This is a genomic window from Azospirillum sp. TSO5, assembly GCF_003116065.1.
GTDB lineage: Bacteria > Pseudomonadota > Alphaproteobacteria > Azospirillales > Azospirillaceae > Azospirillum.
The window spans coordinates 1-42,310 of record NZ_LGQY01000025.1; the positions used below are offsets into that span (position 1 = coordinate 1).

At 67.8% G+C, this 42,310-nt stretch carries 34 protein-coding genes and 1 pseudogene; 20 read left to right on the forward strand and 15 right to left on the reverse strand.

Annotated features, from left to right (window positions below; translation table 11 throughout):
• Together TSO5_RS07060 and TSO5_RS07065 are read left to right on the forward strand one after the other, a co-directional pair.
• Nucleotides 1-120 (forward strand): annotated as a pseudogene (locus TSO5_RS07060) (electron transfer flavoprotein subunit alpha/FixB family protein); the annotation flags it as partial.
• Between the two features lie 37 nt (nt 121-157).
• Complete coding sequence (locus tag TSO5_RS07065; RefSeq protein WP_109150937.1) at nt 158-1,978, forward strand: acyl-CoA dehydrogenase C-terminal domain-containing protein; 1,821 nt, start codon at nt 158-160, stop codon at nt 1,976-1,978.
• Here the strand turns inward: TSO5_RS07065 and TSO5_RS07070 are convergent.
• Complete coding sequence (locus TSO5_RS07070) at nt 1,920-2,579, reverse strand: pseudouridine synthase (RefSeq protein ID WP_146203705.1); 660 nt, start codon at nt 2,577-2,579, stop codon at nt 1,920-1,922. The genes TSO5_RS07065 and TSO5_RS07070 overlap by 59 nt on opposite strands.
• Before the next feature lie 80 nt (nt 2,580-2,659).
• Here TSO5_RS07070 and TSO5_RS07075 point away from each other — a divergent pair, with 80 nt between their 5' ends.
• Complete coding sequence (locus TSO5_RS07075; protein WP_109150938.1) at nt 2,660-3,586, forward strand: glyoxylate/hydroxypyruvate reductase A; 927 nt, start codon at nt 2,660-2,662, stop codon at nt 3,584-3,586.
• Between the two features lie 138 nt (nt 3,587-3,724).
• On the opposite strand, the gene ubiB is transcribed toward TSO5_RS07075, so the two are convergent.
• Nucleotides 3,725-5,263 (reverse strand): 2-polyprenylphenol 6-hydroxylase, encoded by a 1,539-nt coding sequence (gene ubiB, locus TSO5_RS07080; RefSeq protein WP_109150939.1) that lies wholly within the window; start codon nt 5,261-5,263, stop codon nt 3,725-3,727.
• 6 nt (nt 5,264-5,269) lie between these two features.
• Nucleotides 5,270-6,088, reverse strand: coding sequence for a class I SAM-dependent methyltransferase (locus tag TSO5_RS07085; protein ID WP_247870627.1), 819 nt, complete (start codon nt 6,086-6,088; stop codon nt 5,270-5,272).
• A 327-nt stretch (nt 6,089-6,415) separates the two neighbouring features.
• Between TSO5_RS07085 and rpmI the strand changes: the two genes are divergently transcribed.
• From rpmI to TSO5_RS07110, 5 genes are all read left to right on the forward strand, one after another.
• Complete coding sequence (gene rpmI, locus TSO5_RS07090; RefSeq protein ID WP_012975158.1) at nt 6,416-6,616, forward strand: 50S ribosomal protein L35; 201 nt, start codon at nt 6,416-6,418, stop codon at nt 6,614-6,616.
• A 36-nt stretch (nt 6,617-6,652) separates the two neighbouring features.
• Nucleotides 6,653-7,024: a 50S ribosomal protein L20 gene (rplT, locus tag TSO5_RS07095; RefSeq protein ID WP_012975157.1), complete on the forward strand. Its 372-nt coding sequence runs from the start codon at nt 6,653-6,655 to the stop codon at nt 7,022-7,024.
• Between the two features lie 131 nt (nt 7,025-7,155).
• Nucleotides 7,156-8,223 (forward strand): phenylalanine--tRNA ligase subunit alpha, encoded by a 1,068-nt coding sequence (gene pheS, locus TSO5_RS07100; RefSeq protein ID WP_109150941.1) that lies wholly within the window; start codon nt 7,156-7,158, stop codon nt 8,221-8,223.
• Between the two features lie 12 nt (nt 8,224-8,235).
• Nucleotides 8,236-10,647: a phenylalanine--tRNA ligase subunit beta gene (gene pheT, locus TSO5_RS07105; RefSeq protein ID WP_109150942.1), complete on the forward strand. Its 2,412-nt coding sequence runs from the start codon at nt 8,236-8,238 to the stop codon at nt 10,645-10,647.
• A 370-nt stretch (nt 10,648-11,017) separates the two neighbouring features.
• A complete protein-coding gene (locus tag TSO5_RS07110; RefSeq protein ID WP_109150943.1) occupies nt 11,018-11,431 on the forward strand; it encodes a response regulator in 414 nt (137 codons plus the stop codon).
• 60 nt (nt 11,432-11,491) lie between these two features.
• Here TSO5_RS07110 and TSO5_RS07115 read toward each other — a convergent pair whose 3' ends face one another.
• Genes TSO5_RS07115 through TSO5_RS07125 form a run of 3 tightly spaced genes read right to left on the reverse strand, consistent with a single transcriptional unit; the run spans nt 11,492 to nt 15,228 of the window.
• On the reverse strand, nt 11,492-13,261 hold the full coding sequence (locus TSO5_RS07115) for a DUF3369 domain-containing protein (RefSeq protein WP_109150944.1): 1,770 nt from the start codon (nt 13,259-13,261) through the stop codon (nt 11,492-11,494).
• A gap of 60 nt (nt 13,262-13,321) precedes the next feature.
• On the reverse strand, nt 13,322-14,290 hold the full coding sequence (locus TSO5_RS07120; RefSeq protein ID WP_109150945.1) for an SH3 domain-containing protein: 969 nt from the start codon (nt 14,288-14,290) through the stop codon (nt 13,322-13,324).
• The gene (locus TSO5_RS07125; protein ID WP_109150946.1) at nt 14,287-15,228 is read right to left on the reverse strand and encodes a LysR substrate-binding domain-containing protein; all 942 of its coding nucleotides are present in this window, start codon (nt 15,226-15,228) and stop codon (nt 14,287-14,289) included. The genes TSO5_RS07120 and TSO5_RS07125 overlap by 4 nt, the downstream gene beginning before the upstream one ends.
• 159 nt (nt 15,229-15,387) lie before the next feature.
• On the opposite strand from TSO5_RS07125, the gene TSO5_RS07130 reads away from it, so the two are divergent.
• Together TSO5_RS07130 and TSO5_RS07135 are read left to right on the forward strand one after the other, a co-directional pair.
• Nucleotides 15,388-15,612 (forward strand): hypothetical protein, encoded by a 225-nt coding sequence (locus tag TSO5_RS07130; RefSeq protein WP_109150947.1) that lies wholly within the window; start codon nt 15,388-15,390, stop codon nt 15,610-15,612.
• A gap of 51 nt (nt 15,613-15,663) precedes the next feature.
• Nucleotides 15,664-16,749 carry an asparaginase gene (locus TSO5_RS07135; RefSeq protein ID WP_109150948.1) on the forward strand — a complete coding sequence of 362 codons (1,086 nt, stop codon included), beginning with the start codon at nt 15,664-15,666 and terminating at the stop codon, nt 16,747-16,749.
• Nucleotides 16,750-16,817: 68 nt separating this feature from the next.
• On the opposite strand, the gene TSO5_RS07140 is transcribed toward TSO5_RS07135, so the two are convergent.
• Nucleotides 16,818-17,444: a hypothetical protein gene (locus TSO5_RS07140; RefSeq protein WP_109150949.1), complete on the reverse strand. Its 627-nt coding sequence runs from the start codon at nt 17,442-17,444 to the stop codon at nt 16,818-16,820.
• A gap of 241 nt (nt 17,445-17,685) precedes the next feature.
• On the opposite strand from TSO5_RS07140, the gene TSO5_RS07145 reads away from it, so the two are divergent.
• Nucleotides 17,686-18,288 carry a hypothetical protein gene (locus tag TSO5_RS07145; protein ID WP_109150950.1) on the forward strand — a complete coding sequence of 201 codons (603 nt, stop codon included), beginning with the start codon at nt 17,686-17,688 and terminating at the stop codon, nt 18,286-18,288.
• A gap of 54 nt (nt 18,289-18,342) precedes the next feature.
• On the opposite strand, the gene lepA is transcribed toward TSO5_RS07145, so the two are convergent.
• On the reverse strand, nt 18,343-20,145 hold the full coding sequence (lepA, locus tag TSO5_RS07150) for a translation elongation factor 4 (protein WP_109150951.1): 1,803 nt from the start codon (nt 20,143-20,145) through the stop codon (nt 18,343-18,345).
• 566 nt (nt 20,146-20,711) lie between these two features.
• Between lepA and TSO5_RS33260 the strand changes: the two genes are divergently transcribed.
• Nucleotides 20,712-23,348, forward strand: a complete 2,637-nt coding sequence (locus TSO5_RS33260; protein WP_109150952.1) for a pentapeptide repeat-containing protein — start codon at nt 20,712-20,714, stop codon at nt 23,346-23,348.
• Between the two features lie 32 nt (nt 23,349-23,380).
• Here TSO5_RS33260 and glgA read toward each other — a convergent pair whose 3' ends face one another.
• Both glgA and glgC read right to left on the reverse strand, forming a co-directional pair.
• Entirely contained in the window at nt 23,381-24,847 is a 1,467-nt protein-coding gene (glgA, locus tag TSO5_RS07160) for a glycogen synthase GlgA (protein ID WP_109150953.1), read from the reverse strand.
• 199 nt (nt 24,848-25,046) lie between these two features.
• Nucleotides 25,047-26,318, reverse strand: coding sequence for a glucose-1-phosphate adenylyltransferase (gene glgC / locus TSO5_RS07165; RefSeq protein ID WP_109150954.1), 1,272 nt, complete (start codon nt 26,316-26,318; stop codon nt 25,047-25,049).
• Nucleotides 26,319-26,967: 649 nt separating this feature from the next.
• Between glgC and TSO5_RS07170 the strand changes: the two genes are divergently transcribed.
• The 3 genes from TSO5_RS07170 to TSO5_RS07180 all read left to right on the forward strand — a co-directional run bounded on the left by TSO5_RS07170 (nt 26,968) and on the right by TSO5_RS07180 (nt 30,087).
• Complete coding sequence (locus tag TSO5_RS07170; RefSeq protein WP_109150955.1) at nt 26,968-28,377, forward strand: ammonium transporter; 1,410 nt, start codon at nt 26,968-26,970, stop codon at nt 28,375-28,377.
• A 176-nt stretch (nt 28,378-28,553) separates the two neighbouring features.
• Nucleotides 28,554-29,411 carry a pirin family protein gene (locus tag TSO5_RS07175; RefSeq protein WP_109150956.1) on the forward strand — a complete coding sequence of 286 codons (858 nt, stop codon included), beginning with the start codon at nt 28,554-28,556 and terminating at the stop codon, nt 29,409-29,411.
• Between the two features lie 130 nt (nt 29,412-29,541).
• A complete protein-coding gene (locus tag TSO5_RS07180; RefSeq protein ID WP_109150957.1) occupies nt 29,542-30,087 on the forward strand; it encodes a hypothetical protein in 546 nt (181 codons plus the stop codon).
• Nucleotides 30,088-30,264: 177 nt separating this feature from the next.
• Here the strand turns inward: TSO5_RS07180 and TSO5_RS07185 are convergent, their stop codons facing one another.
• Nucleotides 30,265-31,380, reverse strand: a complete 1,116-nt coding sequence (locus tag TSO5_RS07185; protein ID WP_247870628.1) for a catalase family protein — start codon at nt 31,378-31,380, stop codon at nt 30,265-30,267.
• Nucleotides 31,381-31,750: 370 nt separating this feature from the next.
• Between TSO5_RS07185 and TSO5_RS07190 the strand changes: the two genes are divergently transcribed.
• Entirely contained in the window at nt 31,751-34,774 is a 3,024-nt protein-coding gene (locus TSO5_RS07190) for an EAL domain-containing protein (protein ID WP_109150958.1), read from the forward strand.
• A gap of 93 nt (nt 34,775-34,867) precedes the next feature.
• Here TSO5_RS07190 and TSO5_RS07195 read toward each other — a convergent pair whose 3' ends face one another.
• Together TSO5_RS07195 and TSO5_RS07200 are read right to left on the reverse strand one after the other, a co-directional pair.
• Nucleotides 34,868-35,284 (reverse strand): hypothetical protein, encoded by a 417-nt coding sequence (locus TSO5_RS07195; protein ID WP_109150959.1) that lies wholly within the window; start codon nt 35,282-35,284, stop codon nt 34,868-34,870.
• Between the two features lie 115 nt (nt 35,285-35,399).
• Nucleotides 35,400-36,314: a pseudouridine-5'-phosphate glycosidase gene (locus tag TSO5_RS07200; protein WP_109150960.1), complete on the reverse strand. Its 915-nt coding sequence runs from the start codon at nt 36,312-36,314 to the stop codon at nt 35,400-35,402.
• Nucleotides 36,315-36,353: 39 nt separating this feature from the next.
• On the opposite strand from TSO5_RS07200, the gene TSO5_RS07205 reads away from it, so the two are divergent.
• Together TSO5_RS07205 and TSO5_RS07210 are read left to right on the forward strand one after the other, a co-directional pair.
• A complete protein-coding gene (locus TSO5_RS07205; RefSeq protein WP_109150961.1) occupies nt 36,354-37,433 on the forward strand; it encodes a ligase-associated DNA damage response exonuclease in 1,080 nt (359 codons plus the stop codon).
• On the forward strand, nt 37,430-39,019 hold the full coding sequence (locus TSO5_RS07210; protein ID WP_109150962.1) for a cisplatin damage response ATP-dependent DNA ligase: 1,590 nt from the start codon (nt 37,430-37,432) through the stop codon (nt 39,017-39,019). The genes TSO5_RS07205 and TSO5_RS07210 overlap by 4 nt, the downstream gene beginning before the upstream one ends.
• An 8-nt stretch (nt 39,020-39,027) precedes the next feature.
• Here the strand turns inward: TSO5_RS07210 and TSO5_RS07215 are convergent, their stop codons facing one another.
• Nucleotides 39,028-39,219 (reverse strand): hypothetical protein, encoded by a 192-nt coding sequence (locus TSO5_RS07215; RefSeq protein ID WP_109150963.1) that lies wholly within the window; start codon nt 39,217-39,219, stop codon nt 39,028-39,030.
• Nucleotides 39,220-39,567: 348 nt separating this feature from the next.
• On the opposite strand from TSO5_RS07215, the gene TSO5_RS07220 reads away from it, so the two are divergent.
• Both TSO5_RS07220 and TSO5_RS07225 read left to right on the forward strand, forming a co-directional pair.
• Nucleotides 39,568-40,746 carry a patatin-like phospholipase family protein gene (locus TSO5_RS07220; RefSeq protein WP_109150964.1) on the forward strand — a complete coding sequence of 393 codons (1,179 nt, stop codon included), beginning with the start codon at nt 39,568-39,570 and terminating at the stop codon, nt 40,744-40,746.
• 37 nt (nt 40,747-40,783) lie between these two features.
• Nucleotides 40,784-41,563 (forward strand): 3-hydroxybutyrate dehydrogenase, encoded by a 780-nt coding sequence (locus TSO5_RS07225; RefSeq protein WP_109150965.1) that lies wholly within the window; start codon nt 40,784-40,786, stop codon nt 41,561-41,563.
• Between the two features lie 95 nt (nt 41,564-41,658).
• On the opposite strand, the gene TSO5_RS07230 is transcribed toward TSO5_RS07225, so the two are convergent.
• Nucleotides 41,659-42,310, reverse strand: a 652-nt coding sequence (locus tag TSO5_RS07230) for a methyl-accepting chemotaxis protein (protein ID WP_247870629.1), incomplete at its 5' end; no start/stop codon positions are given.

Sequence of the window (42,310 nt, forward strand, 5' to 3'; positions counted from 1 at the left end):
GACAGCAAGGTGATCGTCGCCATCAACAAGGACGAGGAGGCGCCGATCTTCCAGGTCGCCGACTACGGCCTTGTCGCCGATCTGTTCAAGGTGCTGCCGGAGCTGCAGCAGGCCGTCTGATCCCGTTCATTTCCTCCGTTACCCGAAGAGGTCCCCCATGACCGCCGCCGCGATCCCCTACACCCCGCCGCTGAAAGAGATCCGCTTCGTCCTCGACCACCTCGCCGGCATGGCCGACGTCGCGGCTCTGCCAGGCTTCGAGGATGCCAGCCCCGACATGGTGGACAGCATCCTGGGCGAGGCGGCGAAGATCGCCGAGAATGTCCTGGCTCCGCTGAACCGCATCGGCGACGTCCAGGGTGCCAAGCTCGGCGCCGACGGCATCGCCCGCACGGCGGAGGGCTGGGGGGAAGCGTGGCAGGCGCTGGTGGAGGGCGGCTGGAACGGGCTGCCCTTCGATCCGACGCGCGGCGGCATGGGGCTGCCCAACCTGCTGAACACCGCGGTGCAGGAGATGTGGCATTCCGCCAACATGGCCTTCGCGCTCTGCCCGATGCTGACGCAGGGGGCGGTGAACGCGGTGCAGCTCTATGGGTCGGACGCGCTGAAGGACATCTATTTGCCCAAGATGATCTCGGGCGAGTGGACCGGCACCATGAACATCACCGAGCCGCAGGCGGGCAGCGACCTTGCCGCCACGCGGTCGCGCGCGGTGCCGAACGGCGACCATTACTTGGTCAGCGGGCAGAAGATCTTCATCACCTACGGTGACCATGACCTGACGGAGAACATCGTCCATCTGGTGCTGGCCCGCCTGCCCGACGCGCCTCCGGGCGTGAAGGGCATCAGCCTGTTCGTCGTACCGAAATTCCTGGTCAACGCCGACGGCAGCCTGGGCGCCCGCAATCAGGTGAAATGCGTGTCGCTGGAGCACAAGCTGGGCATCCACGGCAGCCCGACCGCCGTGCTGTCCTTCGGCGACGAGGGTGGGGCGACCGGCTTCCTGGTGGGCGAGCCGAACCGCGGCCTGGAATACATGTTCGCCATGATGAACCATGCCCGGCTGAACGTCGCCATGCAGGGCCTGTCGATCGCCGAGCGCGCCTATCAGCAGGCCTTGGCCTATGCCCGCGACCGCGTGCAGGGCAAGCCGCTGGGCTGGACCGAGGGCCAGTCGAAGGGCATCGTCAACCATCCCGACGTCCGCCGCCTGCTGATGGGCATGAAGGCGCGGATCGAGGCGATGCGCGGCATCCTCTACACCGCCGCCGCCGCGGTGGACGTGGCGCATCACCATGACGACGTGGCCGCCCGCGGCCGGGCCGCCCTGCTGGTCGACCTGCTGACCCCCATCGCCAAGGGCTGGTGCACCGAGACCGGCCAGCAACTGGCGTCGGACGGTGTGCAGATCCATGGCGGCATGGGCTTCATCGAGGAGACCGGGGCCGCCCAGCATCTGCGCGACGCCCGTATCACCACGATCTACGAGGGCACGACCGCCATCCAGGCGAATGACCTGATCAACCGTAAGATCCTGCGCGACGGCGGGGCGACCGCCAACGGGCTGCTCGACGAGATCGCGGCGCTGGGCGGCGAGCTGTCCGGCCATGCGGACGAAGCGTTGCGGGTCACCGGTGCCGAACTGGTCGCTGCGGCACATGAGGCCAAGCAGGCGGTGGCCTGGGTGCTGAGCGTGGCGAAGCAGGACCCGCGCCTGCCCGCCGCCGCGTCGGTGACTCTGCTGGAGCTGATGGGGGTGGTCGCCGGCGGCTGGCAGCTGGCCCGCGCCGCCAAGGTGGCGGCGGAGCGGCTGGCGGCGGGCGATACCGACACCGCCTTCCTGTCGGCCAAGCCGCTGACCGCCCGCTTCTTCGCCACCCATGTGCTGCCGAAGGCGGCGGCGCTGCGGGCGACCGTGGTCAACGGCTCCGCGAGCGTGATGGCGCTGAGCGAGGAGCAGCTGTTCGGCGCGGCTTGACGGAGTCGCGCTTACCGGTTGGTGCCGGGGTCTTTGGCCCCTTGGTGGGTGTCGCGGGCGGTTGGGGGACCTCCCGCCACTGCCCCGGCGCCAGCCCCTCCAATGTCCAATCGCCGATCGACCAGCGGATCAGCCGCAGGGTGGGGAAGCCGACCGCCGCGGTCATGCGGCGGACCTGCCGGTTGCGTCCCTCACGCAAGGTCAGCGCGATCCAACTGGTGGGGATGGCGGCGCGGTAGCGCACCGGCGGGTCGCGCGGCCACAGCGACTCCGGCTCCTCCATCCGCCGCACCTCGGCCGGCAGGGTGGGGCCGTCCTTCAGCGTGACGCCGCGGCGCAGAGCTTCCAGCGCCTCGTCGGTCGGGATACCCTCCACCTGCACCCAATAGGTCTTCGGCATCTTGTTGGTGGGCGAGGCGATGCGGGCGATCAGCGGGCCGTCGTCGCTCAGCGCCAGCAGCCCCTCGCTGTCGCGGTCGAGCCGGCCGGCGGCATAGACGCCCTTCACCGGCACCAACTCCGCCAGGGTCGGGCGGCCCTGGTCGTCGGTGAATTGCGGCAGCACGCCATAGGGCTTGTTCAGCAGGATCAGGCGCGGCACGGGCTTGCTTCCTTGCGCGGTTCAGGAAAGGCGCTATCGTTCGCACCCCAACATGATCTCTTGATAGCAGGGGTTCGGCCGTGACGCTTCTGTTCTGCTCCGCCAGCGACAGCGCCGAGGATTGGCGCCGCGAAATCGCCCGCCATCTTCCCGGCGTGGAGATGCGCGTCTGGCCCGAGACCGGCGACGCCGCCGACATCGAGGTGGCGGTGGTGTGGAAGCCGCCGGCCGGCATGCTGGCGACGCTGCCCAACCTGAAGCTGATCGTCTCGCTGGGCGCCGGGGTGGAGCCGATCCTGCAGGATCCGACCCTGCCCGACGTGCCGCTGGTCCGCATGGTGGCGGACGGGCTGACGGTCGACATGGCCGGCTATGTGGCCTTCCAAGTGCTGTATTGGCACCGGCTGATGGATGGCTATGCCGCCCTCCAGGCCGAGGCGCGGTGGGAGCAGAGGGACCATCGCCCGGCCTCCGAGGTGACCGTCGGCTTCCTGGGGCTGGGAGAGCTGGGGGCGGCGTCGGCCCGCACGTTGCAGACCCTGGACTACCGCCTGATGGGCTGGAGCCGCAGCCCGAAGAGCATCGAGGGGGTGGAGAGCTTCTCCGGTCCCGACGGGCTGGCGGCGATGCTGCCGCAGTGCGATTTCCTCGTTTGCCTGCTGCCGTTGACCGACGAGACCCGCGGCATCATGGATGCGTCGCTGTTCGCCGCCTTGCCCAAGGGTGCGGTGGTCATCAACGCCGCCCGCGGCGGGCATCTGGTCGAGTCGGACCTGCTCGACGCGCTGGAGAGCGGGCATCTGCATGGCGCCAGCCTGGACGTCTTCGCGACGGAGCCGCTGCCGGCCGACCATCCGCTCTGGCGCCATCCGCAGGTCCGCATCACCCCCCATGTCGCCGGGATCACCCACCCGTCGCGCTGCGCCGTGCAGGTGGCTGACGCGGTGAAGGCCCTGCACGACGGCCGGCCGCTGCCCAATCTGGTGGACCGCAGCCGGGGGTACTGAGCTGGCAAAAAGGACTTTCCTCGGCCGTCATCCCCGCGAAGGCGGGGATCCAGGCTTCCGGCTCAAACGCTTGGAAAGTCTGGATTCCCGCCTGCGCGGGAATGACGGTCGACGAACGTTTCAGCGCAGTCGTGGCCCTTACAGCATCTGCACCGCGATCACCGCCAGCAGGGCCGCGATCACCCACAGGGCGATGCGGTCCGAGCGGCGGCGGGTTTCCCAGCCGTTCAGCATCTGGCGGACGGTCTGCGGGTGCAGGCGCACCCCACCCTCCGCCATGTCGCGGGTCACCCGCTCGGCCTCGCTGACCAGGGCGGGGATGCGGCGGACGGTGGACAGGATGGCGCCGGCATCGTTGATGAACTGCGCCTCCGGCCCGCGATTCTCGCGCATCCATTCTTCGATCAGCGGCCGGGCCAGTTCCCACATGTTGATGTTGGGGTTCAGCAGACGGCCGACGCCCTCGGCCGTCAGCATGCTTTTCTGGAGGAGAAGCAACTGCGGCTGGGTTTCCATCTCGAACTGTTCGGTGACGGCGAACAGCTGGGCCAGCAGCCGGCCGACCGAGATGTCGGCCAGCGGCTTGTTCTGCAAGGGCTCGCCGATGGCGCGGCAGGCCTGGGTGAAGATCTCGATCGACTGGTGGCGCGGGACGTAGCCGGCCTCGAAATGCACGATGGCGACCCGGCGGTAGTCGCCGGTCAGGAAGCCGATCAGCATGTCGGCGAGGTAATAGCGCGTCTCGCGGTCCAGCCGGCCCATGATGCCGAAATCGACGGCGGTGATGGTGCCCTGTTCGTTGATGAACAGGTTGCCGGGATGCAGGTCGGCATGGAAGAAGCCGTCGCGGAAGACCTGGTTGAAGAAGCTGGCCGAGGCCATCGCCAGGATCTCGTCGCGGTCGAAACCGGCGGCGGAGATGCGGGCCGGCTCGTCAACCTTGAAGCCGCGGATTCGTTCCAGCGTCAGCACCCGGCCGCCGGTGCGCTCCCAATCGACCTTCGGCACGTTGAAGGTTTCATCGTCCTTGAAGTTCGACGCCAGCTCCGACGCGGCGGCAGCCTCCATCCGCAGGTCCATCTCCAGGCGGGAGGTGCGGGCGAAGGTGTCGACCACCTCGACCAGCCGCAGCCGCTTCAGCCGGGGCAGCACCCATTCGGCAAGGTTCGCCAGCCGGTAGAACAGGTCGATGTCGCGTTCGAAGGCCTGCTCGATCCCCGGGCGCAGCACCTTGACCGCCACCTCCTGCCCGTCGGCGGTGACGGCGAAATGCACCTGGGCGATGGAGGCGGCGGCGACCGGCTTGTCGTCGAAGCTCTGGAACAGGGCATGGACCGGCTGGCCGAACTCCGCCTCGATGATGGCGCGGGCCTGATGGGCGGGGAAGGGCGGCAGCTTGTCCTGCAACTCGGCCAGATCGACGGCCATCCGCTCGCCGACCAGATCGGAGCGGGTGGAGAGCAGCTGTCCCAGCTTGATGTAGGTGGGGCCGAGTTCGGCCAACGCGCGGGCCAGCCGCTCGCCCTCGCGGCCGGGCACGCCTTTGCGGGCGACTCGGCGCCACAGCCAGAGCAGGCCGGGGGCGGTGCCGAGCAGGCTGGTGGGCAGGGCGTCGTGACGGGCGACCGTCCGGCCGATCACGGCCATCCGGATCAGGTTGCGCAGGATGCGGAACACGGGAGCTTAGATCCGCCAGCCGGAATGGATGGCGGCGATCCCGCCCGACAGGTTGCGCACACGCACGGCGCCGAATCCGGCCGCCTCGATCCGTTTGGCCAGATCGGCCTGCTGCGGGAAGCGGCGGATGCTCTCGGCCAGATAGCGATAGCTCGCCTCGTCCTTCGCCACCACGCGGCCCATGAAGGGCAGCACCTGGAAGGAATAGACGTCGTACAGCTCGCGCAGCACCGGCAGGACGACGTGGCTGAATTCCAGGCAATAGAACTTGCCGCCCGGCTTCAGGACGCGGTGGGCCTCCTTGATCGCCTCGTCGATGCGGGTGACGTTGCGCAGGCCGAAGGCGATGGTGTAGGCGTCGACCGAGCGCGAGGCGATGGGCAGCCTTTCCGCGTCGCCGACCGTCCATTGCACGCCGGACAGGATGTTTCGGTCGATGGCGCGGTCGCGGCCGACCCGGACCATCGCCTCGGTGATGTCGCAGACCACCGCCGCCCCGCCGCCCTTCTTCAGGAAGCGGAAGGCGATGTCGCCGGTGCCGCCCGCCACGTCCAGCAGGGTCATGTCCGGCTTGGGCGCCACCAACTCCATCAGCGTGTCCTTCCACAGCCGATGGATGCCGCCCGACATCAGGTCGTTCATCAGGTCGTAGTTGGTCGCCACGCTGTCAAAGACGGCGCGGACCAGCCCGGACTTGGCGGACGGATCGACGGGGGTGAAGCCGAACCAGTTGCCTTCGGCACCGGATGTGGGGGCACTGGAGGGGGTGGCACCGGACGCGGGCTTTTGCGGATCGGCGGAGGATGGGGGGGTGCGGTCGCTCATGGCCGGGAAGATAGCGCGCACAGGGGCCATGCGCCAGCGGGGGCGTGCGATGCGGAAGACGCTGCGGCGAATGGCGTAGGGCGGGGGACGGGCCGGGGGAGGCGGACGATGGAACGACTGGATTCCCGCCTTCGTGGGAATGACGGCCGAAGAGGAGCCTCGGGTCCAGGGCGTTGCAGAAAGCCTTTCCGCCACATCCCCCTTGCATCCCGCCGTCCCCGCGCGTATAAGCCCATCCTTCCACGGGCGGCGAGGCTGGGCCGTATGGCTCAGGGCATGCCCAACCGTCCGATGGAATTCCGCCTCATTTCCCTCTAGGAAACGAAAATGCCCAAGCTGAAGACGAAGAGCGGCGCCAAGAAGCGCTTCAAGGTGACCGCCACGGGTAAGGTCCGCGCTCAGGCCGCCTACAAGCGCCACTGCCTGGAACAGAAGTCCCCGAACATGAAGCGCAACGCGCGCGGCATGATGACCCTGTGCGACTCCAACGCCCGCACGGTGCTGAAGAACTGGCTGCGCAACGCCTGATCTCGGCACATTGTAGAATTCGGAAGGACCTGAACCATGGCTCGTGTTAAGCGCGGCGTCACGACGCACGCCCGTCACCGCAAGATCCTGAAGCTCGCCAAGGGCTACCGGGGTCGCAACTCCAAGAATTTCCGTATTGCGATCGAGAAGGTCGAAAAGGCGCTTCGTTACGCCTACCGCGACCGTCGCAATAAGAAGCGCGATTTCCGCGGCCTGTGGATCCAGCGCATCAACGCCGGTGTCCGTCAGTACGGCCTGACCTATTCGCGCTTCATCAACGGCATCAAGCTGGCCGGCATCGAGATCGACCGCAAGGTCCTGTCCGATCTGGCTGCGCGCGAGCCGGAGGCCTTTAAGACCCTGGTGGACAAGGCCCAGGCCGCGCTCGCCTCCAAGGCCGCCGCGTAACGCCCAGCGCTTCCCGTCCTAGGGAACGCTTGCCGTCACGGCGTCAGTTGTAAGAGAAGGGAGCCGGGCCGCTGGGCCGGCTCCCTTTTTCTGTTTGCACCGATTTTTCCCCACGCTTGCCGGGAACCGCCATGCTCGACGCGCTGAAAGACGAACTTCTGTCGCAGGTCAACGCCGCCGCCGATCTTTCGGCGCTGGACGAGGTGCGGGTCTCCGCGCTCGGCAAGAAGGGGCGCATCACCGGCTTCATGAAGGAGCTGGGGAACCTCACCCCCGACGAGCGCAAGGAGCGCGGTCAGGCGCTGAACGCGCTGAAGGACGAGATCGCCGCCGCCATCGACGCGCGCAAGGCCGACCTCGCCGCCGCCCACCTGAAGGCGCGGCTGGAGGCCGAACGGGTCGACGTGACCCTGCCGGTCCGGCCCGAGACCGAGGGGCGCATCCACCCGATCAGCCAGACGATGGACGAGATGATCGCCATCTTCGCCGAGATGGGATTCTCGGTCGCCGAAGGGCCGGACATCGAGGACGATTTCCACAACTTCACCGCCCTGAACTTCCCGCCCGGCCACCCGGCGCGCGACATGCACGACACCTTCTATCTGCCCGATGCGGATGAGAAGAAGATGCTGCTGCGCACCCACACCAGCCCGGTGCAGGTCCGCACCATGCTGAACAACAAGCCGCCGATCCGCATCATCGCGCCGGGGCGGACCTACCGCTCCGACTACGACATGACCCACACCCCGATGTTCCACCAGATCGAGGGGCTGGTCATCGACGAGGCGACCAACATGGGGCACCTGAAGGGCTGCCTCGTGGAGTTCTGCCGCGCCTTCTTCGACGTGGACGATCTGCCGCTGCGCTTCCGCCCCAGCTTCTTCCCCTTCACCGAACCGTCGGCGGAGGTCGATATCGGCTGCTCGCGCAAGGGCGGCGAGCTGAAGCTGGGCAATTACGGCGACTGGCTGGAGATCCTCGGCTGCGGCATGGTCCACCCGAACGTGCTGGAAGCCTGCGGCATCGACAGCACCCGCTACCAGGGCTTCGCCTTCGGCATGGGGGTGGAGCGCGTGGCGATGCTGAAATACGGCATCCCCGACCTGCGCACCTTCTTCGAAGCCGACCTGCGCTGGCTGAAGCATTACGGCTTCGTCCCGCTCGACATTCCCAACATCGCCCATGGACTGACGCGCTAAGGAGCCGGACCCATGAAGTTCACGCTGTCCTGGCTGAAGGACCATCTGGAGACCGACGCCTCGCTCGACCAGATCACGGAAAAGCTGACCGCCCTCGGGCTGGAGGTGGAAGGCGTCCATGACCGGTCGAAGGAGCTGGCGCCCTTCCGCGTCGCCCATGTCGTCTCGGCCGAGAAGCATCCGGACGCCGACAAGCTGCGCGTGCTGATGGTCGATACCGGCGCCGGCACCCTGCAGGTCGTCTGCGGCGCCCCCAACGCGCGCGCCGGCATGAAGGGCGTCTTCGCGCCGGAGGGGACCTATGTCCCGGGTTCCGACATCACGCTGAAGAAGGGCGTCATCCGCGGCGTCGAGTCGAACGGCATGATGTGCTCCAAGCGCGAGCTGAAGCTGTCCGACGAGCATGAGGGCATCATCGAGCTGCCGGACGACGCCCCTGTCGGCGCCGGCTTCGCCGACTATGCCGGGCTGAACGATCCGGTCATCGACATCAACCTGACGCCCGACCGCGCCGACTGCGCCGGCGTGCGCGGCATCGCCCGCGACCTCGCCGCCGCCGGCATGGGCACGCTGAAGCCGCTGACCGCCGGGCATCTGGACACCACGCCGGTGGAGGGCCGCTTCGCCAACCCGATCGGCGTCAGCATCGCCGCGCCCGAGGCCTGCCCGCTGTTCGTCGGCCGCTATATCCGCGGTGTGAAGAACGGCCCGTCGCCGAAGTGGCTGCAGGACAAGCTGGTGTCGATCGGCCTGCGCCCGATCTCGGCGCTGGTCGACATCACCAATTACCTGACCTTCGACGCCGCCCGACCGCTGCACGTCTTCGACGCCGACACGGTGAAGGGCAACATCACCGTCCGCCTGGGTCGCGAGGGCGAGACGCTAACGGCGCTGAACGGCAAGGAGTACGCGCTGGACGGCGCCATGACCGTGGTGGCCGACGACGAGCGGGCGGAGGCTCTGGCCGGCATCGTCGGCGGCGAGCCGACCGGCTGCACCGAGCAGACCGTCAACGTCTTCGTCGAGGCCGCGCTGTTCGACCCGGTGCGCACGGCGCAGACCGGCCGCCGGCTGGGCATCGACTCCGATGCGCGCTATCGCTTCGAGCGCGGTGTCGATCCGGCCGCGGTGTTTGCCGGCATGGAACGCGCCACCCGCCTGATCCTGGAGCTGTGCGGCGGCGAGCCGTCGGAGCTGGTTGTCGCCGGGGCCGAGCCGGACTGGAAGCGCAGCCTGACCCTGCGCGCCGGCCGAGTCGCGGCGCTGGGCGGCGTCGAGCTGCCGCGCGACCGTCAGGTGCAGATCCTGATGGATCTGGGCTTCACGGTGGAAGGCGAGGACGAGGATGGCCGGCTGCGCGTCGGCATTCCGTCCTGGCGCGCCGATGTCCATGGCGAGGCCGATCTGGTCGAGGAGGTGCTGCGCGTTCACGGCTTCGACGCCATCCCGGCGACGCCGCTGCCGCGCGAGACGGTGCTGACCCGTCCGGCCCTGACGCTGAAGCAGCGCCGGGTTGCGCTGGCCAAGCGGACGCTGGCCGCTCGCGGCCTGTCGGAGGCGGTGACCTGGTCCTTCCTGTCCGGTCCGGTCGCCGAGCTGTTCGGCGGCGGCCAGCCCGGCCTGCGGCTGGTCAACCCGATCAGCAGCGACCTGGACGTCATGCGTCCGTCGATCCTGCCCAACCTGATCCAGGCCGCCGGCCGCAACGCCGACCGTGGCTTCGCCGACGTCCGCCTGTTCGAGGTCGGGGCGGCCTTCCGCACCCCGGCGCCGGACGGGCAGGACAGCGTCGCCGCCGGCATCCGCGCCGGGGCGGCGGTGCCGCGCCATTGGGCGGAGAAGGCGCGCGGCGTCGATGTGTTCGACGCCAAGGCCGACGCGCTGGCGGTTCTGGAGTCGGTCGGCGCCCCCGCCGGCAATCTGCAGGTCACCTCCGATGCGCCGGGCTGGTACCACCCCGGCCGCTCCGGCGTGCTGCGACTCGGCCCCACCGTGATGGCCCGCTTCGGCGAGATCCATCCGTCGGTGCTGGAGGCTCTGGGCGTCAAGGGTCCGGTCGTCGGCTTCGAGGTGATGCTGGATGCCGTGCCGCTGCCCAAGAAGAAGGGCGGCACCGCCAAGCCGATGGTCCAGCTCTCCGCCTTCCAGCCGGTGGAGCGCGATTTCGCCTTCGTCGTCGACCGCAAGGTCGAGGCCGACAAGATCCTCCGCGCTGTGAAGGGCGCCGACAAGGCGCTGGTCAAGGATGTCGCGGTGTTCGACGTCTACGAGGGGCCGGGCGTGGGCGAGGGGCGCAAGTCGGTCGCCGTGTCGGTCACCTACCAGCCGACCGGCGCAACCCTGACCGATGAGGCGATCGAAGCGGTCGGCCAGAAAATCGTCGCGGCGGTGGTCAAGGCGACCGGTGGAAATCTCCGCGCCTGAGACTATCCCCCAAAGGTTGAAGTCTCTGCCGTTCAAGAAAAGAGCCTCCGTTTCGGCGGGGGCTCTTTTTTTGTCCTCGCCGAAGGAGTCGCGAAAGAGTCTTTTCAAACCGCCGATTGCCCAATCATATGCTGAATCGCTGATTGAAGAGTCTTGAGTGCATTCGCTAAGGGAAAATCCTGATGCCGATTGTTGCAATTCAGTGTTAGACGGCTGTGCAATGTTTTGTGGGAAGATCGGGCCTTGGGATTGTTTGCCCGTGGTAAGCCTATGATGTGTCCGATGTCACGGTTAGGCCACAGGCGGCGCTTGCATTGCCTTGGCATGCCCGATGTCCAATTTGATGCAAGCGACAGACCGGGAGAAATCAATGGCTGATCCTACAGGCAGTCAGGCAACCAAACCGGAGTCCATCAGGCCGCTGATCCTGGTGGTCGACGATGACCGCTCGATTGTCGAGGGGCTGGCGATCCTGTTGGACGGCTGGGGGTACGAGGTGGTGAAGGCGCTGAGCGCCGCCGCGCTGGAGGCTCAGCTCGGCGGTCTGGGCCGGGCGCCGAACCTGATCATCGCCGACCATTACCTGCCGGCCGGCCGTACCGGGCGGGAGGTGGTGGAACGCGTCCGTGCCGAGACCGGGCAGCAGATCCCGGCGATCATCCTGACCGGCGACAGCACGCCCGAACGGCGCGACGAGGCCGAACTTCTGGGCTGCCAGCTGCTGCTGAAGCCGGTGCAGGTCGGGCCGCTGCGCGAGGCGGTCGAGGCCCTTTGCAGCCGATAGGACGAAGGAAAAGGGAGCGGGGTTAGGGGTGCGGCATCCCGCCCGTCAGGCCGCCCGTCGTTAGGCCGCCGGTCCTGCCCCGGAACCGGGCCGGTCGATCTCCGGCAGCACGGCGAGGAAGGCATCGACCACCGCCGGATCGAAGCGCAGACCGGCCAGCCGCCGGATTTCCTCCACGGCGTGAGCACGGTCCAGCGCCGGACGATAGGGCCGGTCGCGCGTCATCGCGTCATAGGCGTCGGCGACGGCGACGATGCGGGCGCACAGCGGGATCGCCGCACCGGTGCGGCCGTCGGGATAGCCGGTGCCGTCCCAATTCTCGTGATGCCAGCGCGCCACCGCCGCCCCCAGATGCAGATGGGTCGGACCGTCGGCCAGATGGCTGGCTTGGTGCAGCAGGGCGGCGCCGGCCACCGTGTGGGTCTGCATGGCGCTGCGTTCCGTCGGATCGAGCGGACCGGGCTTCGACAGGATGCCCGGGTCGACCGCGGCATTGCCGATGTCGTGCAGGATGGCGGCGAGCCCGATGATCTCCAGCGTCGATTCGTCCAGCGACTCGGGGAACAGCCCGTCGGCATGCAGACGGCGGGCGATCCGTTCGGTGATCGCGGCGATGCGCAGCGAGCGGCTGAAGCGGCTGTCCCCAATTATTTCGGCCGCCATATCGGCCGTCTTCTCCGCCGCCGCGCCGTCCGTGCCCAGCGTGCCGCGGCCGCGTTCGGCCAGATCGGCCAGCGCCGCCAGCGTGCCCTGCTGGGCGCGGTAGAGCTGCTCGTAATGGTGCAAATTGTCGAAACCGACGGAGATCTTGCCGCAGAACACCTCGATCAGCCTGCGGTCGAGTTCGGACAGCGGCCGGTTGGAGCGCAGATAAACCACAGTCTCGCGGTCGTTCGGCGTGCGGATGTAGAGCGTGCAATGGTCGCCGGCATAGCCATGCGCCTGTCTTTCCAGGCAGGCGGTCACCGCGTCCAGCACGGCCGGGTCGACATGGCCGGCGGCGGGCTCGTTGATCAGCGCCTCGAACCGGCCCGACCCGGCCAGCACATAGAGGCTGGCGGGATATCCCGATGGGGCGCGCCCCGACGGGGTGCAGCCGGCCGCGCCGGCACCGCCGCGCTGCATGCAGAGGATGGCGTCCGGCCCCACCCCCAGCAGGCCGGACAGCTGGGTCAGCACGCCCGCCGCGAACAGCTTCATCGAGCGGGCGCGGAACAGCGACGACGACGCTTCGATGATCTTCTCCAGGCCGCGGCGGTTGGCGTCGATCGTTACGATGTCCTCGTAGGAGCGCAGGGCCGCGACCGTGGTGGTGAACAGCTGCTGGGCGGTCAGCTGGGTCTTCGCCTTGTAGTCGTTGATGTCGTAATCGAGGATCACCGCCCGTTCGGGCGCCTGTCCCGGCTGGCCGGTGCGCAGGATGATGCGGACGTTGCGGTTGCGCAGTTCCTCGCGGATGTGGTGGACCAGCCGCAGGCCGGCGTCCTCCGTCTCCATCACCACGTCGAGCAGGATCAGCGCGATATCGCTTTCCCGCGCCAGGATGCGCCGCGCCTCCGCCGCCGAATGGGCGGACAGGAAGCGCGCCTTGCGCCCCTTGTAGGCGAAGTCGGACAGGACGAGTTTGGTGATCGCATGGACCTCCGGCTCGTCATCGACGATCAGCATGGTCCAGCGGCTGCCGGGCTGCTCCTCCGCGCTGCCGTCCCCATCCGGGGCGGTATTGTCCGGGGCGGCATCGTCGAGGAACACCAGATCCTCGTCACCGCTTTCCGGTGCCGGAGCGGTTCGGGCCTCGTCCTCTGGTCCAGTCGGGTCGGCGTCGGTCATGGCTCTTCGATCGTGAAAGCGTCATGAGGGTGGGCGTGGCCGGCCCATTGCTGCAAACTATCAGAACGTATCCAGCTCGATCACCGTACAATCGAGTCCGCGTTGCGCCAACGTGCCGCAGGCGGTGTCGACCTGCAGCCGGGTGAAGGGGGCCACCCCGACCTCGTACAGCAGGCGGCCCTTGCGGAACACCGGCCAGACCATCGGCGGCAGATCACGATAGGCGCTGCCCGGTCCGGCGGTGAACTCCTTCCAGGCGCGCAGGCCCTCGGCGTAGCTGACATATTCGCCCAGCTTGATGCCGTAGAGCATGCCCGGCTCCACCGGCGGCATGCCCGGCAGCGGGTAGGGCGCCACCACCCCGACCAGCCCCTGGACCGGCGCCAGCGCACGGGTGCCGGCGGGCAGGGCCAGCGTCGCCTCGCCGTTCGCCGCACTGATCAGTGCCACCACGTCGCCCTGGCGCAGGGTGAAGGGGCGCCGCTTGCGGTTGCTCAGGATCTCGGTGGCGGAGATCGGGCCGGCGGCGACGACATAGCCCTCCGCCGGGGTCTGCGCCGCCTTGTCCCAGGCCGCGCGCGGCACGACGGCAGCGCTGCGGTGGGGCAGGGGAGCGTCCGCCGCCGGCTTGCCGGAGTCGGGTTTCACCGGCCCGGCGGGCTTGTGCGCCCGCGGCCCCTCGCCGCCGATGGCCGGCCGGCCGGTGACCATCAGCGCCTGGTCCAGCGAATCGGCGGGGACATAGCCGATGGGCTGGCCGCCGATGGCGACCTCCGTCCAATAGGTGCCGCGCGGGGTGCCGAGCGCGTTCAGCGCCTTGCCCTGCTTCAGCGTCATGACGATGCGCGCATCCTCGCTGGGGCCAATCCGCACCTCGATGTCGCGATTCAGCACCACCTCGCCGGTCAGCGGGGCGCCGATGGCGACCGGACTCTGCGCCCGCGCCGGCGGGGCGGCGGCGATGAACCCGACACAGGCGAGGGCGACGGCGAGCGCCGGCAGCAGGCGGCGGGTCGGCACGGCTTTCATGTGGCAACTTCCTTCGCGGACATCGGTGGGGCGAGGCCCGGTGCCCGGCGGCCGAGCAAGTCATGGCCGACGAGGTCGTGGATGGCGTCGGCCAGCAGCCGCACCGGCTTGGGCGCCGTGCCGCGGGCGCGGTGCAGGGCGATGTCGACGTCCGGCAGGGCGGGAAATCCCTCCGCGGTGCCGATGCGGCGCAGGCTGGGCGGGACGGTGCAGCATTCCATCGCCGTCACCCCCAGCCCGCCCATCACCGCGCCATGGACGGCGACGACGCTCTTGCTTGTGAAGGCGACGCGCCAGTCGCGGCCGATGCCGTCGAGCGCGGCGACCGCGAGGTCGCGCACGACGCAGCCCTTGGGGAACAGCGCCAGCGGCACAGGGTCCAGGCTTTCCACCGGGCGATGTCCCGGAGGAGATACGGGATCGAGCGGCGGGGCGACCCAGGCCACCGGCTCCTGCCGCACCAGCTCGCCGCCGGCCTCGCCGGCATGGCGGGTGACCAGCGCGAGGTCGTAGCGGCCCTTGTCGATCTCCGCCACCAGATCGGGGCTGTTGTCGCAGATGACCTCGACCATCACCTCGGGATAGGCGGCGTTGAAGCGGGCCAGGATTTCCGGCAGCAGCATGGTGGCGTAATCGTCGGGCGTGCCGATGCGGACGCTGGCCACCGTCGGGCTGCGGTGCATCAGGGCCAGCACCTCGTCGTTCAGGGTCAGCATGCGCCGGGCATAGGCCAGCAGCACCTCGCCGTCGCGGGTCATGCGCACGCCGTGGGTGTCGCGTTCGAACACGCGCTTGCCCACCGTGTCCTCCAACCGGCGCACCTGCTGGCTGACCGCCGCCTGGGTGCGGCCCAGCCTTTCGCCGGCACGGGTGAAGCTGGCGCTGTCGGCGACGGCGACGAAGGCGCGCAGCAGGTCGGTATCGAGATTGGCGGGCATGGCGGGGAACCGGAAGTTGCCGCTTATTCAAGCAGAGCGCCCGGCCGTCCGCAACGGCGCGGTCATTACGAATCGTGATGACGGCATAATGCCTATTCGTTTCCAAGGGAATGGCGCCCGCCCCATTGTCGGTTTCCAATTCCTTTGGAGTTTCCGATTATGTCGCTGTTCGCCGCCTGGACCGGTGCGGTTCTCGGGGCCGCCCGGATGGAGTTGCCTGTCATGCCTGCGCCGTCGGTGCCGGAGCCGCGGCGCTTCCGCCTCGCCTACAACCCGGTGCCGTCGGCCCTTCCGGTGTTCGGCCATCGCCTGATGGCGGAACAGGCGCCGTCGTCGGTGCGCTCGCCGCTGGCGGTCCGCGACCGGCTGCGGCTTGAGAAATAGGCGGGCGCCAGCCTATCCTGCCGCCGACAAAAAAGCCGGGAGGAACGGGCGATGTCGCGGGTCTATGTGCTGTATACCGGGGGCACCATCGGGTGCGTGACCAATCCCGACGGGGCGCTGGCCCCGGTGCCGGGCGCGGAGTTCGAGAAGCTGGTGCTGGCGGTGCCCGGCCTGTCGGGCCATCGGGTGCAGGATTACCCGGACCTGAGCTGGACCATGGACTGGTTCGACCGCACGCTCGACAGCTCCAACATGACGCCGTCGGACTGGGTCGCCATCGCCCGGCGGCTGCTGTCGGTCTATGACCAGTATGACGGTTTCGTCGTCCTGCACGGGACCGACAGCATGGCCTACAGCGCGTCGGCCCTGTCCTTCCTGCTGCCCGGCCTGTCGAAGCCGGTTGTGTTCAGCGGGTCGCAGGTGCCGCTGTCCTTCACGCTGAGCGACGCGCCGGCCAATCTGGTCGGCGCCATCGTGGTGGCGGGAACCCTGCCGGTGCCGGAGGTCTGCGTCTATTTCGACACCAAGCTGCTGCGCGGCAACCGCTCGTCCAAGGTCGACGCCAACCGCTTCGCCGGCTTCGATTCGCCGAACTTCCCGCCGCTCGCCAGCGTCGGCAGCGTGATCGCCCGCAACGAGCCCTATTGGCTGCCGATGCCGGACAAGAGCGTTTCACTGGCCGAGCCGGAGAACCGGGCCAAGCGGCTGGCGGCGCTGGACGCCCTGCCGGCGGCGCTGGCGGGGTTCTCCGTCGTCATGCTGTGGCTCTATCCCGGCATCCGGGCGAGCACGGTGTCGGCGATGCTGACCGGCACCAGCCCGGCGGCGAAGGGGGCGGTGCTGCTGGCCTTCGGCGAGGGCAACGGCCCGACCGATCCGGACTTCCTCGGCGCCCTGTCGGCGGCGGTGACGGCCGGGGTCGTGCTGATGGACAACACCCAGGTGCAGCGCGGCGCGGTGCTGCCGGGAGCCTATGCGACGGGGCTGGGCGCTGTCGGGGCGATCGGTGCCTATGACATGACGCCGGAGGCCAGCTACGCCAAGCTGGTCTGCCTGCTGGCCGGCGGTCTGGACGCCGCCGCGGTCAAGGCGGCGATGCCGGTGCCGCAGGCGGGCGAACTGACGGTGATCGACTGACAGGGAATGGGGGGTAAGCGCCTGTCCGGAGGCGGGGGCCGCTTGGGCCGTCCGCCTCCGGCAGCGCCTTACTGGCCCATGCCGGGCTGGTTCGGCGACATGGTGCCGCGGTTCATCGTGCCGTTGCCCATGGTGCCTTGATTCATGGAGCCTTGGTTCATCGACCCGCGGTTCATGGTGCCGGTGCCCATGGAGCCCCGGTTCATCGAATCGCTGTCCATCGACCCACGGTTCATGGCGCCGGAGCCCATGCCGCCGGCGGAGCCGCCCATCTGGCCGCCCATGGTCCCGCCCGTCGAGCTGCCGTAGCCGGTGTTGGCCTGGTTGCTGTACTGGGCGAGCTGCTGCAGTTCGCTGGCGTCCTGCATGACGATGATCTGCTTGCCCCGCCGTTCGAAGGAGGCCGGGGGAAGCATGACGGTCTGGCCGGACTTGGCGAGCTTCAGCTCGACCATCGTCTGGCCCTGGGCGTCGGTGGTGACATTCTGGACGGTGCCGGCGACCGGCCCGCCATGGCGGTGGACCACCCGCTTGCCGATCATGGCGCGGCTGGCCTGGACGTCGCGGGCGCCGCTGTCCATCGTGCCGTTGGCGACCGCATTGGACCTAGCCGACCCGCTGGTCTGGGCATGGCCCGGCGCGGCGGCGGCCATCAGCATCAGGGCCGGAACCGCGGCGGCGAGAAATTTGCGCATGTCATCCTCCCGACTTCAACCGAATGTGGGGAGACCGTGGCCGCCGGCGGCGGCATGTGATCCCCCTTCGCAGGAGATGACACCTCAGCCGTGGGTTTGTTTCGCCGGTAAGCCGCTATTTCTCAGGTCTGTCATCAGATAGACAGTTCGGTCGCAGGGCTGAAACCACAGTTCGCTTTAAATACGAACTAATTTCTGAGAGTCTCCTTCTCGCAGAATCGGTAGTCGCGAGGCTTCAGTCATGGCGTCCCTTTCCCCGGCCTATCGTCCCGGCGACATCATCATCGCCGATGGAACGGTGTCGCACTGCGCCATCGTGATCGGCGAGAAGGTCAGATACAGCGGCGGTGTGCGGACCGACTGGATGGTGCTCCATGCCACCGGCTTTGGCAGCGAACAGCCGCGCGACGGCATCAAGAAGTCCGACGTCATCAATATGGGGGCCGGGCGGCTGTTTCGCCCGCGCGCGATGAGCGATGCCCAAGCCCAGACGGTACAGGACACCGCGCTGAGGCTGCACAAGGCCTCCTCCTCCTACGGGACGGCCAGGGCGGTGTTCGCCTGGGCGGGAAGCACCGGCTTCGGCACCGGCGCCTTCGGGCGGCTGCAGAAATACAAGGAGCGGCTGTCGCACACCGAACATCAGGGGGCGGTGAAGAACGTTTTCTGTTCGGAATTCGTGATCCTCTGCTACCAGCTTGCCTTTCTCGACGAGGCGCAGAAGACGCGGCAGACCAATCCGCTGTTCATCAACCTCGACGCCAAGCACAGCTATCCCAAGCACCTCCGCCAGTATCTGCGGACCAACGCCACGGTCTGGGAGGAGGGCGATTTCCCGCCCTGAGCGGCGGCTGCCGTCAAACAAAAAAGGCGGGCTTGAGCCCGCCTTTCCGTTTCCTTACTCGTCGCCCATCTTGAGCGCCGCGATGAAGGCGCTCTGCGGGATTTCGACCTGGCCGAATTGGCGCATGCGCTTCTTGCCTTCCTTCTGCTTGTCCAGCAGCTTGCGCTTGCGGCTGATGTCGCCGCCGTAGCACTTGGCGGTCACGTCCTTGCGCATGGCGCTGATGCTCTCGCGGGCGATGATCTTGCCGCCGATGGCGGCCTGCACGGCGATCTTGAAGAGCTGGCGCGGGATCAGCTCCTTCAGCCGTTCGCAGAGTTGACGGCCGCGGCGTTCGGACTGGCTGCGGTGGACGATCATCGACAGGGCGTCCACCGGCTCGGCATTCACCAGGATCGACAGCTTCACGAGGTCGCCTTCCTCATAGCTGTCCATCTGGTAGTCGAAGCTGGCATAGCCGCGGCTGATCGACTTCAGCCGGTCGTAGAAGTCGAACACCACCTCGTTCAGCGGCAGGCGGTAGACCAGCATGGCGCGGGCGCCGGCGTAGGTCAGCTCGATCTGCTGGCCGCGCCGCTCGGTGCACAGTTGGAGAACGCCGCCGAGATACTCGTCGGGCAGCATGATCGTCGCCTTGATCCACGGTTCGTCGATGTGGTCGATCCGCATCACATCGGGCATGTCGGCCGGGTTGTGCAGGTCCCGCACCGTCCCGTCGGTCATCGTCAACTTGTAGACCACCGACGGCGCGGTGGTGATGAGGTCGAGGTTGAACTCGCGCTCCAGCCGCTCCTGGATGATCTCCAGATGCAGCAGGCCGAGGAAACCGCAGCGGAAGCCGAAGCCCAGCGCCGCCGACGTCTCCGCCTCGTAATGGAAGCTGGCGTCGTTCAGCTTCAGCTTGCCCAAGCTGTCGCGCAGCCGCTCGAAATCGGCGGCGTCGACCGGGAACAGGCCGCACCACACCACGGGGATGGACGGCTTGAAGCCGGCCAGAGCCTCGGTCGCCGGCTTGCGCTCGTCGGTGATGGTGTCGCCGACCTTGGTCTGGGTGATGTCCTTGATCGCGGCGGTGATGAAGCCCATCTCGCCCGGCCGCAGCTCGCCGGTCAGCAGCGCCTTCGGCGTGAAGACGCCGACGCGGTCGACGTCATGGGCGGAGCCGGCGGCCATGAAGCGCACCTTCTGCCCGACCTTCAGCACGCCGTCGACCACGCGCACCAGAATGACGACGCCGAGATAGGGGTCGTACCAGCTGTCGACCAGCAGCGCCTTCAGCGGCGCGTCGGCATCGCCCTTGGGCGGCGGCAGGCGCTTGACCACCGCCTCCAGCACCGCGCCGATGTTGAGGCCGGACTTGGCCGAGATCTCCACCGCGTCGGAGGCGTCGAGCCCGATCACGTCCTCGATCTGCTGCTTGATCCGTTCCGGCTCGGCGGCGGGCAGGTCGATCTTGTTGAGGACCGGGATGATCTCGTGGTTGTTGTCGATCGCCTGATAGACGTTGGCGAGCGTCTGCGCCTCCACCCCCTGGGAGGCGTCGACCACCAGGATCGAGCCCTCGCAGGCGGCCAAGGACCGGCTGACCTCATAGGCGAAGTCGACGTGGCCGGGGGTGTCCATCAGGTTCAGCGTGTACTGCTTGCCGTCCTCGGCCTTGTAGAGCAGGCGGACGGTCTGGGCCTTGATGGTGATGCCGCGCTCGCGCTCGATGTCCATGCTGTCGAGCACCTGTTCGCGCATCTCGCGCGCGTCGAGGCCGCCGCACTGCTGGATCAACCGGTCGGCAAGGGTCGACTTGCCATGATCGATGTGGGCGATGATCGAGAAATTGCGGATGTGCGAGAGGTCAGTCATCTGGGCCCGGACAAGCGAGAGTTTGCCGGGAACATAGGGCGGACGGGGGATGGGCGCAATGATGGTGTGGTGGGGCGGGTGGCCGTGGCGGGCCGGGCGGTGGGGTGTTTGGAACAGCGTGGAACGTTTTCACGGGGGGTGTTCAGTGTTCCATCCGGCGCGGTTCGCTCTGAAGGTCGGCGGTGAATGGAACGTTTGGAACAGTTTGGAACGGTTTTCGCGGGTGTGTTCACTGTTCCATCCTGTGGCGTGCGACGCTTCGGGTGGTGGGCGACCGCCCTTCGGAAACTTTAGGCCGGACGTGGCGATATGCCCATCTTGATCTCCAAATGGTGGAAATGGGACAGTAGGAAACACGGAAAGAGACGGTGAGTCCGGCTATGCGCGTTCGTTTCCTCAACCATTCAGATGCCGTCGTCCATGAAGAGGCGAACGGCCGCCGCACGGCGCCACGCTGGCTGATTTGGGCGAGGGCGTGCTGCTGACACAGGGCGGGACTGGATCGCTCCCCACGACTGAGACTGGCGGGTAGCGACAGGCAATATCGCGGATATAAGGAGCGCATCATGGTTGCGGTTGAGCGGGCCAGCCTTGCGCGGGCGTTCGGCAAGGTGGCGGTGGATCTGGCCGATCTGAATTTTGGCAGTGCCATCAAAGGTGTGATCGACGCCACCGGCGCATTCAAAGCCGATCAGGAAACCCCACCCACGGCAGAGGAGGGAGCGAAGCTGCTGCTTCAGCGCGCCGCCTATGCCGCTGCCATCCGCATCATCCAGGCGGAGGTGCGCAATGCCCCGGTGATGGCGGCGGAAGCCGACCTGCGGGAGATCGAGGTGGCGATCCTGGGTGCCACTGCCGACATTACCTTTGAACTGACCGAAATCGCCCTGACCGATCCGGAGCGCTGGCCGGGCCTGGAGGGGCTGCTGACCCTGTTCGACTGGTTCATGCGGGCCTGCGCGGTGCCCGACGACAAACGGCCGCCGATCCGCCGCGCTTTCGCCGACGCGCTGCCGCTTGCGCTGGCCGGGGAGTGGCGGAACGCGGAGCGGGAAAAGGATTATCAGGCGCTGCGGGCGGCGCTGGAGCCGACGCCGTTCGATCTGCCGGCGCAGCGGTCGTTGCAGTGGAATGCTTACCGCGACCGTCAGGTCAAGGCGATGGATGCGCCGTTGCGGGCGCTGAACCCGGAGAAAATCCGTTGCTCCCTGAACGACCTCTACGTCCCCCTGCGAGCCGCCGTGGGCGATCCTGAGGCGCCGGAACGGGCGAGTGGAGAGCGACGCAAACGGACCCTCGTTTGGCTGGATGAAGCGCTGTATAGCTGGGCGACCCGGACGGATCATGGCCCGTCAGAGCGGATTCGCGTGCTGTCGGGTGAACCCGGCGCCGGCAAATCAAGTGCTTGCATGAAACTCGCCGCGCGGCTGGCGGCGGAAAAGCGGCGGGTGTTGTTGGTGCCACTCACCCGTCTGAACATCGCAAAAGGCTCGCTCGAGGAGTTGGCCCGCTATCTGGCCGGGGACCTTGGGCATGATCCTTTCGATCCTCCGTCGGCTGGCGAACCGTTGGTAATGATCCTGGACGGGTTGGACGAGCTGGCCAAGTCCGGCCAAGGGGCGACGGTGCTGCTGAACGGGTTCATCACCGATCTTGGACAGCGCCTGTCGGAGTGGAACCGTGACGGCACCCGTGTGCTGCTGCTGCTTGCTGGGCGGCCGGGCGCCGCTGGCGCCGCGGTGGCCACCGGGGCCATTGGCCGCAGCGATGACGCCCGTCTGCATGTGCTGCGCTATCGCATCCCCGAGTATGACCGTCACGCCTACGAGCCGCAGGATTTGGCTGATCTCGATCAGAGGTCGGACTGGTGGAGGCGCTTCGATTCTGTGGGCGGGATGCCCGAGTCGCTGAACCGCGAGGACCCACATATCGACTCGCTGACCGAGCAGCCACTGTTGAACTGGCTACTGGCGCAAATCCTGACCGAAGAAGGGCCAGAACGGGCTGCCACTATCAGCGATGTCCATGACCTCTATACCCGCTTGTTCGGCCATGTCCTCGACCGTATCCATCGGCGGCCGCAGGGGGACGGGAGCACAGAGGCTATCGACCCAGTTCGTGACCGGCTGGAACAGATGCTGGAAGAGGTCGCGGTGGCGGCATGGCATGCAGGTACCGACCGCGCTGTACCCTTGAATGCAGTTGAAAAGCGGCTCGCCGATAATAGGCTCTCCGGCGAATTGAGGCTACTTTCCAATAACACTGATGCGGCCCTTACTACGCTGCTCGACAGCTTTTTCTGCCGCGCTCACCAGGGGGTGGAGCATCGGCTGGTCGAATTTACTCACAAGAGCTTTGGTCAGTTCCTCGTTGCCCGCCGGGTGGTCCGGATGCTGCCGGACATGCCCAATCCCCAGCATTCAGACCGCTATACGACCGAAGCTGCGTTGAAGAAATGGATGGAACTGTGTGGTCCGGCGGCTATGGACCGTGCGACCTACGATTTTCTATCCGCGCAGGTGGCTGCCGAAGCCGTCCATGGCCCTCTGAAGTCCACCCAATGGCGGGACACCCTGTCTAACTTGTTAGTCGAGTGTCTGGAAAAAGGCATGCCATTGCCGGACGGTGTGTTGCGCTCTAGGGCTAGCGAACGGTTAGTTCGTAACGCCGAGATCGCTATGCTTTGTGCTGTCGCGGCAGCGTTCCGCGTTTCGGAGGAAAAACCTGCTTCCATCCGGATCGACTCTGCGATTCTGCCCACAACCTTGCATCGCCTCGCCGGCCCTATGACGGACTGGTCCGTCGCTCGGGACACATTTCACGTCTTCGACCTGACAGGCGCCGACCTGTGGGGCGCTGACATGTGGGGCGTCAACCTAATGGGTGCCGATTTGATGGGCGCGGACCTGATAGGCGCGAACCTGATGGGCGCTAATCTGAGTGACGCGGACCTGATGAACGCAAACTTGATGGGCGCCAATCTGAGTGACGCCAATCTGACGCGCGCCAATCTGAGTGACGCCAATCTGACGCACGCCAACCTGAGTGACGCCAATCTGACGCGCGCCAATCTGACACGCGCCAACCTGAGTGACGCCGATCTGACACGCGCCGATCTGAGCGACGCCAATCTGAGTGACGTCGACCTAGAATTAGTACAGTTGGAACCAAAGCAACTTGCCGCCTATTCCCGAACTCCATGAACAAGAGCAGGAGGCAAAACGATCATGATCCGCTATCTCGCTACTCCCCGATACAGCTCCATGTACTCCTCCGCCGGGCCGTGCCAGCCGAAGTCCCGCGTCATGGCGCGGCGTTGCATGGCGTGCCAGCGCTCCGGCTTGCGGTAGACGGTCAGTGCGCGGCGGAGCGCCCAGACCAGTTCCTGGCCGGTGGCGTTGACGAACTGGAAGCCGGTGGCGCTGCCGTCGGCGCTGGCGGCCGGGTTGGCGTCGATCACCGTGTCGGCGAGGCCGCCGGTGCGGCGGACCAGCGGTAGGGTGCCGTATTTCAGGGCGTAGAGCTGGGTCAGGCCGCAGGGCTCCGAGCGGGACGGGACCAGGAACAGGTCGGAACCGGCCTGGATGCGGTGGGACAGCGGCTCGTCATAGCCGACGCGGACGCCGACCGATTGCGGGTGCCATTGGGCGAGGTGGCGGAAGCCGGCTTCGCTGTCGGCGTCGCCGCTGCCGAGAACCACCAGCTGGCCGCCCCAGGACACCCATTGGCTGGCAGCCTCAAGCACCAGATCGAGGCCCTTGTGCCAGGTCAGGCGGCTGACCACGGCGGCCAAGGGCGCGTCGGGGCGGCGGTCCAGGCCGAAGGCGGATTGCAGGTCGGCCTTGCAGGCGTCCTTGCCGCCGAGGTCGTCGGCGGTGTAGCGGGCGGGCAGATGGGGATCGGTCGCCGGGTCCCACACCGCGTAATCGACGCCGTTCAGGATGCCGGTCAGCACGTCGGACCGGGTGGCGAGCAGGCCCTGCAGGCCGGTGCCGTGCTCCGCCGTCTGGATTTCGTTGGCGTAGGTCGGGCTGACCGTGGTCAGGCGGTCGGCGTAGAAGCAACCCGCCTTCAGGAAACTGATGTTGCCGTAATACTCGACGCCGTCGATGCGGAAGCTGGACGACGGCAGGCCGATGTCGCCCATCATCCAGGGGCCGAAGACGCCCTGATAGGCGATGTTGTGGATGGTCAGCACGGTGCCCGGCCGGAAGGGGCCGGCGAAGCGGTCGGGGCGCAGGGCCAGATAGGCGGGGATCAGCCCGGCCTGCCAGTCGTGGCCGTGCAGGATGTCGGGCCGCCACCAGGGATCGTAGGAGTCCTCCGCCGCGAAGCCTGCGGCGACCCAGGCGAGCGCGGCGAAGCGCAGGGCGTTGTCGGCCCAATCCTTGCCGTCCGGCCCGAGATAGGGGTTGCCGGGACGGTCGTACAGCGACGGCGCGTTCAGCGCATAGGCGAGGACCCCGTCGGCGGTGCGGCCGATGCACAGCTGGGCGCGGTCGCAGCCGGGCAGGTCGGTGATCAGGTCGCCGACCTCGTGCAGGTTCTGCAGGCTGTTGAGAACGGCGGGATAGCCCGGCAGCAGCAGGCGGACATCGGCGCCGGCGGCGTTCAGGGCCGGCGGCAGGGCGGCGGACACGTCCGCCAGCCCCCCCGTCTTGACCATCGGGTAGCATTCGGACGTGACGTAGAGGACGCGCATCGGGAAGGCACTCGGGTGAAAGGCGGGGAAGGGCGGGGTTAGTGCTCACACTGCCGTCATCCCCGCGGCCGTCATCCCCGCGGAGGCGGGGATCCAGGCTGTTCCGAAGATCGGCTTCGGGGGCGCTGGATTCCCGCCTTCGCGGGAATGACGGCTGAGGGGGTGAGGGGCCGGCTTCGGTCGGAGGGGGAGGAGGTTCCTACTCCTTCGGCAGCTTCTCGATCATCTCGCGGGTGATGAGGACGACGCCGCCCTCGCTGCGGTGGAAGCGCTTGGCGTCCAGCTCCGCATCCTCGCCGACGACGAGGCCGTTGGGGATGCTGACGCCGCGGTCGATCACCACCTTCTTCAGACGGCAATGGCGGCCGATGTCGCATTCCGGCAGGACCACCGCCTCGTGCAGCTCGCTGTAGGAGTTGACGCGGACCGAACTGAACAGCAGCGACCGCCGTACGGTGGAGCCGGAAATGATGCAGCCGCCGGACACCAGGCTGTCCACCGCCATGCCGCGGCGGTTCTCGTCGTCGAAGACGAACTTCGCCGGCGGAAGCTGTTCCTGATAGGTGAAGATCGGCCAGTCGCGGTTGTACAGGTTCAGCTGCGGCGTGACGTGGCAGAGGTCCAGGTTGGCTTCCCAATAGGCGTCGATGGTGCCGACGTCGCGCCAGTAGGGGGCGTCGTCGGGCGCGTCGATGATGGCGCTGTCGGCATAGTCGTGGGCGATGATCCGCGCACCGGTCTTCACCAGATGCGGGATGATGTCCTTGCCGAAATCGCGGCTGGAGCCGGGGGTGGCGACGTCGCGCTCCAGCTGGTCGTAGAGGAACTGGGCGTTGAAGACGTAGATGCCCATGCTGGCCAGCGCCAGATCGGGGCGGCCGGGCATCGGCGGCGGATCGGCCGGCTTCTCCACGAAGTCGATGATGCGGCGGTCCTCGTCGATGTGCATCACGCCGAAGCCGCTCGCCTGTTCGCGCGGAACGGCGATGCAGGGGACGGTGACGTCGGCCTTGCGGTCGATGTGGTCGAGCAGCAGCGCGCCGTAATCCATCTTGTAGATGTGGTCGCCGGCCAGGATCAGGACATATTCCGGCTCGTGGTCGCGCAGGATGTCCAGGTTCTGGAATACGGCGTCGGCGGTGCCCTGGTACCACTCCGTCTCGCTGACGCGCTGCTGGGCCGGCAGCAGGTCGCAGAACTCGTTCATCTCGCCGCGGAAGACGTTCCAGCCGCGCTGGAGATGGCGCAGAAGGCTGTGCGACTTGTACTGCGTCAGCACGCCGATGCGGCGGAAGCCGGAATTGACGCAGTTGGACAGTGCGAAGTCGATGATGCGGTACTTGCCGCCGAAATAGGTCGCCGGCTTGGCCCGCCGGTCGGTCAGTTGCTTCAGACGGCTTCCGCGTCCCCCGGCCAGCACCAGCGCCACCGCACGTCGCGGTGCGAGGCGCAGATCGCGTTTGTCGAGCATGGCCGTTACCCCCTTTGCCTTATTCTTGCGGCCGCGGGCGAGCGGCCAATCCAATTGGAGGCGTTGACGGTGCCACATCTCGCCGCCATGTCCAATAGGCCCGGCGTCGGGTTTGCCTCGGCTTACCCGCCGGATCTTCAACCCGCGGTCCTAGGAGGAAAGCGGTGGAGAATGCGGGGCAAGCCGAAAGGACTGGATGGACGGGGTAGGGGGCGCCCGATCCTGCGCCAGTGACCGCCGCGCGGGCCCATAGCTGCCTAAATTTTCATCATCTGCCGGAATGACAGCCAGAATGCCGGGCTAAATCGAGGTGTCCGGCCTTGCCGATCAGTCGAAAGCCCGAAAATTGCAGCAGAATGAGGGCTCCGGAACCTGCCTGTTTTCTGTGCAGACATCGGGTGCGACTCGTCCGGGGCTGCCCGTTCGGGGGTCCGGTCCCGGGACAACCCTGACGATTCCAAGCCGTTTTCGACTGGCACGCTTCTTGTAACGCTGGAGGCGTCCTTGGTCCCGTCCGCCGCCCCGTCTTTGCCGGGGACGGGGCGACCGGGACGGGGTCGCCCCAGTGCGGTGCCCAGCGCGCGGAACACCTCCGGTGCCGCGCCGGCCGTATCGGGGCGGGAGCGATTTTGGAGAAAGAGGAGCCTCGATGAACCGTCTGTTCCTTCTGGCCGCACCGATGATGGCGGTTGCTCTGGGCGCGGTCGGCATGCCGGCCGCAGCCCTTGCCCAGGACGCGGCTGCTGCCGCTGCTGCTGCCGCGCCGGCGGCTCCGGCGCTGAATGGCGGCGACACCGCCTGGATGCTGATCTCCACCGCGCTGGTGCTGATGATGACCATCCCCGGCCTGGCGCTGTTCTACGGCGGCATGGTCCGCAAGATGAACGTGCTGTCGACGGTGATGCAGAGCTTCGCCATCACCTGCCTGATCAGCGTCCTGTGGTACGTGATCGGCTACAGCCTGGCCTTCACCGGCACCGGCGCCTATGTCGGCGGTCTCGACCGGCTGTTCCTGAACGGGCTCGACTTCTCGAAGGCCTTTGTGCTGGGCGAGGCGACGGGGTCGGGCGTCGCGACGACGATCCCCGAGCCGGTCTTCATGATGTTCCAGATGACCTTCGCGATCATCACCCCGGCCCTGATCACCGGCGCCTTCGCCGACCGCATGAAGTTCTCCTCGCTGCTGGTCTTCACCGCCCTGTGGTCGATCGTGGTCTATGCGCCGATCGCCCACTGGGTCTGGTATCCGTCGGGCTTCCTGTTCGGCCTGGGCGTGCTGGACTTCGCCGGCGGCACGGTCGTGCACATCAATGCGGGTGTGGCCGGTCTGGTCGCCGCGCTGGTGATCGGCAAGCGCAAGGGCTACCCGAAGGAAGCCTTCATGCCGCACAACCTGGTGCTGTCGCTGATCGGCGCCTCGCTGCTGTGGGTCGGCTGGTTCGGCTTCAACGCCGGTTCGGCGCTGACCGCCGGTCCGCGCGCCGGCATGGCGCTGGCCGCCACGCACATCGCCACCGCCGGTGCCGCCATGGGCTGGCTGTTCGCGGAGTGGATCGTCAAGGGCAAGCCGTCGATCCTCGGCATCATCTCCGGTGCCGTCGCCGGTCTGGTCGCCGTGACCCCGGCCGCCGGCTTCGTCGACCCGACGGGCGCCATCATCATCGGCATCGTCGCCGGCGTGGTCTGCTTCTGGTCGGCCACCAGCCTGAAGCACATGCTGGGCTATGACGACAGCCTGGACGCCTTCGGCGTGCACGGTGTCGGCGGTCTGGTCGGCGCCCTCCTGACCGGCGTGTTCGCCAAGATGTCGGTGTCCAACAGCGAAGGCGGCTTCGCCTCCGTCCTGCAGGCCGACCCCAACGCCACGCTGGGCCTGCTGGAAGGCAACGCCGCCGCCGTGTGGATCCAGGTCCAGGGCGTGCTCTACACCATGGTGTGGTGCGCCGTCGCCACCTTCGTCCTGCTGAAGGTCGTCGACGTGGTGATGGGCCTGCGCGTCGAGGAGGATGTGGAGCGCGACGGTCTCGACCTCGCCCTGCATGGCGAGAGCATCCACTAAGACAAATCCCTTTCCCACGGGTCTCTCCGAAAAGGCCGCCGGTTCTCCGGCGGCCTTTTTCGCATCGATTGTTGCACGGGTGGAAACGCTGTGGCGCGGGCGGGCCGGCTTCACGGCGGGGCCGGGGCGGACTACCTCTGGTGCAACGTCATTGTGTTTTGCCAGGAGTTGCCGCCATGTCCACCAAGCCCGCCACCCCCGGTGTCCGCCCGGTGCTCGCCGCCGTGGAGGGCATGGCCACCTCCGACGGGGCCGGGGTCAGCATGACCCGCATGCTGGGCACCCCCCGTCTGCGCACGCTCGATCCCTTCCTGATGCTGGACCTGTTCGGGTCGGACCAGCCGACGGACTATCTGGCGGGCTTCCCCGACCATCCCCACCGCGGGTTCGAGACGGTGACCTACATGCTGGCCGGCCGCATGCGCCATGCCGACAACCACGGGCATGAGGGCGTGATCGAGACCGGCGGCGTGCAGTGGATGACCGCCGGCCGCGGCCTGATCCATTCGGAGATGCCGGAGCAGACCGAAGGGCTGATGCGCGGCTTCCAGCTGTGGATCAACCTGCCGGCCCGGCTGAAGATGACTGACCCGCGCTATCAGGAGTTCCCCGCCGCCTCCATTCCGGTGGAAAAGCGCGAGGACGGGGCGACCGTCACCGTCATCGCCGGCGACACCGCCCGCGGCACGGGCGGCCCGGTGCGGGCCGAGGCGACCGACGCCCGCTATTTCGACGTGACGCTGCCGCCGTCGGTGTCCTTCGCCGAGCCGCTGCCGGCCGGCCACACCGCCTTCCTGGTGCTGTTCGAAGGCACGCTGGATGTGGGCGGGGAGGGAGCTTTTTCGGGGCCGCGGGTGATCGTGCTGGGCGACGGCGAGCGGGTGGAGGCGGTGGCCGGGCCGGAGGGCGCGCGCTTCCTGCTGCTGGCCGGCGAACCGATCGGCGAACCGATCGCCTGGGGCGGCCCCTTCGTCATGAACACGCGGGAGGAGGTGATGCAGGCCTTCCGCGACTTCGAGGAAGGGCGCATCTGATCGCCGGATGCTGCGCGGGGCCGGTCCTCATGGTCCGCCCCACGCGGCATCTCGTGCCTTGCACCCCCGCCGTCCCCGGTTATCATGGCGCATTCCGTATTAACACCAACGATGGCGGGGAGCCGGGGCGATGCGAGCAAAGGGTCTGATGGGTGGCTTCAGGGCGGCTGCGGCTGCGGCACTGCTGGCTCTGACGCTTGCCGGGGGACTTTTCTCCGCCAAGCCGGCCGCCGCCGTGGACTTCTCCAAGGCCGCCGCCGATTTCGGGCCCGAGGGCGCCTGGACCAACCAGTGCGACATCGACCGGATGACCGACAGCAAGACCTGCCGGCTGATGATCTACCGCCTGTTCGACGACGGGAAGGATGTCGGCTTCATCGCGCTCAGCATCATTCCGACCGGGAACGACTTCCACCTGTTCCTGACCACCAGCCAGGGCCTGATCGACCGCTGCGCCATCCGCGTCGACCGCCAGCCGCGCATCGAATCGCATGTGGCGACGCTGAACATGTGCATGTTCCCGAACTTCGTGTCCGGCCGCGTCGCCGACCAGTTCCGCAACGGCTCGTCCATCCTGGTCCGCGTCAACTCCCCCCGCAGCGGCAAGCGCGACATCGACTTCCCGCTGAACGGCTTCTCCCGCACCTTCGAGGAGATGCAGCGCAGCCTGCAGTGAGGGGGAGTGATGCCCCCCCTCTCCCCCCCCGGGGAGAGGGTCGGGGTGAGGGGGATGCATGGGGTGGATTTGGTGCAGGGCGGAGAGTGCGCGATGCTTGAAGATCCTCGCCGCGCGTCCCCCTCACCCTAACCCTCTCCCCGGGGGGGAGAGGGGATTTTTGGAGAGAGTGCGGCCTTACCCCGGCAGCCGGTAGCCCGCCGACGGTTCCTGCATCGGGCAGCCGTTGCGGTCCATGCGGAATTCGGCGGAGCGGTCGTAGGCCAGGCGGCGGGCGCGCATGATCGAACCGAGCGGCCGGTGCGCGGCCAGACCGTGCCAGGGGCTGAAGGACAGCCGGTCGTCGCCGGCGCGCGACCGTTCCTCGCTCCACGCCGTCTGCGCCGGCACGGTGAGGCGGGCGACGGCGCGGTAGGGGCTCAGCTCCTCCGGCCACAGCACGCTGGCATCCTCCACCGGCATGCGCTCCTCGTCGGTGCGCAGCTGGGCGCGCAGTTCCCAGACGGCTTCGTTGTCGCGGAAGAACTCCACCACCGCCTCGCGCAGGCCGTTCGGCTTGCCGTTGACGGTCAGCGGCGCATTGGCCAGCGCGGTCAGTTCCGGCGAGACCGGCACGATCTGCAGCTTGGCGATATGGTCGCCGAAGCGCAGAGCCGCCTGGCTGTAGAAGGTTTCGCCCAGGATGTGGGTTTCCGGGTGGCCGCCCAGCGTCTTCAGCGTGGCGCTCTCGCCGCCGAAGGCCTCCACCACCCGTTCGGCGGCGCGCAAGCCCGCCGACAGCGCCTTCTTCGCCGTTTCCGCCCGGTCGGTGGTGGCGGCGAGCAGCTTCAGCGTCTTCAGGAACTGCTTGGCGTCGGGGGCCGAGAAGACGGGGGCGTTGGCCATGACGAAATCCTGCGTGGCCTCGTCCTCCGATCCCGGCATCCGGTCGCCGGACACGCCCAGCACCTTCACCGCCAGACCGCGCGGGGTCGACACGCTGTCGGGCAGGATGTCGCCCGGCGTGGTCGACAGCCGCAGGATCGCCGGATAGCTCTCCGCCCGCGCGAACAGGCCCTGGGCAAGCTCCGCCGGCAGATCGTCCAGCACGTCCAGCCGGCCGATCAGCAGCCCGTGGCTCTTGGCATGGACGCTGCGGTTGGCGTGGCCGCTGTCCTCGAAGGTCTTGGCGCTGATCGACAGCATCGTCTCCGCCAGTTCCTCGAAGATCCGGGCCTCATCGGGACCGGGATTTTCGACCGACGGCGCGTAAGGCAGGGGCTTGGCATTGGGCTGGGCAAAGGCAGCGGACAAGGGACCGGCTCCGGAATGGGGAAGGGGCGGGGTGCAGCCGGGACAACAGCCGGATTGTGTCGTCCGTTCCGCAACGATCCGCCGGAGCCGGCGGAGGTTAATGACAAGGGATGGGATCCGCCTTTGCTGTTCGCACTGCACAAGAAAAAGCGTGCTTGCAAATATTCAAGCACGACTCATGCGAGTGTGTTTTTGCGGTCGTTCCAATCTTCTATTGAAATTAACCAAGAGGATCGGAAGATTCCTTATAAGAAGTCTGTGGCGCTGAGGTGCCTTGCCTGCTTATCCTTCAAGGTGGGAGGGTCGGAGATTTTCGATCACTTTGCGGAGTTCGAAGAGTCCGGCCGGATCGGCGACCGAAGGATGCCCAATGACCAGCTGGCCTGCGATACGTCCCATCAGGTGGGTGCGCGGCTGCGTCCTTCTGCTGGGACTTCTGCTGGCGGCGATGGCGCCGTCCGCCGATGGGCGACCGACAGCAGTGAACCGGACGGTGCTGGTCCTGCATTCCTACCACCAGGGCTACGAGTGGACCCATGGTCAGGCCGACGGTATCACCAGGCTGTTGGAGGCGGAGGCGCCGACCGCGATCGTGATTGCCTATTACCTGGACTGGAAGCGCTTTCCGGACCGGAGCGGCCTGGAGCTTCTACGGGCACTGATCGCCTTTCGCCATCCTCAGGGCACCGTCGATGCCATTATCACCACCGACGATGCGGCATTGGAATTCGCTCTCGACCTGCGGCGGGAATTGTATGGGCCGGTGCCGCTGGTGCATGGCGGCGTGATCGCAGCAACGGCACGCCAGCTGACCGCAGGCGAGCGCAATGTGGCCGGGGTGGACGAGGGCAAGGATATCGAAGGAACCGTCCGCATGGCGGCTGCGGCCAATCCGAAGCTGCGCCACCTGTTCCTTCTGCGCGACCAGACCGAATCGGGACTTGCCCTGGATGTGGAGGTCGAGGCGCTGGCGGCGGCCGGCCGTCTTCCCGCCGGGCTGGAGCGGCATGTGCTGCCCGACCTGCCCTTCGCCCGGCTGGAGGATCGGCTGGCGACCCTGCCGCCCGACAGCGCCGTGCTGCTCGGGAGCTATGCCTCCGATGCCGACGGAATGGTTCTGCCGCCCGAGCAGTTCCTGGAATTGATGAGTGAGCGGAGCAGCGCGCCGATCTTTGGCCTGCAGGACTTCCTGCTCGGCCACGGCATCGTCGGCGGCAGCCTGCTGAGCGCACAGGAGCACGGCCGGGCGGTGGGACGGCTGGCGGTGAGGATGTTGAACGGCGACGGGGTGGCTGGCCTGCCGGCGGAGACGAACCGCTCCGTTTCCCGCGCGGCGGATTACCGGCAGGCGGAGCGGTATGGCATCGACGCCATGTCGTTCGGTCCGCTCGACCGGCTGGTCAACAAGCCCTTCTCCTTCATGGAGACCTACCGCTGGCTGGTGGTGACGGTCGGCGGCGTGCTGCTGCTGCTGTTCGGCATGGTGCTGGTGCTGTCCTTCGCGCTGCGCGAACGCCGGATGGCCGAGGCCGCTCTGCGGGTGAGCAACGATGCGCTCAGCGACTCCCGCCGGGAGCTGCAGGCCAAGGTGGAGGAGCTGACCGCCAGCAAGGAGGCGCTGCGCGGGCGTGAGCGGTGGATGCGGCTGGTGGCCGAGGCGTCGCGCGACATCATCTGGACCTGGGACGTCGTCAAGGACCGCCGGGTCCTGTCCGGCCGGGTCGAGGAACTGCTGGGGGTGGATGCCGTCAGCATCAATTCGCTGGCGGCCTGGTTCGAACGCGTCCACCCGGACGACCGTGCGCATGCGGAAGAGGAGCTGTGCCGCCACCTGTCGGGCGAGCTGCCGGAATACCGGGTGGAATACCGCGTCCGTCACCGCGACGGCAGTTACCTGTGGCTGTACGCCACCGGCAAGGCCCTGTTCGACGAGCAGGGGCATCCGACGATGATGGGCGGCTCCTACACCGACATCACCGCCCAGAAGCAGCAGCAGGCGCGGCTGGATCATCTGGCCCATTATGATTCGCTGACCGGGCTGCCCAACCGGCTGATGCTGGAACGGCATGTCGACCGGCTGATCGCCGACAACAGGGCGAGCGGCAAGGCCGGGTCGCTGGCGCTGCTGTTCCTCGACATGGACAATTTCAAGTTCATCAACGACGGGTTCGGCCACAAGGCGGGCGACGAGCTGCTGGCGATGATGGGCCGGCGCATCAGCAAGGGAGCCGGCGAGGGGCTGTTCATCGCGCGGCTGGGCGGCGACGAGTTCGTGGTGGTCGTCCAGGGCGGCGACGCCGGTGCCCCGGCGGAGGTGGCGCGGCAGGTGGAGCAGGCTCTGGCCGCGCCCTTCCTGGTCGAAGGGCAGCATTTCTACGTTTCCTGCAGCATCGGCATCGCGCGCTATCCCTGGGACGGCCGCTGTTTCGACGATCTGCTGCAGAATGCCGACACCGCCATGTACCGGGCCAAGGACAATGGGCGCGGAAGCATCTGCACCTTCACCGCCGACATGAACCTGAACGTGGTGGAGCGCATGCAGCTGCTCAGCCGCGCCCGGCTGGCCTTCGACCGCCAGTCCTTCAGCCTGCATTACCAGCCCCAGGCCGCGACGGCCGACGGCCGGGTCCGCGGCTTCGAGGCGCTGGTCCGCTGGACCGACTCGGAACTGGGGCCGGTGTCGCCGGACCGCTTCATTCCGGTGTGCGAGGATTCGGGCCTGATCGTCCCGCTCGGGCTGTGGGTGCTGGAGACCGCCTGCGTCGAGGCGGTCGGGCTGGCCTGCCGCGGGGCCGGCGACGTGACGATGAGCGTCAACATGTCGGCGGTCCAGCTGGCCCAGCACGATTTCGTGCCGCGGGTGCTGGAGATCCTGGCCCGCACCGGATTGCCGCCGCACCGGCTGGAGCTGGAGATCACCGAGTCGCAGATGATCGGCTCGCTCGACGCCGCCATCGGCAAGCTGAACGCGCTGCGGCAGGCCGGCATCCACATCGCGCTGGATGATTTCGGCACCGGCTATTCGTCGCTGACCTATCTGCGGACGCTGCCGATCAACACGCTGAAGCTGGACAAGGCCTTCATCGACGACGTCCACCGCCGCCCCGACGCGCGCAGCATGGTGTCGTCCATCTCGCGCATCGCCCACGACCTGAGCCGCAGCGTGGTGGCCGAAGGGGTGGAGGAGGCGGCCCAGTGGGAGGTGCTTGCGCAGATGGGCTGCGACCTGATCCAGGGCTATTTCATCAGCCGGCCGCTGCCGGCCGACCGCATCGACGCCTTCCTGGCGGCCTGGGAGGAGCGGCGGGCCGGCCTGCCGCTGATCGACGGCGACGATGTGGTGGTCGGCATGCCCTCCGCCGCGGCGACCCGGCCGCCGTCGCCGGTGTCGTGAGTCGTCGGCCAAACACCGCCAACGCAAAACGCCCCGCAGGCGGGCTGCGGGGCGTTTTCGGAGGCTGGGCTGACGGGACCGGAGGAGTCGCGCTCAGTGCCGCGTGCGGGCCGGGGTGATGTAGACGCCGTCCCAATCAACGCCGAACAGGGCGTCGTCGCCGGCCTCTTCCACCAGATCGTCATATTCGTGGGCCTCGATCAGCCCGAAGATGGAGGCGGTGCCGGAGGCGTCGAGGTCGCAGGTCACCACATGGCCGCCCACCTCGACGGAGGTGAAGAACACTTCCGGCAGTTCCATGCTGTCCAGGTCGGCGGTGACGGCGGCTTCGATCTCGTGGATGGAGCGGGACGACAGCGACACGCGCAGCTTGGCCGCCTGGGAGGCCCAGACGATGCGCTTGACGTGTGCCGGCTCCTTCATCTCCGCAACGCCCGCCGCCTCGTCGCCTTGGCCGGCCATCGCGATCATCCGGGAAACCAGGGTCGAGGTGCTGCTGGGTGCGCGCATTGAAGCCTCCGCTCGTTCGATGACGACAGATTTGCGCGCAGGCGGTTAACGGGGTCTTAAGCCGGCACCGGGGCTAAAGCCTTACCACCGCAGGAGTAGGCTTATCCGTTCGGTTCTAGTGGGCGGCAAGGGCGGCGGCGACCCCCGCCGCGACCCGCGCGTTGTTGCGGATCAGCGCGATGTTGGCGGTCAGGCTGCGCCCGCCGGTGATGCGCTCCAGCGCCGCCAGCAGGTGGGGGGTGATGTCCTTCCCCTTGATATCGTTGGCTTCCGCGTCGGCCAGCGCCTGGGTGACCGCGGCTTCCATCGCGTCGGCGTCCAGCTCGTCGGCCGGTGGGATGGGGTTGGCGAGCAGCACGCCGCCTTCCAGGCCAAGCTGCCATTTCGCCCGCAGGATGTCTGCCACCTGTTGAACGTTGTCACAACGATGATCGACGGGCAGGCCGCTGCGGCGGCTGTAGAAGGCGGGAAATTCGTCCGTGCCGAAGCCCAGGACCGGGACTCCGCGGGTTTCCAGCACCTCCAGCGTCTTGGGCAGGTCGAGAATCGACTTGGCGCCGGCGCAGACCACGCAGACGGAGGTGCGGGCCAGTTCGTCGAGGTCGGCGGAAATGTCGAAGCTGGTCTCTGCCCCGCGATGGACGCCGCCGATGCCGCCGGTGGCGAAGACGGAGATGCCGGCAAGCCGCGCCCCGATCATCGTCGCCGCCACCGTGGTGGCGCCGATGCCGCCGGTGGCGAGCGCGATGGGCAGGTCGCGGCGGCTCAGCTTGCGCGCCTTGTGGCCGGCGTTGGCCAGCCGTTCCAGCGCCGTGTCGTCCAGCCCGATGCGGATGCGCCCGTCCATCACCGCGATGGTGGCGGGGATGGCGCCGGCGGCCCGCACCTCCGCCTCCAGCGCGCGGGCGGTCTCCAGATTCTGCGGATAGGGCATGCCGTGGGAGATCACCGTCGATTCCAGCGCCACCACCGGGCGGCTCGCGGCAAGCGCGTCGGCGATCTCGGGGGTCGGCAGCAGGATCGGGTGCATGCGCTGGGTCTCCGGTTGTCGCGCCCTATATTAGGACGCATGTCCGCTGCACACCATTCCAATCAGGCTGGGTCCAATCCAGACCGTCCGCACCCCGACAAATGGATCAGGGTCCTGCCCGAGGGGCTCTATGTCGAGCCCGGGGGCTTCTACATCGACCCGGTGCGCCCGGTGGAGCGCGCGGTGGTCACCCACGGCCATTCCGACCACGCAAGGCCCGGCAACCGCCATGTGCTGGCGACTCCCGGCACGCTCGCCATCATGCGCCAGCGGATGGGGGAGGGGGTGGGGGGAAGCCTGCAGCCGCTGGAGTATGGCGAGGGGCTGACCATCGGCGACGTCAGGGTGCGGCTGGTGCCGGCCGGCCATGTGCTGGGCAGCGCGCAGGTGGTGCTGGAGCATGCCGGGTCGCGCGTGGTGGTGTCGGGCGACTACAAGCGCCGCCTTGACCGCACCTGCGCGCCCTTCGAGCCGGTGCCCTGCGACGTCTTCGTCACCGAGGCGACCTTCGGCCTGCCGGTGTTCCGCCATCCGCCCGACCTGGGCGAGGTGGGAAAGCTGCTGCATTCGATGGCGCTGTTCCCGGAGCGCAGCCATGTCGTCGGCGTCTATGCGCTCGGCAAATGCCAGCGGCTGATCACCCTGCTGCGGGCGGCGGGGTACGACCGGCCGATCTGGCTGCATGGCGCGCTGGAACCCTTGTGCCGGCTCTACAGCAGTCTGGGGGTGGAGTTGGGCGAGCTGCGGCCGGCCACCGTCGCGGCGAAAGAGGATTTGAAGGGCGCGCTGGTGCTGGCCCCGCCGGCGGCGGTGGCCGACCGCTGGGCGCGGCGGCTGGCCGATCCGGTGGTGGCGGTGGCGTCGGGCTGGATGCGGGTGCGCCAGCGCGCGCGCCAGCGCGGGGTCGAACTGCCGCTGGTCATCTCCGACCATGCCGACTGGGACGAGCTTTGCCAGACGCTGGAGGACGTCGGCGCGCCGGAGGTCTGGGTGACCCATGGCCGGGAAGAGGCGCTGGTCCATTACGCCACCAGCCGCGGCATCCGCGCCCGCGCGCTGGCGCTGATCGGCTTCGAGGACGAGGACGCTGAAGGAATTTCGGGAGGAGAGGCGTCGTGAACCGCTTTGCCGCGCTGATCGACGCGCTGGTCTTCATGCCGTCGCGCAACGGCAAGATCCGCCTGCTGGTCGAGCATTTCGCCACCGCGCCGGACCCCGAGCGCGGCTGGGCGCTGGCGGCGCTGACCGGGGCCTTGAGCTTCCGCGAAGCCAAGCCGGCGGCGATCCGCGAACTGGCGGCGACCCGGGTCGATCCGCAATTGCTGGCGCTGTCCTACGACTATGTCGGCGATCTGGCGGAGACGGTGGCGCTGATCTGGCCGGAGCGGCCCGAACGTGCGAACAGCCTGCCGCCCAGCCTGGACGAGGTGGTGGAGGGGCTGCGGGCCGCCAAGCGCGGGCAGGTGATCGGGCTGGTGGAGGGTTGGCTCGACACGCTCGACTCGTCGGGGCGGTTTGCGTTGCTGAAACTCATCACCGGGGCGCTGCGCATCGGCGTGTCGGCCCGGCTGGCCAAAACGGCGCTGGCGGAATGGGGCAGGGCGGTCCGGCCGGAGGTGAGCGTCGATGACGTGGAGGAGGTCTGGCACGGGCTGACCGCCCCTTACACAGAGCTGTTCGCCTGGCTGGAGGGGCGGGCGGAGCGTCCGGCCACCGGCTCCGGCGCCGGGTTCCGTCCGATGATGCTGTCCCACCCGCTGGAGGAGGAGGACCGCGCCGGGCTGGACCCCGCCGCCTATGCCGCCGAATGGAAATGGGACGGCATCCGCGTGCAGATGGTGGCCCGCGGCGGCGAGCGGCGGCTCTACAGCCGCACCGGCGACGACGTGTCGGGCGCCTTCCCGGACATCGTCGATCACATGAGCTTCGACGCGGTGCTGGACGGCGAGCTGCTGGTGGCGCGCGACGGGGTGGTGGCGCCGTTCAACGACCTGCAGCAACGGCTGAACCGCAAGACGGTGACGGCGCAGATGTTGCGCGACGGGCCGGCCTGGGTGCGGCTCTACGACATCCTGTTCGACGGCGAGGAGGATTTGCGCGGCCTGTCCTTCGTCGAGCGGCGCGCCCGGCTGGAACGCTGGTTCGAGGTGGTGCAGCCACGGCGGATGGATTTGTCGCCGATGGTGCCCTTCACGGTTTGGGACGAGCTGGTCGAACTGCGGGAGGGTGCGCGGGAGAACGGCATCGAGGGGCTGATGCTGAAGCGGCGCGACAGCGCCTATCTGGCCGGGCGGCCGAAGGGGCCGTGGTTCAAGTGGAAGCGCGGGGCGCTGACGCTCGACACCGTGATGATGTACGCCCAGCGCGGCCACGGGAAACGGTCGAGCTATTATTCCGACTACACCTTCGGCGTTTGGCGCGGCGAGGAGCTGGTGCCGGTCGGCAAGGCCTATTCCGGCTTCACCGACGCCGAACTGATCGAGCTGGACCGCTGGGTGCGCAACCACACCACCCGCCGCTACGGCCCGGTGCGCGAGGTGGAGGCCGGGCTGGTGCTGGAGGTCGCCTTCGACAGCGTGCACCCGTCGACCCGGCACAAGAGCGGGCTGGCCATGCGCTTCCCCCGCATCCACCGCATCCGCTGGGACAAGCCGGCGCACGAGGCCGACCGGCTGGAGACGCTGGCGGCGATGGTGGTCGGGTAGGCGAAGCCCTAACGCAGCGGCGCCGTCACCACGTCGACGGAGGTTTCCGCCACGGTGCCGACGACATCCACGGCGGTGCCGGCGATGCTGGCCGCACCGCTGGCCACGCCGGTGACGGCACCGCAGCCGCTCAGCGAAGCGCCCAGCAGCAACAGGGCAGCGAGCGGGAGAATGCGGCGGGAAGCGGGGCGGCTGGACATGGCGTCCTCCAGAAAACCAAAGGCTGAATCAGAACCGATGGCGATTGCAGCACGCAATCCCCACCGAAAGGTTAATTCGGGCATTTGGCACAACAGCCGCGGAATCCGCCGTCCTGCGAAGAAGCCGTCGCGGCACTGAATATTACAAGTAATTAATAGCGGTGTAATACCTTGATGTAGGTTTTCGCGAGGATTGGGGTGGATTAAAAGAAATCGGCATGGCTGCCATGAATATTCCTCCGTTTTCGGGAGTGTTTCTGTATGGCCGCATTCATTTCCAGTCCCATATCAGGCCTGCCGACCGACGAATGTCGTCTGCGAGCGATCGACTGGTAGGGAAAGACACCGATGCGCGACGGATCCTTTGCCGATCTCACCGCCCCCTACGACCGGGTGGCTCTTGTCCTGCAAGGTGGCGGAGCGCTGGGTGCCTATCAGGCGGGCGTCGTCGAGGGGCTGTTCAAGCACGACATCCATCCGACCTGGGTGGCCGGCGTGTCGATCGGCGCCGTCAACGCGGCGCTGATCGCCGGCAATCCGCCGGAGCGGCGCTGCGCCGCGCTGGCGGAGTTCTGGGCCCGCGTTGCCCCGCCTTCGCCCTGGGAGCATGCGGAGGCCCTATGGCGGCGGCTGGATCCCGACGGCCCGTCGATTTCCATCCTCAACCAATGGAGCGCGTGGCGGACGGCGCTGTCGGGGCAACCCGGCTTCTTCCGGCCGCGGCCGGCGGTGGAATGGGCGGCGGCCGGCCCCTTCGCCGGACCGACCAGCGTCTACGACACCGCGCCGCTGAAAAGCACGCTGGAGGACCTGATCGACTTCGACCGGATCAACCGGGGCGACATCCGGTTGTCGCTCGGCGCGGTCAATGTGCGGACCGGCAACTCCATCTATTTCGACACCGAGACCCACCGGATCGGCCCGGAGCATGTGATGGCCAGCGGCGCCCTGCCGCCCGGCTTCGCCCCCGTCGACATCGACGGCGAGGTCTATTGGGACGGCGGGCTGGTCTCCAACACGCCGCTCGACCATGTGCTGGAGGACCAGCCGCGCCGCGACACGCTGGTCTTCCAGGTCGATCTGTGGAGCGCCAGCGGTCAGGTGCCGCGCGGCATGTCGGAGGTGCTGGAGCGGCAGAAGGACATCACCTATTCCAGCCGCACCCGCTTCAACACCGACAAGGTCACCTACGAGCAGACCCTGCGCAACCAGCTGGTCACGCTGCTCGACCGGCTGCCCGACGATCTTCGCGACACGCCGGAGGCCAGGGCGCTGCGGCGTGCCGCCTGCGGGGCGGCGATCAACATCATCCACCTGATCTACCGCCGCAAAAGCTACGAGCGCGACAGCAAGGACTACGAGTTCTCCAACGCCGGCATGCGCGAGCATTGGGAGAGCGGCCTTGCCGACACCCTCGCCACGCTCGCCCACCCGGAATGGCTGGCAATGCCATCGCGGCTGGCCGGTCCCGTCACGCACGACGTGCGGCGCGCGGCCGCAACCGAAATCCCTACCGATACAGCTTGAACGCCAAGCAATGCAGCTTGAACGAAGGAGCGGACCCATGCGTTTGCAGGACAAAGTCGCCGTCATCACCGGGGCGGCGAGCGGAATCGGGCTGGAAATCGCCCGCACCTTCGCCGGCGAAGGCGCGCTGGTCGTCATCGCCGACCTCAACCAGGCCGGTGCCGACGCCGCGGCGGCCAGCCTCGATCCCACCGGCAAGCGGGCACTGGGCGTCGCCATGGACGTGACCGACGAGGCCCAGGTCGATGCCGGCATGGCCCGCGCCGTCGCCGCCTTCGGCCGCATCGACATCCTGGTCAGCAATGCCGGTATCCAGACGGTGGCGCCGGTCGAGCAGTTCGAGTTCGCGAAGTGGAAGCAACTGCTCGCCATCCATCTGGACGGCGCCTTCCTGACCACGCGCGCCGCCCTGCGGACGATGTACCAGCAGAAAAGCGGCAGCATCATCTATATGGGGTCGGTCCATTCCAAGGAGGCGTCGCCGCTGAAGGCGCCCTACGTCACCGCCAAGCACGGGCTGATCGGCCTCGCCAAGGTGGTCGCCAAGGAAGGGGCGGCGCATGGCGTGCGCGCCAACGTGATCTGCCCCGGCTTCGTCCGCACCCCGCTGGTGGAAAAGCAGATCCCCGAACAGGCCAAGGAACTCGGCATCTCCGAGGAGGAGGTGGTCAAGAATGTGATGCTGAAGGAGACCGTCGACGGCGAGTTCACCACGGTCGAGGACGTCGCCCAGGCCGCCCTGTTCTTCGCGTCCTTTGGATCGAACGCGCTGACCGGCCAGTCGCTGGTCGTCAGCCATGGCTGGTTCATGCAATAGTCTGTCGGAAAGCGATGGAATGAAAAAGGCGCCGGGTTGCTGACCTGGCGCCTTTTCTTTCAGTTCGACGAACTGGACGGTTTCACCGCGTCCACTCAGAACTCCTTCCAGTCGTCGTCGTCGCCGGTGCTGTGCTTCAGGACCGGGACCGCAGCGGCGCCGCGCGCGGGAGAGTCGCTCCGGTTGGCCGGCTTGGCCGTCAGTGTGGCATGGGCGCTGCCGTTGCCCCGGGCGGCGGGCTTCGCCATGGGCTTGGCGGCGGTGCGGGCGGGGGTCGTCGCGCCGCGGCGGGTGGTCGCGACCGCCGGAGCGGCATGGACGGCGACCGGCGCGCGCGGAGCCGCGGCGTAACCGAAGCCAGCCGCCTGTTCGAACTTGAAGAAGCCGACCAGCGACTTCAGGTCGCCGGCCTGACCGCTCATCGCCTGGGCGGCGGCGGTGGTCTCCTCGACCAGGGCGGCGTTCTTCTGGGTCATCTCGTCCATGTTGGCGACGGTCGAGTTGATCTCGTCCAGCGCCGTCGCCTGCTCGGCCGAGGCCGAGGCCATCTCGGCGATCAGGGTGGCCACCTGCTGCACGCCGGACACGATGCCCTGCAGCGCGTCGCCGGCCTTGCTGACCAGATCGACGCCGTCCTTCACCTGGGCGTCGCTGTCCAGGATCAGGCCCTTGATCTCCTTCGACGCCTGGGCGGAGCGCTGGGCGAGCTGCCGCACCTCCTGCGCCACCACGGCGAAGCCGCGCCCG

Excerpts from the sequence above, each read along its gene's own strand:
- TSO5_RS07190 (WP_109150958.1), top strand. The coding sequence starts at position 31,751 with ATGACCAGCTGGCCTGCGATACGTCCCATCAGGTGGGTGCGCGGCTGC.
- TSO5_RS07110 (WP_109150943.1), top strand. The coding sequence starts at position 11,018 with ATGGCTGATCCTACAGGCAGTCAGGCAACCAAACCGGAGTCCATCAGG.
- TSO5_RS07205 (WP_109150961.1), top strand. The coding sequence starts at position 36,354 with ATGTCCGCTGCACACCATTCCAATCAGGCTGGGTCCAATCCAGACCGT.
- pheS (WP_109150941.1), top strand. The coding sequence starts at position 7,156 with ATGCTCGACGCGCTGAAAGACGAACTTCTGTCGCAGGTCAACGCCGCC.
- TSO5_RS07175 (WP_109150956.1), top strand. The coding sequence starts at position 28,554 with ATGTCCACCAAGCCCGCCACCCCCGGTGTCCGCCCGGTGCTCGCCGCC.
- glgA (WP_109150953.1), bottom strand. The coding sequence starts at position 24,847 with ATGCGCGTCCTCTACGTCACGTCCGAATGCTACCCGATGGTCAAGACG.
- pheT (WP_109150942.1), top strand. The coding sequence starts at position 8,236 with ATGAAGTTCACGCTGTCCTGGCTGAAGGACCATCTGGAGACCGACGCC.
- TSO5_RS07115 (WP_109150944.1), bottom strand. The coding sequence starts at position 13,261 with ATGACCGACGCCGACCCGACTGGACCAGAGGACGAGGCCCGAACCGCT.
- TSO5_RS07195 (WP_109150959.1), bottom strand. The coding sequence starts at position 35,284 with ATGCGCGCACCCAGCAGCACCTCGACCCTGGTTTCCCGGATGATCGCG.
- TSO5_RS07135 (WP_109150948.1), top strand. The coding sequence starts at position 15,664 with ATGTCGCGGGTCTATGTGCTGTATACCGGGGGCACCATCGGGTGCGTG.
- TSO5_RS07130 (WP_109150947.1), top strand. The coding sequence starts at position 15,388 with ATGTCGCTGTTCGCCGCCTGGACCGGTGCGGTTCTCGGGGCCGCCCGG.
- rpmI (WP_012975158.1), top strand. The coding sequence starts at position 6,416 with ATGCCCAAGCTGAAGACGAAGAGCGGCGCCAAGAAGCGCTTCAAGGTG.
- TSO5_RS07120 (WP_109150945.1), bottom strand. The coding sequence starts at position 14,290 with ATGAAAGCCGTGCCGACCCGCCGCCTGCTGCCGGCGCTCGCCGTCGCC.
- TSO5_RS07140 (WP_109150949.1), bottom strand. The coding sequence starts at position 17,444 with ATGCGCAAATTTCTCGCCGCCGCGGTTCCGGCCCTGATGCTGATGGCC.
- TSO5_RS07170 (WP_109150955.1), top strand. The coding sequence starts at position 26,968 with ATGAACCGTCTGTTCCTTCTGGCCGCACCGATGATGGCGGTTGCTCTG.
- lepA (WP_109150951.1), bottom strand. The coding sequence starts at position 20,145 with ATGACTGACCTCTCGCACATCCGCAATTTCTCGATCATCGCCCACATC.
- TSO5_RS07180 (WP_109150957.1), top strand. The coding sequence starts at position 29,542 with ATGCGAGCAAAGGGTCTGATGGGTGGCTTCAGGGCGGCTGCGGCTGCG.
- TSO5_RS33260 (WP_109150952.1), top strand. The coding sequence starts at position 20,712 with ATGGTTGCGGTTGAGCGGGCCAGCCTTGCGCGGGCGTTCGGCAAGGTG.
- TSO5_RS07220 (WP_109150964.1), top strand. The coding sequence starts at position 39,568 with ATGCGCGACGGATCCTTTGCCGATCTCACCGCCCCCTACGACCGGGTG.
- TSO5_RS07085 (WP_247870627.1), bottom strand. The coding sequence starts at position 6,088 with ATGAGCGACCGCACCCCCCCATCCTCCGCCGATCCGCAAAAGCCCGCG.
- TSO5_RS07145 (WP_109150950.1), top strand. The coding sequence starts at position 17,686 with ATGGCGTCCCTTTCCCCGGCCTATCGTCCCGGCGACATCATCATCGCC.
- TSO5_RS07125 (WP_109150946.1), bottom strand. The coding sequence starts at position 15,228 with ATGCCCGCCAATCTCGATACCGACCTGCTGCGCGCCTTCGTCGCCGTC.
- TSO5_RS07215 (WP_109150963.1), bottom strand. The coding sequence starts at position 39,219 with ATGTCCAGCCGCCCCGCTTCCCGCCGCATTCTCCCGCTCGCTGCCCTG.
- TSO5_RS07065 (WP_109150937.1), top strand. The coding sequence starts at position 158 with ATGACCGCCGCCGCGATCCCCTACACCCCGCCGCTGAAAGAGATCCGC.
- rplT (WP_012975157.1), top strand. The coding sequence starts at position 6,653 with ATGGCTCGTGTTAAGCGCGGCGTCACGACGCACGCCCGTCACCGCAAG.
- TSO5_RS07225 (WP_109150965.1), top strand. The coding sequence starts at position 40,784 with ATGCGTTTGCAGGACAAAGTCGCCGTCATCACCGGGGCGGCGAGCGGA.
- TSO5_RS07200 (WP_109150960.1), bottom strand. The coding sequence starts at position 36,314 with ATGCACCCGATCCTGCTGCCGACCCCCGAGATCGCCGACGCGCTTGCC.
- glgC (WP_109150954.1), bottom strand. The coding sequence starts at position 26,318 with ATGCTCGACAAACGCGATCTGCGCCTCGCACCGCGACGTGCGGTGGCG.